Origin of the sequence: Kamptonema formosum PCC 10802 (assembly GCF_000332335.1) — a bacterium.
In the GTDB taxonomy this organism is placed as follows: domain Bacteria; phylum Cyanobacteriota; class Cyanobacteriia; order Cyanobacteriales; family Oscillatoriaceae; genus Oscillatoria.
Window position 1 is genome coordinate 3416970 of the sequence record NZ_KB235948.1, and the last position, 57398, is coordinate 3474367.

Sequence of the window (57398 nt, forward strand, 5' to 3'; positions counted from 1 at the left end):
TTAGCCCAAAGGTTCGTAGTTGGGCTTTAGCCCAAAGGTTCGTAGTTGGGCTTTAGCCCCACAGGGGGTGTCATCCTGGGGATTGCGGAGTTTCGCTTGGCACCAGCCAATCGCGCTACTGTTCGTGATATATTTATAACGTGAAATGAAAAAACTGGCAATACCTGCCAGATAGCATCTCTAAAATGGCCATTCCGAACGAAATCACAGCCCTCATAGAACGGCTGAACCAAGAGCTGGAGCGGATTGAGTGGGGAGCGGCAGCGGGACTGACCATTGCCAGACCGCTCTTATACCAGTTCCCATAAAATGCGAGGCTGGTTCAGTTGTTTTCCACTCTCAACAATGCCCTATTTTTTTCGCGACACTTCCAGAAGGCGCATCCAAATGGCACTTGATAGCATATCGCTTCCCAGTGTAGATGCTGAGGTCATTCAGGAAGCAGTAGAAGATTTGGCAGAGTTGCTGGGGCGGGTGATGGAAGTCAAAATATTAGTGAATAGCGTTCTGAGTATTTTGGAGAATTTGACATGACACAACCATCCCTGACAGAAGAGCAAGAGGCGAAACTCGCAGCTGCTCTAGAAATTGCAAAGATTGCTGAACAGAAAGCTAAAGAAATGAGCGCTATGGCTGGGGCTATAGCTGAAAAATATCAAAAACGTATCTATGAAGCTGCCCTGGCAGCAAAACAGAAGAAAGGGGAGTAAAAACGCTTGTAGTTGGGCTTCAGCCCACAGTTTGTAGTTGGGCTGAGAGTGCGGCACCCCACAACAAACAGATATAGCAGTAGGCACTTAGGGAAAGGACTTGGGGTTTAACATGATGTAGGGGCGGGTTCACCCACAACCTGTGCCACACAGCTACAACACCGATAAACCCGCCCCTAACCTCTGATATACCAGCAGTCATATTGGGCCATCAGTGTCTTAACCAATATGACTGCTGCTATAATTGCCCACCCCACCCTTGACAAGATCCAGGAAATCCTCAATCGCCAGGACTTAGAGATTGTCCGCAAGCTCCGCTTCAGCCAAAATCGCTACTTAGTGCGCTCCAAATCAGCATCAGACACCGCTATCCTGGATGTAGCCAACCGGCTCTATCAGGTTGCAGGGGTAAAATCTGCAATGCCTAATTTCATCCAGTCTATCTCCGATGAAGTGCCGGCACCTGCAAACAGCAGCAAAACTCCCTCAGAAACTCCTAACCAATTGAGCGGCACTCCCAGGAATCTGCCGGGTGGGGGGCAAACCTCCTTTCATACCGCTTTGCTGCCGCTTCTGTGGCATCTGGACAGCACCCACTTGACTCAGTGTTTGAATCAGAAACAGCTGACTTGGGAGTGCCTGCAGCAACCCATTTCTGACAGCCGAGTTTTGCCTTCCCGCACAGACATTCGCGCTGTGGAGGCTTGGCAGCAGGGCAAAAACGGCGGCAAGGGCGTCGTGGTGGCAGTAATTGACAGTCTGATTCAGTGGCAGCACCCTGACTTAAAGAATAATCTCTTTACCGTGGGCAATCCTCCCGACAAATTGCCCGGTGAGATATCCGGCTGGGATTGGGCCCAGAATGACCCCGACACGAACATCAGCAAGGAGGAAATTAACGATCTAAATCCGATTTTTAAGGACACTTTTAACCTGTCAGACGCCGAGTTGATTTGGAAATACCCCAACATTGCAGAGGGAGTTATACAATCTCCCCTCTGTCAGCAACAGCCCTCCATTTGCTCAAAGAAAAAGGTTGCGGATCTGATGCGCCGGTGGCTTCGCGCAAAAATAACAGCTGAGTTTCACGGCACTTGGAGTGCGGGAGTGATTGCGGCACGCTCGCCGAATGGCCAAGGTTTGCTAGGCGTCGCTCCCAATGTCCGGATTTTGCCGGTGCGCGTTTTTGGTTTGGGGGGCAAGATTACTTCAGACAGTCTCGTAGAGGCGATCGGGTACGCAGCGGCGAGAGGTGCGGATATCATCAATATGAGCTTGGGCAGTTCTTTCCCAAATTCGGCTGTGGCGCTTCAGATAATGGACGTTCAGGCTGCCAATCCCAACTTAGTAATTGTTGCTTCCGCCGGCAATGACAGCTTGCCGTCTGTAAATTTTCCTGCTGCTTTTCCAGGAGTCGTTTCAGTGGGAGCCACCAACCTGCAAGGAAACCGCGCACCGTACAGTAACTTTTCACCTGATTTGTATGTCGTAGCACCGGGCGGCGACTTAGAAACGATCGCACGTTTAGGCGGTATTTTGACCACAGGTGGCACCTTTTCGAGTGAATTCTGGCAAGGCATCGAGGTGCCGACTTCTCGTTGGGGAAACGAGCTAGATCCGACCGGGGGATATTATTGGGTGCAAGGAACCTCTTTCTCCGCACCGGCTGTCTCAGGGGTATTTGCCCTGATGAAAGGGGAAGATTCCGCTAGCCGGCTGAATCGGGAGCAACTCGTAACCATCCTCAAGAAAACATCCAGTTACAGCGGATTGAAAGTGTCGCAACAGGATGCCGATTTTTACCAGTCTCGGCTCCGGGAAGGCTCGGTGCCAAGCAAAGGATTTTCAACCTTGACCATTTGTCTCTCCAACTTCCTGAAAGGATCTCCTGTAAATTCTCCGATAACCTGCAACTCCTGAGCCGGCAAAAAGAATCCGTGCGTGGCGATATGCAGAAAACTCGGAGCTTGAACCTCCTTGAGAGCTGTCTCAGTCGCTTCCGCTCCCAACAACAGTTTCAAATTCTTGGGCAAAATGTCTTTGAGCGCCTCAGCTTCTGCTTTTGTACCGGACAGCTTCCCATATTTAAGTGTAGCAAAATCCCCAGAGCGGCGGTTTTCCCCGCCGCGAGTGCCGGCAGCACTGGCAACACCACTGCTGTCAAAATCTGGGTCAGCCATAACCACCGGCCCCTGCCGGCTCATAGATTGAACCTGAAACCGCAGCAAATCCCGTCCTGAAGTAAGATAGGTAAAAGAATATCCCCTAATCAGGTAATTATTTTTCTCATCAGCCAGCGCCTCGAAAGGAATTAGATTCAGTTCCCCGTCAGGAGAAAGCAGCAGCCGGTCGGCATTTCCCAACAGCGGACGAAGGGGAGCCATCACCTTTTCATCCAGCAACCGAGCCACTTGTTTGACTTCGGTTTGATTTGACAGCGCTTGGCGGAAATCTTTAACAGCTTCCTCGATCTTTGCCGCTTCCCCCAAATCAACCCATCTGGGATTGCCTTGGCGGCGCAGCACCGCTGCAGCATAGCGCGGTTTTAACCAATTTTCGCCCGGTTTAGCGCCTTTATCCCAAGGGGAATAACGCACCAGCTCAACCAAAGCAGCGTCAGGAGGAATCAACTTTTGGATGCCTTCGAGCGTCACCGGCTGCTCCTCAGCGCGGAATTCAGCGCTGCGGGCGCTCACCGCCTCTTGCAGCTGCTCCTCTTTCTGCTTAAGTTCCTCAAACGTCGCCTTGTACTGGTCGGGCGTCATCGGGTTCTGGCTCTGTTCCCTAAATACCAAGTTGGCAAGCTGCTGTCGCGTTTCCAGCAGCTCGTCAAGCAGTTTTTGGGCTTGCGGATCGTCCTGGAGGCGGGTGCGCAGCCCCTGCATGGCGTCTGTTACCGCCTCCAGCACCCGCCCCTTGCGGCGCAGCGCCACAGTCATGGCCAAACGCGCCGCTTCAGGGCTGTCAGGCGCATCTTGCAGGTGCAGAGATATTGTCGAGTCGGTTGTGCCCTGGAGGGTGGCCATGTAGGCCCGCTTGCGGTCTTCCGAACCGAGCGCCAGGATGGGACCGAGGTTTTTTTCTTCGATATCAGTGCCGCGAGTCTGAAATTCAATGGCACGAGCGATATCTCCCCGATCCCGGTACAGCGCTGCCAAGTTGTTGAGGCTGGCGGCTACATTGGGATGCTCTCGCCCCAGCGCCTTCTCCCGGATAGCCAGGGCGCGTTGCAGCAGCGGCTCTGCTTTGGCGTAGTTCCCCACATTGCGGTACAGCCCTACCAAGTTGTTGAGGCTGGCGGCGACAGCGGGATGCTCGGGCCCCAGCGCCTTCTCCAGGATAGCCAGAAAGCTTTCTGCTCTGGGTAGAGCCTCAGCATATTTGCCTTCCCCGTAAAGTCTTAATGATTCTTGCATCAGCCGCGCTGCCTCTTCCAGCTGATTCGATTGAGCCGCTGACTCCGGGGGATTCACCGGCTTTTGCGATCGCACCGGCACGCCCACCACCAACCCCAGCGCTACCGCCAGCATCACCGATCGCAACACTCCTTTTATAACCCGCACGCTGAGCATTATTTTTCTTTTGTTCTAGGGCCATTGCCACCCGGCGTCCAGTTGCCGTGGTGGCTGATTATAGATAACTCAAGTTGCTACCTACAAGTCTAAGCATCTCGATCCCCCCAAACGGGGCGGTCTCCGTGTGCCGCACCGCCCCTACTTTGGGGGGCTTTGAGTATTTCCCCCCCTTTGTAGGGGCGGGTCCCCGTGCCACTGGTGTCAACTTAAGCTCCCGGCGATTGGAAATCGCTGCTACACAAACCAAGTCCGCCTGCGCGGACTTAAGAGAAGAGCTAGAATCTTAAAACCCGCGCAGGCGGGTTTTGTCTGTATAGCTGCGGTTTCAACCGCCGGGAGACTATGGGACACAGCTTAAGTTGACACTAATGGTCCCCGTGCCCGCCCCGGCTAGGGGGGGATCTCACCTGACTCACTGGTAAGTAGCAACTTGAGTTATAGATAGTATCCTAACACAATTCAGGTTTCATTTTGTAGGCTGTTTCAAATTTAGTAACCGGCTCCCCCAACACGGATAGCGCTGGATATTAAAACGTCGGGTGCGTTCCGCATCATCCATTCTCGCACAATGGTGCCGGCTCGCACAACGCACCGCTACAGGGGGGGGTGCGTTCCACCTTCCCGATTTCCGCACACAAATAAGGGGTGCGATCGGGCGGACCCCTACAACTTATTGAATGGGATACCCGCCCTGTTCAATTATAGCAGTATCTATTTCCTCCATCAACCGAATCGTTTCAGCCAAAACAGAGACTATCTGCTGGTAGCGCTCTAACTCCCCGTAACTCAGTTGCCGGTTTTTGCGGTCTTTCAACCACTTCTCGCAGACTTGATAGCCGCCAATATGGAACTTCCAAACCTCTGAAGGGACGCCTTCAAAATATTGAGTATTGTTAATCCAGACGCGCCCCTGTTCCGCACCCTGTCCTGGTTCAGTGTAACGCACCGCAACAACAGTGTCATTCCCCGCCACAGGATAAGCGGTGATTTCCGGAAGCATCTCTTCCATTAGATGCAGTTTAACAAGTTGACTGCCCAGATTGCAGAGAGTGCGGAACAAATCAGGAATTGAAGTCAAAGGTAAGCGGGGAAAGTCAATTTTGAGCAATTCCGCATAGCGACTGCGGTAGGTGGGAGAATGAAACACCGCATACAGATAATCAAACACATCCTCTGGCCCAAATGTCTGTTCGCAGTCGCCCTTGCCATCCGCAAGAAATTCCATCCCTAACCGCGCTGAGAAATCCTCGATAAATTTTGCTGAGAGGTTACACCGGCGCACCATTCCCATATCTCTCTCAGCTTGGGTTTCGGGGTAGAGATAGAGAGGGAATACAAATCCATTGTTTGAGGTTTTGGGCGACATGCAAATGACCTCCACAATATTGCGACTCACTTGTGCGTGCTGGAATGTCTCGCCCTTAGTAAGTCGGGAAGTAATAAGAGCTAAATTTTCCCCCGCCAGCAGGTGGCGCATCACCTCACCGCGAGGCATGCAATGGAACCCCCGTGACTTCCCCGTATAATAGGTGTAGCGAACATCGAACGGACGGTACAGTACAGGTGCGACTAACTCTGGAAAAGGCCCCGATTCTTTTGTTATTAAAAAAGGGTGATTACTCACATCCTTCTGAGCAAAATAAACCTTCCAGTCTCGCGCATCTTTGCCCAAATTGTATTTCAACCGCGCCTCTTCTGGGGGAAGCTTAGCGAAATCAGATACAGTTTTCCAGAGGTCATCTTCAGTAAAGTGAACAGTCAGCGCATCCCTGGCGGTGACTATTCCCACACTGTTGGCGGGGAAAATATCCGTTACTTTCCATCCCGCCTCATATTCTGCCAATAAGTCAGTTTCTAGGGGCACAAAAAGGTAAAAAGGTGACTGCGGTGCCAGAGTTTTCCACTGTGTTGTAGAAATATCATTCTCCCACAGCCAGTGATACTTGCCCCCGACGAGATTGCCACCGGCAATTGACTCTCCATATACCTCCCGCACCCCCCACAAATCCGCATGGAGGACAGTGGCAATCCCCCGCACACCCCCGGAGTGCGGTTTCTTGACAAAAATCCCGATAGCAACCCCCTGCTGGATGTCAAAAACATTCTCATCCTTGGAACCGTCAGGACAGCGCTCTTTTTTCTTGCTGTTGCCATGCAAGTCCAGGATATAGATATCGTCAAAAGTCGCGAGCAAGCTTTGGCGCATTCCGCGAAAAGTGGGATTGTCGAGGTAGCCGTGATTGGTAACAAAGGCAAGGATTCCGCAGCCGGTTTGTTCAATCTTCCACTGGGCGAACCGGATAAATTTCACATAATCATCATTCAGCCATTTAGGGTTTTTCTCCCCAAGCGGCTTCCCATCTACTTCAAAGTAGTTTCCCGTTGGACAATCTGTCAGAGGGTTTTTTCCTCTCAGCAAATCCGCAATCCATGTCAGCCCGCTATTTGCAGAATGCCCCGAATACGGCGGATTGCCCAGCACCACCATTACAGGAGCGTTTTGCTTGACATCTTTTGCTCTATCCGCCTCATCGCGAATCCAATTCGTAAATCCATCAGCCGGTGGAATCTGAAACGCCTCTTGCAGCGTATTCGTCAGATAAATATGCAATCGCTGATCTCCTGTAAACTCACAGCCGAGTTCTTTCAATTGCAGCCCCAACTTCATGTGAGCCACCGTATAGGGAGCCATCAGCAGCTCAAAGCCAAACAGCCGGGGTAACAAGTGCTGACTCACATACCCTGACCACATTCCCTTCTGAGACTTAAAAGATTCATAAATGCGGTCAATCACCCCCTGTAAAAACGTACCTGTACCCGTAGCGGGGTCAAGGATTAATACCCTGTGAGTCTCCATCTCAGCTTTCCCCAAACCCCCCTTTTTCCCGGAGAGAGACGGCGGAGGTGAGGGGAGAGAAATCTTGGTGTCATCCGCCAAACCCTTATTAATTCCAAAATCCGTTTTCAGAAGACAGTCAACACTGCGGACAATATAAGAAACCACCGGTTCCGGCGTATAATAAACCCCCCGCGCTTCCCGCATTTTGGGGTCATACTCAGCCAAAAATGTCTCGTAAAAGTGAACAACAGGGTCTTCCTGTCGGGTGCGCTTGCCGAAATCTTGGAGAATCTCATCCATATCAGTCCGCTTGAGCACTTCTGCTAAATCATCCACCGCCCAAGCCACTCGCTCATCTAAATTCGGCCCCGCAATGTGACCGAACATATCCCGCAGGAACGGATTCGTCTTGGGCAATTCGTAGGGCGCATCCCGGCGGTAAAATCGCGAACAGTCTTTAGTATTGCAACAAGCCGCAAACATATTATAACATATCGTCTGGGCGTACATATCCGCAAACTGTTCCTGAGTCAAATCCCGCAACAGCACCTTGCGAAAAGACTCCAATTGCCCCCGAAGTGACCCCCCTTTATCGTCATCTGCAAACGCTTGTCCAATCGCCTCTCGAATTATCTGAGCCAGCGCCGCCATGCGTTTTGCCAATTCCCTCGGACTGCTAACTGAAAGAGCTTCCATGCTGAGAAACTGAGTCAGTAACTGAGTCACTTCCTCAACCCCGCTTGCTTCTAGCTTCAGCTTTTTATTGCGGCCAAATTTAGCAAGTCTTGCTGTAAGGCGACGCTCACCTCCCACATACCAGCGAAACTCAAGATAATCCGTCAAAATCAGATTGGCAAACCCTTTCAGATAGCGTTCCATCTGAGCGCTGCGCTCTTCCTTCTCCAGCGATTTGCCCACATCTTTTGCTTCCACATAACCCATAACCGCTTGACCCCGCGCTATCATATAATCAGGCGCACCGCACTGACTCCGCTTGGGTTCATTGGTGGCGCAGATTCCGGGAAATAGAGACTCAATTAACGCCTGAAGTGCGGAGCGGTGAGTGTGCTCAGTAGCTTGACCGGACTGTAGATTTGCTTCTATGGCCTTCAGATACTCTTGAAATGGCACGATCCCCTCTCTTCCACCGACTTCCTCTAACAAACACCAGCATAACACAGAAACACCATCTGTTTTTCCCTCTTCTTTGGCGTAACCGGAACGGGGGCGGTTCAAACCCTACCCCATGCTACCATAATAAATCATCTATCACTCACCAAACGCCCATGACAGCCGCCGTCACCCTGCAAAACGTCAACAAAACCTACAGCAACCGGCCCGTCGTCAGCGACCTCTCCTTTACCATAGAAACCGGCGAAATGTTTGGACTCCTCGGACCCAACGGAGCCGGCAAATCCACCACAATTCGCATGCTCACCACCCTCACCCGACCCACCGGCGGGCGCATAGAAGTAGCAGGCTGCGACATCACGCGCCAGCCGGCACAAGTCAAGCGCTCTATCGGCGTCGTCCTCCAGCAAACCAGTGTTGACAGCGACCTCACTATATGGGAAAATATGGAGTTTCACGGACGCATGCACCACATCCCCAACCCCCAGCGACAGCAGCGAATTAACCAGTGGCTGGAATATGTGGAACTCGCCGACCGGCGCAACGATATAGTCAAAACCCTCTCCGGCGGGATGAAGCGCCGGCTGCAAATTGCCCGAGCGTTGCTGCACGAGCCCAAAATCCTGTTTCTCGACGAGCCAACCGTCGGGCTCGACCCGCAAACCCGCCGCCGCCTCTGGGAAATTATCCGCGATCTCAACAAACAGGGCATGACGATGCTACTGACCACGCACTATATGGATGAAGTAGAATATTTGTGCGATCGCATCGGCATCATGGACGCCGGCAAACTCATCGAACTGGGCACCCTGCAGCAGCTGCGCTCCAAACACGGGGAAGGTCTGGTAATGAAACAAGTGGGCGAGCGCTGGGAGTATCTCTTTTTCCCCGATATGGAACAAGCCAAAGCCTACCTCGACCGGCTTCCCGACAAAACCGGCATGATGCTCCGCCCCTCCAACCTGGAAGATATTTTTGTCGAACTCACAGGACGCCGGCTGGATTAATAAGGCAGGACTGTCAAGAAACTTCAGAAACCCGGTTTCTTTAAGAAACCGGGTTTCTGGGCCTCCAGTGGCGCAAATGATTTAGAACTGCTATAGATTAATCTAAAATCTAAACTCTAAAATCTAAAATCTAAAATGCCAAGTCTAGCCAGCAAAATTGAAGCCATTCTCTATCTGAAAGGCAAGCCGCTGTCCATGTCGGACATTGCCGAATATGCCGGTTGCGACAAAAAAGCCGCTAGAGTTGCCCTGATCGAATTGATGAGCGACTACGCCCACCGCGACAGCGCCTTAGAAGTGGTCGAGACGCCCGCCGGCTACTGCTTGCAACTGCGAGACACGTTTCAGGAGCTGGTGCAGACCTTGATTCCCGTAGACTTGGGGCTGGGTGCCCTGCGCACCCTGGCTGCGATCGCCCTGAAAGGGCCGCTGGCGCAAGCGGACTTAGTGGACTTGCGGGGTTCCGGCGCTTACCAGCATGTACAGGAACTGCTGGAACAGGGTTTTGTGCGCAGACGCCGGCAAACCGATGGCCGGTCGTACTGGCTGCAGGTGACTGATAAATTTCATCAATATTTCCAGATCGACCAGCTTCCCAAACAGCTGGAACTGCAACTGCCACTGAAGAGTGAGGGGAAGGAGGAAGCCGCAAGTGAGAAAGATAAAGGTTGAACGGCAGCGCCGGCAAAGAGCGCGTGGGATGAACCCCTGTGTTTTCTGCCCCTCCCCCGTACCGGATACTGGCGGCGAATTAATGGGGGGTTACACCCCCTTGAGAGGCAGGCAGCAGCCAACCTTCACAGGCATTCCTAGGGAGTCGCGATGCTCCTGCTGCGCCGCTGCGCTGCAACTGCGCGCACCGCCAGATAAGAAAACTTGCTCCACTGCGGACGAGCCGGTTGGGCTAAAGCCCAACTACAAACCTCTGCCGGTTGGGCTAAAGCCCAACTACAAACCTCTGCCGGTTGGGCTAAAGCCCAACTACAAACCTCTGCCGGTTGGGCTAAAGCCCAACTACAAACCTCTGCCGGTTGGGCTAAAGCCCAACTACAAACCTCTGCCGGTTGGGCTAAAGCCCAACTACAAACCTCTGCTGTCTCCCCCTCCCCGCCGGCGGGGAGGGGGTTGGGGGGTGGGGTTGAGCGGATACCGGCAAAAAGGAGAAATGCCAAGTTCCCTGGAGGTGTGGATTTTTCACCCGGAAGGAGGGGGGAGTGACGGTAGCTCTCACAACTGATTCACGGGCGGCGTAGTTTAAAATACGAAGTAAGCAAGCCAGATAATCAGAGGCTACATGGTTTTTAACCCTAACTTTCGCACCTCCGACGCTGAAGACACCCAAGCCAACCCGCTGCTGAACTATCTGCAGCACCAACCCCCTGAGGTTTTGGCCCGCGTGGCCCAGTCCGTCAGTCCTGACATCAAGCAAATTATCACTCATAACGTTCAGGGATTGGTGGGCATGCTGCCCTCGGACAACTTTGACATTCAGATTACCACCAACCGGGAAAACCTGGCGGGGTTGCTGGCGTCAGCGATGATGACCGGCTACTTTCTGCGCCAGATGGAACAGCGCATGCACTTGGATGAAAATCTGGGCGCTTGCGCTTCCCTGTGGAGTGATTCAGCCACTGGCGGGCAAACTGAGAGCGATTAGCAATTCGCACCGGAGCGAAGGGAGCCTACTTTTCCCCATCGACAGGAAAAGCCCCCAGCCGCGCTTCCAGCCGGCGAGCCACACCGTTGCGGTTCACTTCCAATTCCAGCACGGCACCCACGGCGCTCGCTTCCACGCGCTCCTGCACTTCGTCGGTGGTTTTAATCTCTATGCTGTCAATACTTTGGATGATGTCCCCCACACGCACGCCGGCCTTCTGTGCCGGCGAGCCCTCCTGGACCCCCACAGTCAGCACGCCCCTGTCCTGTGTAATTTTAAAGTTTTCTTTTGCCTGCTGATTAATTTCTTCTCGCAAGTCCGGGCTAAGCTCTACCATTTTAATTCCCAAGTAGGGGTGTTCGGCGCGGCCTGATGCGAACAGCTGGTCAGCGATCCGTTTAGCGGTTTCGATCGGAATGGCGAAACCCAGCCCCTGAGCGTTGGCCCGAATGGCGGTATTGACGCCAATCACTTCTCCCCGGTCGTTTAACAGTGGGCCACCGGAATTGCCCGGGTTGATGGCGGCATCGGTTTGAACGAAGCGAACCCGCTTGTCGGGGATGCCCACCTCAGAACTGGAGCGCCCGGTGGCGCTGATAATGCCAACTGTTACCGTGTTGTCCAGACCCAAAGGATTGCCAATCGCAATCGCCCACTGCCCCGGCACCAGATTTTCAGAGTTGCCCAGCTGTACCGCCGGCAAATCCTCGGCGTCGATTTTCACCACAGCTACATCGGTGAGCGGATCTGCGCCCATAACCTTGCCGTCAAATTTTCTGCCATCCTTGAGCGTCACCTGCACCACATCCGCGCCATCGACGACGTGGGCGTTTGTCAGCAGCTGCCCGTCTGAGCTGAGAATGAACCCCGAGCCGGTGCCGCGTTCGACCTGCTCTTCTTCCTGGGGCTGCCCTTCGCCAAAGAACTGCCGGAACAGCGGATTGTCAAACGCCTGGGGAACTTTCGAGCTCACCGTGCGAGCCGAGTCAATCCGCACCACAGAGGGGCCCACTTTTTCCGCCGCCTCGGCAATGAAATTGGGGTTGCTGCCGGCAGAAAGTCCCATCAGGGGGGCCGGCGGCTGCGCTCTGGCGGGAGAGCGCATCGCCACCGGCACCGCAGGCTCGCGGAGGGCGCGACTCTCCCCATCCAGATAGCGACTGCCCAAAAACCCCGCACCGCCGCCAATGGCAAGCAAACTCAGATAAAGGGCAAACTGCTTGAAAAATGAGCTCATATCTTTTTCCTATTTGACAGCGATACAGGTCTTTACTCTACTTTAGTCAAATATCAGGCAGGCGCGCGGGCTGCCGGTGCGGGGTCGGGAAACTCTTTGCCTGAAGTGGGGAGTGGGGAGTCTGGGCGTACCAGAACTGGCTTTTCCCACATGCCAGAAATCCGGTTTCTTAACACCCCGCGAGAACCCCGGTTTCTCCAAGAAACCGGGTTTCTTAAGCCGAGCTGTTTCGTTTTGCTATCCTTTGAGAGGAACAGCCACGGAAAACCCCACACAGCACCGGCAATCGCGTTCTTGGGCGTTTTAGTTTCACCGGCATTGCTGTTGAGGCCACTTCTCCTGTGGAGTTGGGGTGGGGCAGCGCCTCAGCAAGCGGCGTGTCCGAATCTTTTAGGCACCACCGAGCGTGCGCACAAGTTATATTTTACATCACAGCGTCCGTTTTGTCTTCAAACCCCTGACAGATGTTAGCCAATCTTAAGTGAGGAATTATGATCGTGTCCCAGACACCAGAAATTGCTGCAGTGAGCGAAGAACAATCTCTCAAAGCATTGAAGAGCAACCCCGACCGGCGTCACGGACTGGAGCTGGCAGAATACGCTTCTGTGATTGGCTCCGCTGTGGGAACCATTGTTGCGGGGCTGTCTGGCCAGGTGCTCTACGCAGCGACTCCCCTGACGCTGGCGCTGTCTTTGAATCTGGTCAACCGGCACCGCTTCGAGCAGCAGACAAAGGCCAGTGTCGGGGGAGCCGGCGCAGCCATCGCACAGCTAGATCTGGAACTGCGAGAAGAAATCGAATCTGTCCGCGCTGGGCTGGCGGCGCTCCCTCCCTCAGAGCGAATCAGGGATATCGAAGCCTCAATGCTCAGACTCAGCAACCTGTGGGCGGGAGTGCAGCAGCGGTTCGGTGAAACCACCTCCCCCCTGCAAAACCAGCAGGTGCAGCAGGAATTCGCCATCGTCCGGCGAGCCATCCTGCGGTTGCGCGACAGCACGGACGCTAACATGGCCACACTGCGAGCCAGCCTCTCTCAGGAAATTGAATCCCTGCACCGGCTGGTGGCGCAGCCGGCAGGAGCGGACGGGGTTCAGGAGACTTCGCCTTGGACTGAGGGCAGCGCACCCGAAAGCCAAATGCCGGTGCGGCTCGAGATCTCGGAGCTGCGCCAGCGCATCGAGCAGCTCGAGCAGAAGTATCGCGAGATTGTCAAACCGTATCTCAAGCGCCTGATGTCGGACGTCAAGCACCTGCAGGAGCAATCGGACACCGCCCCGGTGCGAGCGGCGCTGGCAGACTTGAGGGCGCAGGTAGAGAGCTTGGTCACAGAACTTGACGCCCAACTGCTGCCGCAGCAGGTCCAGGGGTTGCGCCCTGCAGCAGCTGTGCTGTCGGAATCCATCGCAGAGCGGCAGGGCTCTTGCCAAATCGCAGCAGTGCCGGTTAAAAGTGTTGAAGGCTAAATTTTCCGAGAGCCTCTCTCCGGGGGGGTCGGGGGTTGGGCGGTAGCGCAATCGCTTCTTTAAAGCCGCAGGGCACCTACCAGACGTGACACAATGCAAAAGAAAGAACTATCACCGACAACTTCCACCAACACCCCGCAACAGCGTGACTGGCTAGAGCTAGCAGAGTGCGCCGCCTTGGGGGTCTCCGCTCTCGGCTCGATTGTGGCAGCATTCTCCCAGCAGGTCTTCTTGGCGGCGGCCCCCCTTACTATAGCACTTTTGCTCAATTTCGTCAATCGCTCTCGCATCCCCCAACAAGCCGGTGCAGCCGCATTGCCTGCCGCCAAAAAGAATACCTCAAACTTCGATGCCTCAATCGAGGATGAGTTCTTTCCATTCCCCCCACCGCCAAATCTGTTTGACTCCCCAGAAATGCACGGCGAGATTGCTGAAATCCGCCGCTCCGTGCAGAGCTTGCAGGAAAGCACAGCCGCTGCAGTCGTCGAAGTCCGCCAGTATCTGGCTCAACAGCTGCAAGCTCTCTCTCCCGCAGCGCCGGCTGACCTCTCTCCGATTTACCAAGCGCTCTCGGAAGTGCGTTTCGTGACCCAGCGCCTGGAGAATACCGCGCTCACGGAACAGGACCGGGAAGAGATAAATGTCCAACTTTTACTCCTCCGGGAAGCTATCGCCGAGCTGAAAAACACCACTGCGGATTTGCAGCAGCGCGGGTATGACGGCTCCAACTCCAGTCATTTGCCAGCGGTACCGGCACCGCCAGCGGCTGAAGATCAGCCCCTGATAGCTGACCTGCACCGGCGCGTTGAGCAGCTCGAGCAAAAAAATCAAGAGATTGTCAAACCGCACCTGCAGCGCCTGATCAAGGAGGTCAAGCGACTCAAAGAGGAGCGAGAGCAAAAGGCAGGACATCTTTAGGGGAATTCGTTTCCATCCCGTTTCCTTTGATTCGCGGGCCAAAAATCTTCTCCTCCTACCCCCTGCTGAAATCATTATCGCATTGATATGGGCTTGTTTGCACAACCGGGATGCTCCCGGGCAATTCCACCGGCATCCTGTGCTGTTCGGGGTGCCCGACTCCCGCTCCCGCTCTCTCCCCGCAACCAGTTGAACAGGTGATTTTAAATTCAGCTGAACTGTTAAAATTTTAGCAAGGGGCGCGCTTTTAAAGCTCTATCTTATGAGGGATTTCCTCCGTTTTACAGGGATGAAAAATCACAGCAAAGGGCTGCGGGAGATAAACGCAGAGAGCGCCAAAAGCAGTGGGACCGGCGCTCACCCGCGCCCCCAACTGTGGCTAAATGTCAGGTCAAGTCAGGGAACCTCAATTCTCTATAATTGCAAGGGGTTGCTCACCGGAAATCGGTTGCGCGCCGAGGGAGGGCTGGACTAAACCCGGCTCCGCTGCCACCAGCGATGCGCTCCGGAGATGATATAAAATGGACAAGCAGCCCACCAGCTGACCGTGACGCTGGAAAAAGGGCACCGCTGGGAAGTGTGGAATGTTGAAAAACCGCAGCTGGCTAGAAATTGCTGAATATCTCTCCATCGCTGGCTCAGTCCTGGGGTCAGCAGTTGCTGTAACGTCGCAGCAGCTCATTTATGCGACAACGCCGGTGTCGCTGGCGCTGCTGCTGAACCTGGTGAACCGGCGGCGGCTGGAACTGCTTCCCGGGCCAAGTGTTTCCACAGAGATGGCCCGAACGCACCGGCAGCTCTCCGCAGAAGTGGAATCCCTGCGCCTGCAACTGTTGGCCCTGCCGGCAAGCCCTGAGGTGGCCAGTATCCGAGAAGCCTTGGGCCACCTGTCGGAAACTGTCGCGGGACTGCAAGCGGAAGTGACGGCGCAGACGCTCCAGATCGCCTCGGTGGGGGACAGGATTCAGATGCGGGAAAATCCGGCACCACCGGCACTCAAATTGCTGCCGGCGCAGCTCGACGAGATTAACCGCCGCTTGAACAGTTTGCCGGTGGCGGCTCAGCCCGCCCCAGAACCGCTGGTGGAAGAGTTGAGAGCGGTTTTGGCAAGAGTCACCGAAGGAATCGCCCACCTGAACCGCAACGGCGAAAATCTCGTGACAAGAGAGGATCTGGCGCGCCTGATATCAGAGATTGACAAGCAACGCCTGCAGCTGGGCGCTCTGGGCCAATCCGTCGCGCCGGTGGAAGGGACGCTAGCTCGGCTCTCCCAAAGAATAGCATCAGTCAGCGGCCAGCAGGAGGGGTTTAGCGAACAGTTCAACCGGCGCTTGGATTCGCTGCAGGCTTCTTCCCCGCAGCAGCTCGAAGAGCTCAAAGGGGCGATCGCTAAAATTCAGCAGCGGCTCGACCGGCCAATTGGCCCGCAACCCGCTGACTTGAGCGATGTGGAAGCAGCAATCGGGAAGCTTTCCGAGAAACTGGCAGCGGTGCGATCGGAGATGCAAAGCCGGTTCGCCTCCCTGGAAAGACCTCACCTCGCCTCTATTTCTGAAGCGCTCGCCACGCTGCAAGTTCAGTTGGGTTCCTTGCAGGAATCTGCTAGCAGGTTAGCCGGTAGCGCCAGCGCCGGTGCTGCGGGAGCGCCGCGCGAAACGCCCCCGCAGAGTCGGAACTCGCCGGGGGAAGCGGAAAAACGGACTGAGAAAATTAGCCCGCCGGAGCGAAAAGAGCAAACGGCAGAAAAAAGGCGTCAGCCAATCATGGTTGAGCCGGTGGTGCCATCAAAGTTTGCCAGGAAGTCGTTTAGATGTGTGAGGACGCAGACGGGACATGGGAGCGCCGTCACTTGCCTCGCGATTAGCAGCGATGGCAAATTGCTCGCTAGCGGAAGTTACAAAAATATTAAGCTTTGGGATTTGGAGACGGGCGAACTGCTGCACACGCTCGCTATGCACTCAGACGCGATGGCGGTTTCTTCGATAGCCATCAGTCCGGATGGAGAGACGCTGGCGTGCGCGAATGCGGATATTGAGATTTGGAGTTTGCGCACCAGGCAGCAAATTCGCACGCTGGAAACGGCCTGCTGGGCGTCAGCGGTGGCGATTAGCCCTGATGGCAAAATTCTGGTCAGTGGCGGGGAAGATCCGGTAGATGAAACCGGGTCAATCGAGATATGGGATTTGCAGAAAGGGGAAATTCTCCACGATTTGTATCCAGATGTGATTTATGCAGTTGCTATCAGTGCGGACGGGAAGATTTTGGCGAGTGCCGGCAGCAAGGCGACGGCGGAAAGTACGGAGAACAAGGAGGAAGCCGGTTTAGTTCAGGTGCGGCGTCTGGAGACGAGAGAGCTCCTGCACGCACTTGTTGAGACATCTGGGAAGGTTTCTTCTGTGGCGGTGAGTCCGGACGGGCAAGTTCTGGCGAGTGGCTGTCAGGATGGGAGTGTGAAGCTGTGGGATTTGAAGACGGGACAAGTGCAGCGGATTTTGTTAGGTCACTCACTGCCGGTGAATTGCGTTGCGATTAGTGCGGACGGAAACGTGCTGGCGAGTGGGAGTAGCGACAGGACGGTGAAGTTGTGGAATCCGCACACCGGCGAGCTGCTGCAAACGCTGGAGGAACACGCGGAGAGGGTTTCGGCGGTGGCGTTCAGTCCGGATGGGAAAACGCTGGTGAGCGGGTCCCAGGATGAGACGGTGAAGATTTGCCGGTGGGAGTGAGTTTATGGGATAATTTGCGAGGAAGGTAGGGGCGGGGGCACCCGCACTGGTGTCAACTTTAGCGCCCTGTAACATAAGGTTGATTAATCTTATAATCAACCGCCAAGGACGCCAAGGACGCCAAGACCCTTTCTCTTGGCGCTCCTTCACGGCGGCGGTTCATTAGTAATTTCAAGCGACCGCGCTGGGATGAGCCGGCACCCACCGTGCTGACAAATTTCCACAATCCGCGCTATTTCCTGCACCCACTGAAAGACAGACCTTTCTCCCTGCGGGAGTGCGCTAGGCTTCAGGGGTTTCCTGACACATTCGTATTTGCGGGTTCTGGGTCGAAAGTGGATTTAGTCAGCGGATACCGGCTAGCCGGCAATGCTGTGCCGCCTCCGCTGTCAAGGCTGTTTGCTGCGGCTGCTTTGGAGTTTGTCGGCCCTAAAAATCAATTGCATATTCACTAGAGATGAAGTTCGAGCAACCTTATGAATTCAGAACATCCTGCATCTAAAGCCTTACTCGCCTTCCTGGAATCTGAAATATCCCAGAATCGCGCTCTTGGCGATTACCAGACCATGCTAAGGTCGCTGTGGAATAAACGAGAAAATCCTACCCTAACTCAGACGCCAACAAAACTGCCGAAGGGATACCGCAGTCTTGCTGTACGGGAGTATGTGCGCCAGAAATTTGGGGCTTTACTGCCGTATTGGGGCCCGACTGCCATCCGGGGCGATCTAACCGAGAAAAAAGCACATATCAGTACCTTTATTAGCCTTGTCAACGAGTTACCCAATGACGTAGCTGAAGTTAATAGAGTGTTAGAAGCGGCTGCAAAGATGGTGGCGGAGTACATTAACGCAAAGACTCCTCTTATCAAATTACCGGAAGCTGCAAAACCGCAACAGGTATTGACCCAATTGCTTGCTGCCAAAAGCGGTGGCCGAGTTCAGCAGGGCATTGTTTATGCGCTTCTGAAAGTTCTCTGCGAAGGGGTTCCTAGCATCAGTGTGCGCACAAAGGCAGTATTTGCCGGCGATGCCCAAAGCAGACAGCGTGGCGACGTTGAGATTATTGAAAATGAAGACAAAATTCGCTCAGTATTCGAGGTCAAGGCTCAACGGCTGAATGTACCTATCTATGAAGATGTTGTCCGCACGCATACCGTCACAGGAGAGCGAAATTATCCGGTATTTATTTTGGCTGATAGCTTTCAAGCTGATTCGTTTGAGGAGTACCAGGATGTGTTTATTATCCGGCTTAGAGACTTCTGCCTCACTATTTTGGCCGAAATTGTTTCATCTAAGGGTATCTCCTCTGCCGAGTCAATTCGCCGTGTATTAGAGGTTTACAACAGCGATTTCTGTGACCTCATTCAAAAAGACCGGACGCTGCGAGTGGACTATTAAGTGGCGCTTGATTTCGCGACCAACCCAAGCAACAACCGGGACTGCAACGGCATCTCCGAACGCATGACGGCCCACACTCTGGCTGTCTGGAATCCAAAAGCTATCTTCCACTCCTTGCAGACGCCCATACTCCCGCGCAGTCATATACCGCATTTTAATCTGGTTGGGTGACACAGCAATGAGGACTTGCCGGCTGCTCCCACCCGATCCAGTTCGCAAGCAACCGGCGATTCCGTCGTCTCGCGTTTCCAGGCAAACTAAACCTTGACGCATCCGGCGATAGGCCGTCAAGTAAACCGTTCGTCCGGTTGTTCGCGCCACTTGCTGAGCTTTCTCTAAGCGCTTTTTGCTGTTGCCTCTGATGCAGGACAACTCCCTAACCAACTCGTTCTCGCCCAACCACATTTGGCACTCATTTTTATCCACCAAGTCGGCGAGAACTGTTTCCCTTGTTGCTGGCAAGGGTGACAGTTCCAAAAAGTTCCAGGATAGGTCTGGGTTGGCAACAGCGACCTTTCGCACTGATTTCGGGCGGCAAGGATGCTGGAAATAAACACCGCTGTCAATCTTTATCGTCTCAGCTGCTTTTCCAGACTCACAAGTATTCATACCGACAATAAAAACACGGGGACGGCTTTGGGGGAGGAAGTGGGCGGCGTCGATAACAAGGACATCGCACGAGTAGCCTAATTGATTGAGGGATAAAAGAACCTCTCGGATATCCTTTCCGTCAGATGAGGTCAAAAGACCCGTAACATTCTCGATCAGTACCGCCGGCGGCAGACGACCGTCAGTGGCCAGCTCACTTAGTATTCGACTGAACTGAAAGAAGGCACTGCTGCGTTCCCCAGCTAAACCCTGCCGGTTGCCAGCTAGTGACAAGTCCTGACAGGGAAATGAGGCTGTTATGAGGGTGACATCTGGAATGTCGCTGGCGTGCAGATTGGCTATATCCTCAATTCGGAGGTGGCCCTTGCCGAAATTTTTGGCGTATATCTCGCCCTTCACTCGATCGCTGTCATTGGCGAACACGCACTGCCAGCCCGCTCGCTCAAGCCCTTTGCGCACTAAACCAATTCCTGCAAATAACTCGGCAAATGGTAGCTCTGAATGATGGGTGGCAGATTGCAAACTGTAAATCACAATTATTTCCTGGACTCGTTTACCATAGACCTTAATATATCACGCCATTTTGATATAGGCTAGGGGGATAGCTGCTGCTTTTTGGCGACTTTACAGGCTCCGGCCATGTATTGCTTGAATCTCACATACCGTTCCTCCTAACATTCCCATAACCCCCACCGGCAGAACCCTCTGAAAAGCTCTCTCACTCAGCTTGGCCACCCCTGACCTGTCCCGCCCGCCGGCACTCTCCCAAAACAAGCCGGCACACAACGCCGCCCAAACTCAAAAAGCCGGCACCACCAACTGGCACCTCACCAACCCCCCAACCTCACTATACTTCCATGAATTGCCCCTCATTTAGCTGCTGGATGAGCTTCGCGACAAGCCCTGTCCATCCTGTCAAGTGGCTAGCACCCAAGCCGGCACCACAATCGCCGTGAAAGTATTCGTGGAATAAAATTAAGTCGCGCCAGTGAGGGTCTTGCTGAAACTTCTCTATCCCTCCAAAAACAGGTCGCCGGCCATCCTTACCGCGCAGAAAAATGCCGGTTAGCCGGCGCGACAGTTCCGAGGCCACATCCCATAAATTGAGCTTAACCCCAGAGCCGGTTGGGAATTCCACTGTGAAGCAATCTCCGAAATAATGATGGTATTTTTGCAGTGACTCAATCAATAAAAAGTTCAGCGGAAACCAGACCGGCCCGCGCCAGTTGGAGTTTCCGCCAAACAGGCCAGTTGTGCCTTCAGCCGGCTCGTAGTCTACCTGATACTTGCTGCCATCCCACTCAAAAACGAACGGATGTTCCAAGTGATAGCGAGACAGGGAGCGGATGCCGTAAGGCGATAGAAATTCACTCTCATCTAGAAGTCGCTCCAGCACGCGCCGCAGTCCTTCTGGACTGGTAATGGAAAGCAGCCGGCGCTCCCCCGAGCCGGGAATTGTCATACTGGCAATTTTCTTGGCTAAATCCGGGCGATTGTTTAAGAACCAATCAAATTGCCTTTTAAACCCGGGCACTATCTCTAATAGCTCGGGTTCCAGGGTATCAACTGCCAATAGGGGTGTGAGCCCGACTATTGAGCGGACTTTCATCAAGCGTTCCTGACCGTTGGGGAGCGCCAGAGCGTTGTAGTAAAAACAATCTTCGCTGTCCCACAAAGCCATCTGGTTGCCACCCATGCGGTTAATCGCACCGGCAATGTACATGAAGTGCTCAAAGAACTTGAGAGCCATATCAGCGTAGACTTGATCCTCACGGGCAAGTTCTAAGGCAATTGCCAGCATCGTGAGCGCAAACATCCCCATCCAAGCTGTGCCATCAGCTTGCTCTAAATAGCCGCCGGTTGGGAAGGGCTTGCTGCGGTCAAACACCCCAATGTTATCTAAGCCTAGAAAGCCCCCTTGGAACAGGTTGTTCCCGTGCGGATCTTTGCGATTCACCCACCAAGTGAAGTTGAGCATCAGTCTGTGAAACATGCGCTCTAGGAAGTCGCGGTCGCCTTTGGCGGCCCGCTTCTTTTCAATCTTGTAAACCCGCCATGCTGCCCAAGCTTGTACCGGTGGGTTCACATCCCCCAGCGCCCACTCATAGGCGGGAATTTGACCGTTGGGGTGCATGTACCACTCGCGAGTCAGGAGCAAGAGTTGCCGCTTGGCAAAGTTGGCATCCATTAAGGCCATAGTAATGCAGTGAAACGCCAAATCCCAGGAAGCAAACCAGGGATATTCCCACTTATCCGGCATGGAAATGACTTCCTCTGCATACAAAGTCTCCCACTCCGAATTGCGGCCATTTAAACGCTGGGAAGGAGGTGCCGGCTGGGCGGCATCGCCCCGCAACCAATTTCTGACGTCGTAGTAATAAAACTGCTTCGTCCACAATAATCCTGCCAGTGCCTGCCGCTGCACATTTCGAGAATCCTCATCCAGATTGGGGGTCAGCGACTCATAAAATTCATCCGCTTCCGCACGCCGCTGAGCGAAAGTATCTTCAAACTCTTGGCTAAAAGGAGCGTCAGTGTGCCGGTCTGTGAAGCGGAGTTTGATAGCAACCGTCTCTCCCGCACCCAGTTCTAGGTGATACCGCGCCGCTGCTTTGGTGCCCACCTGTTTTGGATTCACTGCCTCTTGATTGTTGTGAATGATGAACTCGTGAAAGGCGTCTTTCACATAAGGCGATGAGTTATTAATGCCGTAAAGCCGGCGCATATTGGTTTGATTCTCTGTGAACAGCAGGGGCGGCGCATTCTCACAAAATAGCCAGCGAACGCCATATTTTTGATTGCGGGCTTCGATCGCGCCACCGGCTGCTTCGCACACCTGCGCTGCTTTTTCACTGCCTGCCCACGACCATGTGTTGCGAAACCACAAAGTTGGCAGTAAATCGAGGGGTGCTTTTTCGGAGCCCCGGTTGGTCACGCTGATGCGAATGCAGATATCCTCTGGGGAGGCTTTGGCGTATTCGGCGACAATATCAAAGTAGCGGTCGCCATCGAATATTCCCGTGTCCAGCAGCTCAAATTCCAGCTGGTCCTTGCCGCGCCGAGCATTTTCCTCCACTAAGCGAGTGTAAGGAAACTCTTGCTGCGGATATTTGTACAGCCAGCGCATATATGAATGGGTTGGCGTGCAGTCAAGATAGAAGTAATATTCTTTAACATCCTCGCCGTGATTGCCCTGGCTGTTGGTGAGGCCAAATAAACGCTCTTTGAGAATGGGGTCGCGCCCATTCCACAGCGCTAAGGCAAAACAAATTTGCCCGTGCCGGTCGCAAAAGCCACCCAACCCATCCTCACCCCAGCGATAGGCACGGGACCGCGCATGGTCGTGAGGCAAATAATCCCAAGCTGTGCCATAGGGCGAATAATCTTCGCGGACTGTACCCCACTGGCGCTCACTTAAATAGGGTCCCCAGCGGTTCCAGTGCGCTTTCAATTCCGCATTTTCCTGAATTCGTTTCTGCTCAGCGTTCATTTACAAACGACCCCTCACTTTTCGGGAAGACATCCAGCCTTAATACGGCTCTTCGGCAATGGCAAAGTGCGTTGGCGACCGATAGGGTCGCTCGCTCTCTAACCCCCCCTGGCAAAAGCTGGGTACAGAGTCATCCCGCCATCTACAAACAGCGTTGCGCCGCTGACATAATCAGAGTCATCGGAAGCGAGCCAAACTGCTGCTTTCGCGATATCTTCCACCTGACCCACACGCCCAGCAGGAATCAGGGTCAGTAATTTCGCCTCCGCTTCCGGCGTCTCCCATGCCGATTTATTGATTGGGGTTTTAATGGCACCGGGAGCAATGCTGTTTACCCGAATTTTATGCGGGGCGAGTTCTTGCGCCATACTCCGCATCATCATGTTGATGCCGCCTTTACTAGCGGCGTAGTTTACGTGACCGGCCCAAGGAATCACCTCATGCACCGAACTCATGCAAATGATTTTGCCGGCAGCGGAGGAAATATGGGGCTGCACGCCCCGGCGCAGAAATTCCTTTGCCGCTTCGCGAGCGCACAAAAACTGTCCGGTCAAATTCACATTGATAACAAGGTTCCACTGTTCAAGCGTCATGTCCAGAAACGCCGCATCTTTTTGCATCCCCGCATTATTCACCAAGATGTCAATTGTGCCGAATTCCTGAAACATCTTGGCAAACATCGCCTTAACTTCATCTTCCTTGCTGACATTCGCCTGAATCGCGATTGCTTCCCCATTCCCAGCTTGAATGTCGCTGACTATTTTGTCCGCTTCTTCAGGGTGGGAGTGGTAATTTATCGCAACCGACGCGCCCGCCTTGGCTAGATAGCGCGCCACTGCTTCGCCAATCCCAGAACTTCCGCCGGTGACCAGGGCTTTTTGACCTTTGAGAAGGTAAGGAGAAACGCTCATGTCATTCCCTCACTGCATTATATTTATAGTGTTTTGATTTCCATGTCAGGTCAGTCCTGCTTGGGCAAGAAGCCGCCAATTCGCCCCTCGCGACGCTCGCGGACAATCGCTTTTCTGTGCCCGTAAGGGTGCCCGCCAAAACCGTGGCGCATCATCGCAATCGCCCGCGCCCAGTACTGCTCGTCGTCGCGGGAGGCAAACAGCTGCATCACTGACTGGGCAATCACAGGAGTGGGGACTTCCATGTGCAGGGCGTCGTCTACCAGCCAGTTGACTTCGCCGGTATCCTCAACGTAAGGTGGGATGCTCTCCATCCCCCCCTGTGTTTGATAGGCTTCATCCATCAAGTCAATCAGCCACGAACGGATGACCGAACCGTGACGCCAGCAGCGCAGGACCTCTTCGATGTGGATTGGGTCGCGGTTTTGCCGGTAGAATTCCAGCAGGTTCATCCCCTCGCTAATCGCCTGCAGCATGCCAAATTCAATGCCGTTGTGGACGAGTTTGACGAAGTGCCCCGCACCCGGAGCGCCGGCGTGGACATAGCCCCCCGGAACGGCAAGATCGAGGAGGATTGGTTCAATTCGAGCGATCGCCTCGCTGTCGCCACCGGCCATAAAGCAAGCGCCGTGACGCGCCCCCTCTACGCCCCCGCTCGTCCCCAAATCGACAAAATAGATGCTTTTTTCGATGCGCAGTCTCCGGTGCCGGCGGATTGAGTCCCCCCAGTAGGAATTCCCTCCATCTACAATAATATCCCCTGCTTCCAGATTTGAGGCTAGGTCATCAATGACTGAATCAACCGCCGCCCCTGCAGGAATATAAATAAAGATCGCGCGAGGGGGCGAAAGTTTTTCCTGGAAGTCCGCCGGCGATTCAACTTCCACAAGACCGGCACCGACCAGCTCTTGTGGAGCGCCGCCGCGCGTGTAGCCGGCAACGCGCATTTTCTTTTCCAGCGCCTGCAGGGCGAGGTTGCCCCCCATCCGCCCCAAACCAATTACGCCAAACTCTTTTTTCACCTCTGCCATTCTGTTTGTCCTGTATTAACTCTCAGCTATTATTTGCCAGTGCCCGTGACCCCTGAACCCAAAGCTCACACCCCCAATTCCTGGCGGGCTAAAGCTCACCTGTCAGGCAAGCCATATTACCGGACTCCTCCCCAACTTAACCCCCAACACACCCCAAACAGCCGCCGGCATTCAAGTAGCTTCTGTCAGGAGCGCTTGTGCCGGCGGGCAATCCGTCCAGGCAGTTACAACGCCAAGCTTAAGAATCTCTTTTGCCTGGCGCACTTTGAATTTATCGATTCCAGCAACTAATTTATCAACTAGGAAAAATCACTCCCTCCCTCTAAAGTAGTAAATCTCATGTGACTTGCCCGCCAAAAGGCGCGACTTTAATTCTCTTCTTTCGCCCCAACAGTTCAACCCTTTGCCAGACTTAGAGCAGAGGGTTTGACTGATGAGCTTAACCTGTCTTGCCGGCCACAAGTGTTGAATCTTAACAATTCGACATAAAAAAAGCGCCCAAAACGTGCTATGATTTGGGCTACGGTCAAATCAATCCTGTTAATAACCTGTGCTCAACTCATTCTCTAAGATTGTCCAAAATCGTTTGGCTTCTTTGCCTAAAAATGATTATCCTGTCCTTAACACCCGCTTGTTTATGTCCATATGGTTGAGCTATGCAATGGATAAAAGCTTGACCAGTATGAGAGATATATTCAAGCGACTAAATGGAACTGGCTATGAGCTAGATATTTCAACTTTCTCCAAAGCTAATGCGTCCAGAAGTCAAGAGCCATTTCTGAGACTTTATCAACAACTTAATGAGGAAATTTGCCGTCAAAAAAGCCTTCAAAAATATGAGCTGTGTCCTATTGATTCAACTGTCATTACTCTAACGAGTAAATTGCTATGGCTGCAAGAATACTACCAAGTCAAGCTTGTTAGCTCCTTAAATTTAACCACAGGAGTTCCAGAAGAAAACTTAATAAATTTTGGATACGACTCTGACTACAGATATGGAAAAGAGATGTTAGCTAGTTTGCCCCCAAACGGTGTAGGGGTAATGGATCGGGGCTTTTCTAGTTTAAAATTTTTACGGCTCGCCCAGCAGTCAAACAAGTATTTTGTCTTGCGCATACCTAACAACTACAAACTTCAATTTTCTGAAAATAAGGGGCAGTTTCTAGTTGGGACAGGCAAGGACTCAGGAATATATAGAGTTGTTAACTTTTGCGATCTTGAAAAGCGTGCTGAGTATAGATTGGCCACCAATTTGGAGCGGGCCGAAGTCTCCGATGAAGAGCTTATGGAAATCTACAAATATAGGTGGCACATAGAGTTGCTATGGAAGTTTCTTAAAATGCACCTTAAGTTGGATAAGCTGATTACTAAAAATGTAAATGGTATAGCTATACAAATTTATGTTTCGCTGATAGCTTACCTGATATTAAAGATAGTAGATATTCCTAAAGAATGGGGGACTACGCTACTAGATAAACTCCGCTATCTTCAATGTTGTATGTGTCAAGAAATCAGCTATGTCCACTGGATAGAACGACTTCTCTCTGGCTAAGCATTTTTACTCAGGGCAGGATAAATGTAAGCTAAAATGTAAAGTTTTGTGACAGAATTCAACACTTGTGCTTGCCGGCAGCTCTATTAAATTGTGTGAGCCACCGGGTGTCATTCCTGTGTCAGACCTGTGTCTTTCGCGTGTCAAAAAACACAAGTTTAACTCATGTCATAGCCCCTCACACAAAGCTGTTAAGCCCCCAACTCTATCTCTACCTTTAGAAAGAGGCGAGGTGTTCAGGTTCCGTGAGCGAATGTAGAGAGAGGCGACATGTCGCGGCAAGAGGCGCAGCGTCAAGTTCGCGAATAAAATCGCAGGGCTAGATCACTCTTTAGAGAGATTCTCCCCCGTCCGATTTCAAGCAAAATAGCGATTAGAAGCGCTCGTCCTACCTGCATACCCTAAGGAGAAAGCGATGCCGCCCCTGCCTCTCAATAACCAGAATCTGCCGTACCCAGACCCCATCCACGCCATCATCGTCCACTTCGCGATCGCCCTGGTATTTTTTTCTTTCTTCTGCGATGCGGTGGGCTATCTGACCCGCAACCACCGGCTGTTTGAGGTGAGTTTCTGGAATCTATTTGTCGCCGCGCTCGCTATCTTCCTGGCGGTCATCTTCGGTCAGTTTGAAGCGGGGCTGGCGCAACCCTACGAAGCGGCCAAGCCGGTACTGGATTTGCACACAATTACTGGCTGGTCGCTTTCGGCGATCCTTGTCGCCATCACAGCGTGGCGCTTCGCGATTCGCAATCGCAACCCGGTGAAAATCCCGCCGGCTTACCTCGGCGCAGCAGCGTTTTTGAGCTGCCTGGTGTTTTTCCAAACCTATCTGGGAACCCGTCTGGTTTGGGTGTACGGGCTGCATGTAGAGCCGGTCGTGGAAGCGACGAAAAGGGGGCTGTTACAATGAACTCGCAACTCATCCATCAATTGGGGGAGCAATTGGGGTTCAAGCTGGGCGCGAACGGACTGCCCTACGAGGTTCCAATTCACCCGAATTTGGTGCACTTCACCCTGGGGCTGTTCATCACTGCCATCGCCTTCGATCTGGCAGGAAACCTTTTTCCCTTAGAACGGCCAATTTTCAAATTTTTGGCGCTCACCGCCATTCGCGAGGGCTTGTATGATGCCGGCTGGTACAACCTGCTGGCGAGTGCGACTGTCACCTTCTTCACCGTCGCGGCGGGCTTTTTCGAGCTGATGCTGGCAGATCCGCCGGCGAATGTCAAGAGCGCTTGGGGGTTGGGTGCCGGCGCGACTATGCTATTGCACGGTTTGGGCGGCGTTTTACTGCTGGCAGCGATCGTTGGCATGACCGTTTGGAGGGGGTTTCAGCGCTACCGCTGGCGCAAAGACGCCCCCAGGGAGGTGCAGTGGGGCTATTTGCTGGCTGGCATTGCCATCCTGGGCGTCATGTACCTGCACGGCACCCTGGGAGCGCACCTGGGAGACGACTTCGGGATTCACAATACTGCAGCCGGCTTGCTGCGGCAAGGCCAAAACCCCAATTTGCTGCTCAAGTAACTCAGCCAGAAAAAAGTTATTATGATGAAAGTTTTTAACCTTTTACTGCTGGCTGTTTTTATGGCGGCGAATACCGTCGCCAGCAAATGGGTGGGAGCGCAGGCGCACTCCTGGATGCCCAGTCAGGCAACAGCAGAAGCGACACAGGTTGACGACCTGTTCAGCTTCCTGGTGGCGGTTGGATCGTTCATCTTCTTTTCAATTGCTGGCCTTATTTCCTACTCAATCCTCACCTGCCGGGCACCCGAGGGAGACTTCAGCGATGCTTCCGCCGCTAGAGGCAATGCCAAAATTGAGATTCTTTGGACAGCCATCCCGACGCTGCTGGTGCTGTGGGTAGCTGCCCAAAGCTACAAAATTTATCAGGAGATAAATATCGAAGGTCTGACGCCGGTGGTGCACCTGCACTTGCCGGCGATCTCCGAACCCGCTTACGCCGCAAAGGCAACAGTTCGCAGCGAGGGCAAACCGGCAGCTGAGCAGATTGAGGTTGTCGCTCAGCAGTGGGCTTGGCTGTTCCGCTATCCGGGCAATGTCACCAGTACGGAATTGCATTTGCCGGTCAGTCAGACGGTTCGCTTGGCGATGCAGTCGCAGGATGTTCTCCACGGTTTTTATATCCCGGAGTTCCGCATCAAGCAGGACATCATCCCCAACCGCACCATTACCTTTACTCTGACGCCGCTGCGCACCGGCAAATACCAGCTGAGGGATTCCCAGTTCAGCGGCACTTACTTCTCCCTGATGGAGGCGGATGTTTACGTTGAATCCCCCGCCGCTTACAGCCAGTGGCTCGCCGGCGCTGCAGCCGGCAAACCAGCGCCAGCAACCAATCCGGCGTTTTCGGAACACCAAAGCCAGCCACACAGCGCCCCCGGCAGCGGCTGGCCCACTGTCGCGCCGGCCCCACCGCCGGTGGTCAATCACCCCAGTTGAAACGGAGGAAAGTAAAGGAATCAGGACTTGCGCTTGCGCCTCTATCTGTAGTGCCGGTTAGCGCGGTTCGTAACCCACCACATACCCTATTAAATATCGCTGCGTAAATCCTGAGAAATGATATCAAATTGAGACAGATAAGCTGTTAATTTTTTAATCTGCTTGTGGTCGAAAGGGGGCAGAGCCCCCACAGCTGCGTTCCCAGGCTCCGCCTGGGAACGAGGGAAAATCCAAAATCCAAAATCCAAAATCCAACAAAATCCAAAATGGCAAACAGCCCGATTGAAAGCATTCCCAGCACCGGCGAGCCGGAGAGCTCCCACAGCCAGCCCCCGACCGGCTGGCGGCGCTACTTCAGCTTCAGCACCGATCACAAAGTCATCGGCATCCAGTATCTGGTAAGTACCTTTGTCTTCTTCCTGATTGGCGGGCTGCTGGCAATGCTCATCCGCGCCGAACTGCTCACCCCGGAATTAAATCTGGTCAGTCGCCCCCTTTACAACGGCTTGTTCACTATCCACGGCACGATGATGATTTTCCTGTGGATTATCCCGTGTCTGGCCGGTCTTGCCAACTACCTGGTGCCGCTAATGATTGGGGCGCGAGATATGGCGTTTCCGCTCCTCAATGCGATCGCCTTCTGGATTGTGCCGCCTTCGGGCATCCTGCTGCTGTCGAGCTTTTTGCTTCCGGACGGCACCGCCCAAGCCGGCTGGTGGTCTTACCCGCCGGTGAGCATCCAGAATCCGTCCGGACACTTGCTCAATGGCGAATTGATCTGGCTTTTGAGCGTCACCCTGCTGGGCGTCTCCTCGATTCTCGGCGGAGTCAATTTCGTCACCACGATCGTGCGGATGCGGGCACCGGGCATGACCTATTTCCGGATGCCCATCTTCGTCTGGACAGTTCTCAGCGCCCAGTTGCTGCAGCTGTTTTGCCTGCCTTCCCTCACCGGCGCTGCCATCCTGCTGTTTTTCGACCTGGCGCTGGGCACGAGCTTCTTCAAACCCTTTCAAGGCGGCAGCCCCCTTCTCTACCAGCACCTGTTCTGGTTCTACTCCCACCCTGCAGTGTACGTTATGGCGCTGCCCGCCTTCGGCATTTTCTCGGAAGTTATCCCCGCCTTCGCCCGCAAACCCCTGTTTGGCTACCGGTCAGTAGCGATCGCCTCCTTCGGCATCGCTACTGTCAGCATCTTCGTCTGGGTGCACCACCTGTTCGCCAGCGGCACCCCGGGCTGGATGCGGATGGCTTTCATGTTCTCGACGATGCTGGTCGCTGTGCCCACCGGCATCAAGGTGTTCGCCTGGACTGCGACCCTCTGGAAGGGCAAACTGCACCTAGACGCGCCGATGCTGTTTGCCCTCGGAGGCGTGCTGATGTTTGTTTTCGGCGGCATCACCGGCGTCATGCTGGGCGCAGTGCCGTTTAACCTTCACGTCAACAACACCTACTTTGTAGTGGGTCACTTCCACTATATCGTTTTCAATACTATCACAATGGCGATCTTCGCCGCTATTTATTACTGGTTCCCCAAAATCACCGGGCGGATGTATGCCGAGGGTTGGGGGAAGGTGCATTTCTGGCTGACTTTTATTGGTGCTAACCTCGCCTTCTTGCCCATGCACCCGCTGGGCTTGCAGGGCATGGTGCGCCGGATTTCCTCCTACGCTCCGCAGTACGAGGGGTGGAATATCGTCGCTAGCTTGGGGGCGTTCCTGTTAGGAATAGCCACGCTGCCGTTTATTGTCAATATCATCGGTTCTTGCCTGCAAGGCAGGAAGGCAACTGACAATCCCTGGGACGCCACAGGACTCGAGTGGACGGTTTCCTCTCCGCCGCCGGTGGAGAACTTCGAGGAGATTCCCACGGTGACTTCGCCCCCCTACGACTACGGCAAATCCAGAGCTCCGACTGCAGTCGCTGCCGGTCAGGAATAGCTGCAATTTTATGCCTTGTGGAGGATGTCATGGAAAGTTCTGTCCGTCCGGGTAATTTGCGACAGTCCCCACCCCAGGAAAGCGGCGGGGAGCGAACTCGCGAGCGGCGCGGGAATGGGATGTTTGGCTTTACCGTATTCTTGCTTTCCGAGAGTATGGTTTTCCTGAGTTTTTTTGTTACCTACATCGCTCTGCGGCTGACAACTCCCGACTGGCTGCCAGCCGGTGTCCCCAAATTGGAAGTGTTCAAACCGGCGCTCAACACAGTGGTGCTGGTTTCCAGCAGCTTTGTTATTTTCTTTGCCGAACGCGCCCTCAAGCGCCACAACCTGATTAAATTCCGCTGGCTGTGGCTGGCTACATCCGTTCTGGGAGCGTTTTTCTTGGCCGGTCAGGCGATGGAGTGGAGCCACCTCTCTTTTGGGCTGACTTCTGGGCTTTTCGGCGCGACATTCTACCTGCTGACCGGCTTCCACGGGTTGCATGTTCTAGCCGGCATTCTCTTGCAGCTGCTCATGCTTGCCCGTTCCTTTATTCCCGGCAACTACAGCGCCGGTCACTTCGGCGTCAGCGCCGCCTCCGTGTTCTGGCACTTCGTTGACGGCATCTGGATTGTCCTGTTTTCGCTTCTCTACCTCTGGCAGCCATAGAAACATATTTTGGATTTTGGATAAGCGTAGAAACCGGGTTTCTGGAAGAAACCCGGTTTCTGCCCCCCCTAGATATCAACGTTAAGGAGATCGGTATTATGACGAACCCCGTTTACCAAACTGTCATTCTCGGCGGTGGCTTTACTGGACTGTTTGCAGCCCTGCACCTCGCTCACGAAAACTATCCCCGCTCGGTTATCTTGATTGACCGGGAGGAGCGCTTTTGCTTCAAGCCTTTACTCTACGAATATTGCAGTGGCGAGATGGATGCGGAGCAGGTGGTGCCGCCTTTCAAGGAACTGCTAAAGGATAGCGGTGTCATCTTTGTTCAAGATTCGGTTGAGTCGGTTGACCTGCACCGGCGCGAAGTTAAGTTAACTTCGGAAATGTGCTATAATTATAGCAATTTAGTTCTGGCTTTGGGCAGCGTCACCGGCTACTTTGGCGTTGAGGGGGCGAAGGAGTACGCCTTGCCTTTGCGAACGCGAGAGGATGCCATTGCCATTGACAAACATTTGCGGGACTGCCTGCAACGAGCCGCTCAACTTCCAGATGAAGAGCAGCGCCGCCGGTTGCTAACGGTAGCGGTAATCGGTGGCGGGCCATCCGGTGTGGAGATGGCCGCGACCTTAGCGGATTTGCTGCCGAATTGGTATCAGCAATTGGGAGGGAAATGGCGAGAAGTTCGGATAGTGCTGATCAATCACGGCAAGGAAATCCTGGAAGGCGATATCAACAGCCACCTGCGGGAAATTGCCGAGCGGGAATTGCACAAACGGGCTGTGCCGGTGGAGTTGCTCCTGGGGGCAGAAGTCACGGCAATCCATCCGGAGGCGGTGGAGTACAAGCGCGATGGCAATCAGGAAACACTGGCAGCGTCCACTGCAATCTGGACAGCAGGCACGAACACCCATCCTGTGATTAAGGATTTGGCGGTTGCGGAAGATCGCCGCGACAAACACGGTCGCCTCCTCGTCATTCCCACACTGCAACTGCACGATTTTCCCGAAGTTTTTGCCGGCGGAGATTGCGCTGCAGTGCAAGGAAATTCGCTGCCCCCTACCGCCCAGGTTGCCTATCAGCAAGGAGCGGCTATCGCTCACAACCTGAAAGCGCTGGCTTTAGGGCGCGAACTTCAGCCGGCTGAGGTTAACCTGCGCGGAACCCTGATCAAACTCGGCATAGAAAATGCTGCGGCTAACATTTTTAACAGCGTTGAAGTCACAGGAGAAATCGGGCACCTGATCCGTCAAGGCACTTATCTAGAGCTGCTGCCAACGCCGCTGCATGACTTCAAAATAACGGCTGATTGGTTAAAAGACGAAATCTTCCAGCGCCATCTGGGGGGTGGTGAGACGCTTAAGCAAGCTGTCAAGGTTGCTGGCGTGATTGGTGGAGTCGTCATCGGTGCGGTTGTCGCAAAAAAAATGCTCGATACGCTCAGCGCTGAGCGCAAAGAGCAGGAATCTCAACCGCAACTCCCAGAAGGCGAAATCTTGAGTTCTGGCAGCGTGGGTTGAGCCGGCGCTTCCCTTTCTAGACGTTGGGCGCGTTCCCTCTGGAAACGCAGTGATAAACCCGGTTTCTTTAAGAAACCGGGTTTCTGGGCCGTACTTGAGCGAAGAAACCGGGTTTCTTCAAGAAACCCGGTTTCTGGAACTGGGACGGGCTTAAAATTACTTTATAAATCAGCCTTTAACCTCTTGGCAACCGCACAATAAAGTTCTATAATAATAGACAGCCGCTGGCTTCCAGGCGACTTCTAATACTTGTTTAGTTCTCTCACAAGGATGGATTACCTATGCTGGCCCTAACCTACAGCGTTTTATTAGAAACTAACGCTCAAGCCGCCGGAGATACACTCATTGACTGGAAAGCGCAGGCAACCATAAGAATTGCGGTTTTTGTCTTGCTGTTAGCCGGGGCGGGGGTTGTAGGAATTATCAGCCGGCGAGTGGAACACGCTGTCGTTTTTGCGTTAGCGACCAGCCTAATAGCTATGGCATTTTTTATCATCCACTAGCGGGCAGCTCAAGTTTGCCGTGAGGACTTTAGCCCTCATCATATCTGCGCCGTATAAGGACTGTCGCCCCAGCCGGCGAACCCGGGTATTGTCGGGAATTAACCCGACATGATATAAAAGTAGATCCCCTCAACCAGAGGATTGACCGGCTAGCAGGGCATCAAAACAGGGGCTGGAGAGGCGGGCTGAATTGCTGCAATTACAGCGTCTGCAGGGAAACACCGGCACTTCACCGGCACCCTTGCCGGCGTTTCCCGCACCCTCGCCGATCAGCTCAACAGCAGGACTGTTAAAATTTTGGGGTTGATTTGGCGACAAATCCAGATGCACCCCACCCGGAGAACCCTCTTAAAAGCCTTCTTACTCGGCGTCGCTACCCCCATTCTCTCCCGCCCACCGGCACTCTCGCAAAACAAGCCGGCAAATCCCACCGCCGCCGAAAACCAAAAAGCCGGCACCACCAGCTGGCACCTCACCAACCCCGCCACCAAACGCGAAATCGAAGGCTACGCCTCCCTCACCAGCGTCAGTCGCGGCGCACAAATTGCGCTTTTTGTCAATACTCGCGAGCCAAATTATACCATTGAAATTTTCCGCACCGGCTGGTATAATGGCACCGGCGCGCGCCGCATCACCGACCCGATTGTTCGCACCGGCACGCAACAGCCGCCCCCCATCGAAGAGCAAGCCTCCGGACTGATTGAGTGTGACTGGAAAGACCCTTATATTCTCACTATACCCGACAGCCCCGCTGACCCAACCGACTGGGCGAGTGGGGTTTATTTGGCCAAACTGACTGCCGGCAAATCTGGCAAGCAAAGTTATATCATCTTTGTGGTGCGCGATGACAGGCGGGCGTCTGATATCCTCTTCCAATCCAGCGTCACTACCTTTCAAGCTTATAATAATTGGGGCGGCAAATCCCTTTACCGCTGGAACAGCAAAGGCAAACAAGCTTACAGAGTCTCCTTCAACCGGCCTTACGCCGCGAGTCCCAACCCTGACGCTGCATACGGTATGGGTGCCGGTGAGTTCTTAACCAACCTGCAGCCAAAAAGAAGAACTTCCAGCGCGGCGTGGGAATACAACATGGTGCGGTGGCTGGAACGGGAAGGCTACGATGTCACCTACGCCACGAATATTGACACCCATTTCAATCCTAAACTGCTATTATATCACAAAGCCTTTCTTTCTGTGGGGCACGACGAGTATTGGTCGTGGCAGATGCGGCAAAATGTGGAAAACGCCCGCGACAGAGGCGTCAGTCTCGGCTTTTTCTGTGCCAATACCTGTTACTGGCAAATCCGATTTGAACCCAGCCGCCTGACCGGCGACTTGAACCGCACTATTGTTGCCTATAAAGAAATGGCGGGTAAAGATCCATTTGCCCTTGTTCGCGACATGAGCGAAAAATACCGCATTACAGCGCGGTGGCGAGACAAGCGGGTGAATCGCCCGGAAGATGCTTTAATTGGGGTGATGTACGAGACATTTCAGGTCAACGCGGATATGGTGATTGATGCCGGTGCGCCAGACTGGTTGCTTGCCGGCACCGGCTTGCAACCAGGGGACAAATTGCCCGGACTTCTGGGCTATGAAGTAGACCGGATGTTTGGCAATGCGCCGGCGAATACCGTGCGCGTCTGTCACTCACCTTATGAATATGAGGGGGGAACTCGCTACAGCGACATGACCGTTTATACGGCGGATGCCGGTGCGACTGTTTTTGCCACCGGCACCATACAGTGGAGTTGGGGGTTAGACGATTATAATGCAGATAAATTGCGCCCCTCCCGCCTCAATCCTGCAGCTGCGCAAATCACCCGCAACGTCTTGGCGCGAATGGTGCGCCGGTGAGTGGGATGAACCCCACCCCCCAACCCCCTCCCCGTTCACGGGGAGGGGGAGAAAGAAGTGGAGTTTTCAAGAAGATTCACCTAAAAGCTCAAACGATGGAGCTCGGAGCTCGACTGATGGAGCTCCGAGCTCGAACGATGGAGTTCGGAGCTCAAACGATGGACCTCAGAACTCGAACGATGGAGTTGAGAACTCGAACGATGGAGTTTAGAACTCGAACGATGGAGTTTAGAACTTGACTGGTGGGGATGCGACTGGACGGTTTGCATGTCCCGTCTCTGCATACTGGTGCTGAACGCGCCGTCGGTGTTCAACAAATAGGTCTGTCTCCCTCCCTGTGGGGTTGGTTAGCACAATTGCCGCCGCTACCGGCGGGCGGCGATTTGCCGAAATCAGATGCAAGCTGGAGCGTGGGGAAACCGCACTCGTTTCAACTCTTCGGACAATCGTTTGAAGTGGTGGGATAGGTTGGCACTCTTTTTCAGTTCCACCGGCAACGTTTGTTGGTGCCGGTGGGGGGGCTTCTGCCCTTGAAAAACAGGGGGTGAGAGCGCTCTCGTTTTTTCCCCCTACAAATCTGCCGGCGTATCCGGAGCAATCTCAATCCCACCGGCTTGCCGGACGACCTGCTGAGCCGTAATCAAATCGCTCAGCTCATTAATTTTAACTCCGATTCGATCGCCGGCTTCCTGTAACTCCCGCTCAAAAGCCTTAATATCCTCACCGTAACCACACAATTGCGCCGCAGTTTCAATTCCCTGCATCGCATTAGCTTTAGCGCAGTCGATCAGTTCTAGCCCGTGGAGTGGTGTTGGTGAAGCCATAAATTCAGACAGTTCTCGCTTTGCAACCATCCGCACTCTAACAAATTGCCGGTGCCGCGTCATCCATCTTTCGGTATAACCCCCGGCGCAGGACAGGCGTCCCGCCTGCCCCCTCCCGGCGCAGGACCGGCTTCCCGCCTGTCCCATCCTCTCTCATCCCCTCACGCCTATCTCAAATACGCCAATACTTCCAAGCTGCATAAGCCAAAGTCACAACACCCGTAACAATCGCCGACTCATCCACATCAAATAGAGGATGGTGCAGCGGATAATTCAGCCGGTCCTTACCGGCAACCCCCAGACGAAACATCATCCCCGGAGCGTGCTGCAAATACAGCGAAAAATCTTCCGCACCCAGAGAAGGTTCCGTTAAAATCAGCACGCGATCGCTCCCCCAAGCCTCCTCAGCCGCCTCCTCCACCAGCTGAGTCAGGGCGGGGTCATTTTGCACCGAAGGCACGCCCCGCTTGTAGTTCACCTCGTAGCGAGCTCCATAAGCATTGCAGACATTAGCAACAATCCCCTCAATCCAGTCAGGCAAACCGGCACTCGTTTCTGGATGAAGCGATCGCACAGTGCCCACCAGCCGCACCCGGTCCGCAATCACATTCGGCGCTCGCCCGCCGCTGATTTGCCCAATCGTCAGCACCACCGGGCGCAGCGGATTCTGCGTGCGGCTAATCGCCTGCTGCAACGTCGTAATCACTTGCGCAGCAATCCAAATCGCGTCAATCGCCTCGTGGGGGCGCGCCCCGTGCCCGGATTCCCCGATAATAAAAATCTCAAGATCGTCCGCCGCCGCCGTCAGCGCCCCGTGGCGGATGCCCACCGAACCGGCAGGAATCGAGGGGAAAACGTGAACCCCCAAAATCGCCGAGACATTTTCCATCGCCCCATCTCCCACCATCCACTCAGCACCTCGGGCAATTTCCTCTGCCGGCTGAAATAAAAAGCGCACCGTTCCCGGCAGTTTCTCACCCAACTGAGCCAGCACCATTGCCGCACCCAAGCCAACAGTTGCGTGTATATCATGTCCGCAAGCGTGCATCACGCCCTGGTTGCGAGAAGCGAACTCCAAACCGGTGCCCTCCTCAATCGGCAAAGCGTCCATATCAGTGCGAATAGCCAGCAGGCGGCTGTCAGTGTCCTCACCAGACAATTCCCCGACAACGCCGGTTTTGCCCACACCCTCTCGGACGTGGATGCCGCACGAAGACAGGACACCGGCAACATAAGCTGCAGTTTGGTACTCTTGGCCACTCAGTTCCGGGTGGCTGTGGAAGTGACGCCGAATCTCAATCAGGCGCGGCGCTAGGGTAGAGGCGATATCTTTAATTTCGGTAAGCATTACTGTTAGTAAGAGATGAGTTTTGAGAGCGTTGCTGGTGAACGTTGCTGGTGAAGCGCAGCGCCTGGGACCGACCTCTCTCTTCCCCCCCTCCCCGCATGCGGGGAGGGGATTGGGGGGTGAGGTTCCCAAGGCAGCAGAGAGTTTTGAGGGATGAGTTCCAGTCCGAATACAAAGTGGAGACAGACAGTATTTTGTCCGCAGGACAGATCCCCCTTGCTGTCTGGATTTTAAATCCCAAATCCAAAATCTAAAATCCCCAATTGGTATAATTCATCATTCATAAGCTGTTAGGCTAATAATGCTGCTGTCTGCCAAAGGAGGCAGAGCCTCCGGAACTGCGTTCCCAGCCTGAGGCTGGGAACGAGGGAATAACTTATCATTCATAGCTCAGAACTCCTGATGTTTCATGGCTCCCTCACCGGCGCGAGCACCAGCACAACGTCCGCCTGCTGTTTTTCAGCCGTTGAGGAAGTGACAGCGCTCAGACTGCGCAGGGTTCCCAGCAGCCGCTTGGTCAGGCGAATGAACTCGGAACTGTCGTCAAGCGGCAAAAAACTGTAGGCAAACGACAGCACAGCCCCGCAGTTGAGGTAGAAGTTACCGTTATTAGGATAGGGCAAGCTGGCTGTAGCAGTTTGGAAGATATAAGTTTTTCCCAGGGGCGGATTGGGCTGGGGCGTGAGCGCGGACATCGGACCGCTACCGGTGGTCAGGACAAGGGTATTGCCATCCGCCCAGCCGTGAGCAAAAATGCTGCGAGCGTTTCCAGGCTGCTGAATTTCCCAGCTGCTGACGGGTTGAGCGCCGATCTGGCGGCTGCTAATCGCCAAAGAACCCCCCGATGAGGTGCCGGCAAACTCGTTCAGCTTGTCCAGGGCTTTCTCTGCTGCAGGGCGATCGCTGGTTCGCACCGTGAAACCCAGTCCAATTTTCAACTGATCGGCCAGAAAAGGGAAAAAACCCTGGTTGGCAGGAAACACAAACAGGGCGCACTCGCCATCCATCCAAGGGAGGATATCGCTGTCTAGATCCAGGCCGGTGAAATTGCGAATGAACCGGCGCAGCCCTTCAAACAAAGGTTTGGCCTCCTCGCCACCGGCACGGACGATGTTATCCCACTGCTGTTTGAGATTGCGGCTGCTGAAAGACAGGTAAGTGGCGGCGGGCAGCCGGTTGGCCACGGGCTCCGCATCCGGCGTCCCCACCGGCACGTTCTGGGGCTGGGGAATTTTGTAATAAACTTGAGCCATTGAGTGCAAACCTTCCGCTCGCACCCCAACCAGCACCTGCAGGGTGTCGTAAGTTTCTGCTATCTTTTGCAGCGCCGGTGCGATCAGCTGTAGCGGCGCTAAGGGAACCGGCACCCCCCCCGGCAGTTCCGACAGCTGTGTAAAATTCAGTTTGGCTGCTTTTGCCAGATTGCTGTAGCCCACAAACAGCGAGCCGGAAAACTGCGGCTGCTCCAAGGTGCGCTGGAAACCGGCAGTCTCGGCGAGGGGTTTTTTGCCGGCAGAATGCCTGTCTATCAACTGTTCTAGGGCTTCGCCGCTGGTGGAGGCGGCGACATATCCAGGCAAGAGCGCCAGCGCTAAACCCCGCTGGCCCATCGGCCCGGGGTTGGGCGCTGCCGGTTCTGCCGGTTCTGCCGGTTCTGCCGGCAAGGGGCTTTTGACCGCCACCGGCTGCCGGTGAGGCCAAGTTGAAACCGGCAGTATCTTGTCCGCCGGCTGAAAACCCCTTGACGCCCGGCTTTTCAATCCAAAATCCAAAATCCCCAATCCAAAATCTCCAGAGGCGCGCGACTCGGGTGCCGGTTCTGGTTTGGGCGGACTTTCTTGCGGGAGCTCTGGGACAGTTTCCGGCGATTCAGTGTCGGGGAGGGGTTGCGGCGCTGCCCACTCCAAAATTTTGACCCCCTTATAGTCGCGCTCCACCGGCGCTTCGCCCCGATTTTCTTGCAATTTGGCCACAAAAGCCTTCATGCCGGCGGCATCTCTGACGGCTGCTAGCATCAGGGTGCAGGCACCAAAGCAGGGAATTTGGGCGTCTGCCGGCGGGCCCAGCACAGCCAGCGCCGCCCACTCCCCCACCCAGGGCTGGACATCTGCGGTGAAATTAATCCCCGGCGGCAGCAGCGGCAGTCTTCCCGGGCCGGTAAACTCTATGGGAAGGGGATTAAATCGGTTTAAGCTGCCCCAAGCTTTTGCAGTGGTGTTGATCAGCAAGACAGCCGCCACATCCTCAGGCAACATTTCGGTGACCGGCGGAGGCGGTGCCGGTGCTGGGGCTCTGGAGTCGGGCTGAGCGGTGGCAGCACCGGCTCTCAGGACGAGAAGCGCGAGCAGTGGTATGGCGGCGCGATGTAACAAGGCGGCAGTCTCCCGATAAGCGTTTTACCAGAAAGACTAGCCTGTGGCTGCCGGTTTCGCAACCGAGCGCAGAAACCGGGGTTCTCAAAGACAGCCGGTTTCTTGTGCCTGCGAGTCAGTCGCAAACGCTGACGGTTTCCAGCTTGCCATTGACAAAGTAGAAAACATCCGAACAGTATGCTATCGTGCTGAGATTTAAATCTTTAGGCACCCCATCTGAATTGGTGGGCGAGCGCCACAGTTCGATTGCCGGGGAAGCGACAAACTTTTCCCGCTCGGGTGTTCCAGGCTTGAGCGGAAAATAGCTGCGGGATGCTGGGCCGAGTTCTTTTGCCGGTTTGAATGTCATCGCCGTATAGATAAAGTCCTGATTTGGGTTGGTGACGATTTTGAAATTCCTGACTGCAACTGTGCCAAAAGGTGTTTCTCCCGTGCCCCGATTCAGCAGAAGCTCAAACCGAAACTCCGACGTCTTTGAGTTGACTAGCAACAGGGCGTATTCCTTCAAGCCATCACCGTTAAAGTCCGCCGTGAAGATGCTGCAAGTCAGCTTCTTGTTCGATTGCCGCTCGTACTGGCGAATTGATGCTACAAAGTCTTTCTCCTGCGCCAGCCGGTAGTTTTCCAGCCTGTCGGTTGCTGCCACCGGCGCGGGAAGTGTTCCAGAACACTGGACATCGGGCACCACCGGCGGAGGCGGTGCGGCTAGGGGTTGGGCCGGTGGGGGAGTATCTTTGCAAGCAGCCAGCAGCAGGGTGAGCGCCAGCAGGGAGATTCTTCTGAGCATCGTTGCGGGATCAAATAGGTGAGCCAGTAGACGCGACCTGTGGCAATCGCGGTTTCGCGCGAGGCGATACAGAGCTATTAACCTAAACTTTAGCTTAAGAATTCTCGTTTCTTTCGCCCAGGCGAGCGCCCCACCGGCCCACAGCTGACCGTACTGGGTATTAGCTCTCGTCGCCGCTAAAACCGCCCTCCGCCCCCCAGCCAGCCCAACCCATTACTTTCCCCCTTACCCAAACCCAAGCCAAAAGTCAAGAGGAAAAATTTTAAAATTTGTTTTTTTGCTTTGACCGCAGCCTTCCCCCCAGGGGAGCGCGATTGGGGTTGGTAATGGGCGGTGGCTAAAAATTCCTGATTTTACCGATATGGCAAGAGAGGTTGGGGGAGCCGGCGCTTATAGCCTTTCTCATCCAAAGTGAGGTACTGAGAAACCCGGTTTCTTTAAGAAACCGGGTTTCTGGGCCATAGTTCATCCAGCGGATCGCCGCTATATTGCTAGTGGGCAGGTGCGCGGTGCCGGCACGACTCGCTGGTTGATGGGCCTTACCCCTCACTTATTCTTGCGAATCTTCTCTGATATGCTATCATCGATTTTGAACCTTGTTAAGTTAAAGGAGACAAAATGAGCGTTAATTTGCGCAACCTCCTGATTGGAGCCGGAGTTGCTGCTGTCGGCGGCATAGGCATAAAATTAGCCAGTGATTATTTACGCAACCGGGGCCAAGAACAGCAGGTAGAAGGGGAATCTGTAACCGATCAGCCCGAACAGCAGGCTATCCAACAAGTTCCTGCTGGGGCACTCTCTGCCAGCCAAGTCGCTTACGTTAATGTAGAACCCAGTTCGGTGCAGGGTTTCCTCGATAAGAGCTTTGGTTCTCCCGGTCGCTACACCCCCACTCGTCCGCCCAAGGTCTTTGAATACCAAGGCCAGCAATATATGGTCATTTGGGCCCGGGATAACCAGAAGAACAAAAATCAAATGCTGGCTTTTATCTATAAAGATAGTGGCCGCAGCATGGTCGCTAGCGTCGGCTATACCGGCGATGCCTCAGACTACAATATCAATTTAGAAAGCACCCCCCTGGCTGTGGAAATTAATGGCAAACAAATCAAATCCGGTAAGGGGAATGCCGAAGGAACTGATGAAGTGGATTTGGTTGTCGCTGCTTAACTTGAGTTCCTTTAATTAACCTTTCGCTCTCTCGGGTGGTGGGGGTGCCACCACCCGCTCTTATCCCTATTTTGGATTTTGGATTTTGGATTTTGGATTTTGAATTTTGGATTGAAAAAGGCGACATTCCCCTCGTTCCCAGGCTCTGCCTGGGAACGCGATCCAGGAGGCTCTGCCTTGAAAAGGTTTGTAGTTGGGCTTTAGCCCTACCGAATCTCCCGCAGTGGAGCAAGTTTTCATTGGTGGCGGTGTGCGCAGTTCATCGTGACTGCCTTGAAAATAGTCTTGTAGGGGCGATGCCCCGCCCTGGGGACTCGCTTCGGGTGGCGGACGCTCCAGTAGGGCTAAAGCCCAACTACGAACCTTTTCAAGTCAGAGCCTCCTCTCTCAAACAAGCCGATTAAAAACCTAACAGCTTACTTCATTCCCTTCAAAACCGCTGTCTTAGCTATTTGGCCACTGCCTGAAAGGATTTTTGGCTAAATTAGAATTAAAATATCGTGCGTCTCCCGATACTTCCTTGTCTATCCAGTCCGGCAATGGCACTTCTTGATTTTCTCCGGTAAGTTCCACTTCCGCTAAGATTAACCCTTGATTTTCCCCGGCAAATTCATCCACCTCCCAAGTAAACTCCCCTACGGCTATTGTGTAGCGCGTCTTTTCAATATAAGGCCGGTCGCATAAAGTCTCTAATATCTCTCGGGCGTCTTCTACGGGAATGGGGTACTCAAATTCAGCTCTAGTATTCCCCACTGTCGCGCCTTTAATCGTTAAATAGCCGCGCTCACCGGCAATTCGCACGCGCACGGTGCGCCCTTCTTGTGTGGGAATATATCCCTGACAGTAATATTTGCCTTCAGCGAGCCCTCGCCATCCGTCGCCTTTCACTAAAAATTTGCGTTCTATCTCAGTAGCCATTTGAATCCTGTTAAGCTGTTAGGCTTTTAAACTGCTTTTTCGTTGAAAGGAGGCAGAGCCTCCTGATTGCGTTCCCAGGCTCTGCCTGGGAACGAGAGAATAACGAGAGAATACCCCGATGAGTGGGGAGATGATTGTTCTTTGAATGGGAGTGTCTAGTTCCTGGAAGTGCCACCGGCGCGGCGGGAGGGGCGGAGTTTTTGCGAGCAGCAGAATAAACTCCAGCGGGGAATTCTTCTGAGCGTCTGCACCGGCATGGAAGCGGGATGGAACAGGTGAGCGAGCCGGCGCGCCTTGTGGCCATCGCGGTGTCGGGCGAAGGCGCACCCTCCTGGCTCACGCCCCACCCGCCCCACCGGCAGCACCGGCTCGGGTTGCAATCGGGTTGCAAAATGTTCGCCTCTTCCCTATTCTAGCAAACAGTGCGTAACTCAAAACGTCCCCAATGCCTCAACACCTAGCGCCCCTCCCAACCGCACCCTTCAAAAACACCACCAATCACCTAGATGCCCTTTTGGCTCTCCGGGGATTTGCTTGCTTGATGATAGTCGCCTTCCACTGCGCCGCCCCCAGAGAGTCTATTATATATAAAAACCATGACCTCAGCTGGCTCTTATTCAGCCACGGACTCGCCGGCGTTTGGATTTTATTCGCGCTTTCCGGCTACCTAATGGGTAAAGTCTTTTATACCGAGCGCTACACCGCAGACGTGCCAGGTGCCCTCAACTTTTGGCGCAACCGGCTCCTGAGAATTTGCCCCCTTTACTACTTCGCCATCTTAATTCTATCACTCTTTGTCTACCCCCACATCCTCAAGCCGGAAAACTGGGCAACTCTCGCCAGACTCCTCACCTTTACCTACAATCAAGTCTTGCCTCCTGGAGATTTCAACATTGCCCTTTGGGCGATTTCCACAGAAGTGCAATTTTACCTAATTGCCCCCTTCATCTACACCTTTTTCAAACCGCGCTTGCAGAAACCCCGGCAAGTCATCTTAGCCGCCGGTGGGATTGCCCTCTTCTCATTTGGCTTGAGGCTTGCCGTGTGGATCGCCCTGCGAAACCAGATTGGCGAAAAGAGCTTGTACTATTTCAAATATTCCTACAACCCCCTGCTGACTAACCTGGATATCTTCTTGTTGGGGTTTCTAGTCAATGCCTGGATTCAAACCAGCCAGCGGGATTATCTTCAAGCCGTCACGCCCGACTTCCTCAAGAAATTGAGACTGCCTAAATTACCTGTAAAAACACTTGCGGTTGCGCTAGTCGTCTCCTTCTATCTGCTGACAGCCCATCACATCTATCACCAAGAACTCTGGAGATTGCCCGGACGTGCCGGTGGAGTCAGGACCGCCGCCCTGTTTTTCATCTTGCCGGTGCTTGCAGCCGCCGTGACATCTTTCTTCATCTTTGCCTTTGAGTCTGGCGGGTCCTACTGGGCATTTCAGCAAACAGAAAGACTCTCATTCGATGCCTGTCTGAAAAATCCCTCACGACTTCTAGAAGTTTTCGGCAACCTCTCCTATGGCATCTATATTTGGCACGTCCCGATCAATCGAAGTCTAGCGCCTATTTTCACCTCAGAGATTCCCGTGGAAGCCTTCTATTTCAGGCTGACCTCGACCCTGCTCATGTCCGCATTGCTCGCCTCCGTAACCTACTACTTGGTAGAAATCCCAGCCGGCAGGCTCAAGACTTTTAGAAAGTCCTGAAGCCAGCATTGCCTTGCGGGGTGCCCCACTCTCAGCACACTCCGCACCCTACTGTCGTCTAAATCATTCGTGTAAATTTCAGAACCCCGGTTTCTTAAAGAAACCGGGGTTCTGGGCCCACAGCGGTTGCCCAAATGATTTAGAATTGCGATAAAAAAAATTATTTCACAAATCAATTATAACCTCTATAACGCACCCGGCTTTTCTCGTAGGGTGCGTTATGCGATAGCGTAACGCACCCTACTTTTTTACTTCTAAAACTTATAACTCAAGACAGAAATCACCGGCCCCTCTGCGGGGACATCAGCAGGAGTGAGCGTCAGGGTATCACTATTAATGGAGCGAATCGAAGCCTGATTAACCAAACTCAGGAATTGCTCCAGAGGGGAAATATCGCAAGTATTCGCATCAGCAGCTTGAGTGCGGTAATGGGTGGGAATGACCATCTTGGGATTGAGGACTTGCATCGCTTGGGCAGCTTCTTGAGGCGTGTAGGTTTTGGCCCCGCCGCCCACCGGCAGCAGCAGCAAATCGGGACGCCCTATGAGGATTTTTTGCTCGATGGTAATCGGAGCCGCCGCTCCGCCCAAGTGGACAATATTAATGCCGGCTTGCGACCATTTCCAAATCACATTGATGCCAAATCGCCGCCCGCCCTCGCGATCGTGGGCGATTTGAATGCCCTGGATCTGTTTCCCGCCCAGCTGGTAAACACCGGCTTCGTACAGCAGTCTGGGATTTCCGGGGACAACTTCTAGCGATCCTTCATCCAGCAGCTGAGAGCTAATCAGCACCAAATCTGCACTAACACCGGGAGCGCGATATCCCGCTGTGCAGCCCTGCGGTTTAAAGGGATTGGCCAGTACCCGCTGTCCGCCACCGGCAAACAAAAAGCAAGTGTGACCCAACCACTGAACAGAGAGGGAGTCACTGGTTTGCGCCCGCGATGGCTGAGTGCCGGCACTCAGGCTAGTTGCTAGAGCCGCACACACACCCATCGGGACGTAGCGCATCAACTGTCGCCGCTTCATCATCAAATTTCTCAGTTTACAGTCAACTGTTAATTCTCCCCCGCCACCGAGCCGCCGATTAACAGTCAACCACTAACCACTAACAGCTCTCCCTACAGCCGTTCTAGGAAGTTGCGCAGCATTTGCTTCCCAGAACTGGTGAGAATACTTTCTGGGTGAAATTGCACGCCTTCGATGTGAGGGTAGTCGCGGTGGCGCACGCCCATAATAGTGCCGTCGTCAACCCAAGCGGTAATTTCCAGCACTTCGGGGCAAGTTTGGCGGTCAATCACCAGACTGTGATAGCGGGTCGCCGTCAGCGGAGATTCCAATCCCTGGAAAACCCCGACGCCGGTGTGGTGCACCTGAGAGGTTTTGCCGTGCATGAGTTCTGGGGCGGAGACAATATCGCCACCAAACACTTGACCGATGCTTTGATGCCCCAAGCAGACGCCGAAAATCGGCAGTGTCGGGCCCAGCTCTCTGATCGCATCGAGAGAAATGCCGGCATCTTCCGGGCGTTTGGGACCGGGGGAAATCACCACCCCAGCCGCCCCAGAGGCGCGGATCTCCTCCAGAGTGATTTGGTCATTGCGGTAAACCTGAATTTCCGCCGCCACCGGCAATTCAGCCCCCAGCTCTCCCAGATACTGCACCAGGTTGTAGGTGAAGCTGTCGTAGTTATCGATAACAATAATCAAAGCTGACTCTCCTTAGCGCGATTCGCCATTGCCCGACCACTTCGGGGCTTCAGCGCGCTCGCTCATTGCTAAAAGCTAATTGCTGAAACCTTGGCTAGCAGTGGGGGCAGCAGGAGGGAGCCGGCCACTAGCACAGCGGCGAAAGCGGAAACCAGAACTGCCCCAGCAGCACAGTCCTTTGCTATTTTAGCAAGTTCGTGGTAACTCTGCTTAACCGTTAAGTCAACGACCGATTCTATCGCCGTATTGAGCAATTCCATCGCCAGCACCGCCCCAATGGTCAGCCCAATCACCGCCATCTGCACCGCCGGCAGCTGCAAAAAAACGCCCAGGCCAATAGCCAGAGCGCCAATTACGAGGTGGATGCGGAAGTTCCGCTGGGTTTGGAAGGCGTAGCTGAGGCCCGCCCAGGCGTATTTGAAACTGATGAACAAGTTGGGGGCAACCCGCCACGAGAGCACTCGCTTGCGTTCCACCACCGGACTCGCGCCGTTTGGGGGCGGTGCCGAACCGTCTTTTGTCATGGGCAGAACACTGGATGATAAAAGCTTGTTGCTGAAGGATTTAGCCGTTGCCGACGTTACAGGCCGTTTATTTAACTGCATAATGGGTAAGATGAACGCACTTGAGACCGGTGATCTTGCCAACCACTCCTGCACCACGCAGTCTTAAGACTGCATTTCTATTTCCTCTTCAGTCAATAGACCAATTGCGTGCAGTAAAGTTGCTTGCTGCTCGAGCATGCGAGTCAGGCTGTCAGAATCCGGGTGGTCCCAGCCCAAGAGATGCAGCAGTCCGTGGGCTGCCAGCCATGCCAGCTCTGTCTGCAAGCTGTGCCCCCGGTCGAGGGCTTGCCGGCTGGCCGTCTCTACCGAAATTGCGATATCACCCAGATACACAGGCTCCTCGTCGAATTCCTCTGCCGGCTGAGGATAGTCTACCTCCAAAGCAGCAAAAGCTAACACATCGGTTGGTTTGTCCTGGTGACGGTACTGGGCGTTGAGGGCTTGTATTTCAGCATCGCCGGTCAGGCGCAGGCTCAGTTCTAGGGCCCTAGCCGGTGGCAGCTCCGCATGCTGGATTTCTAGCCACTGGTAAAACCAATTCTGCCAGGTTTCAGCGGGGATTGCCGTATACGGCGTTACTAAAGACTGGCCGGAGTCCTCCGCCTCAAAACAGTCCTGCACACTGACTTCAACTTGCAAACTTGCGGTTCCCATGCAGCATTGCTCCCCGCTCAACGAGTTAGGTAGGCCAGCCCGACCAGAACAGCCAGCAAACCTCCGGTGGTGAGGGTGAAATGCTTCAGCGATGTGCCCCGCTTGCGCACCATGTTGCGCATGGCCAACTTCACGTAACTCGGTTGGGGTTCCCCTGGCACCGGCACCCCTGCGGGCCCAGTTGCCTCGGACTGCTGCTCTGAAGCTTGGGAAGGTGAGGCGGGTTGGCTCATAATGTTGCGCTCCTACAGGTTAGCGTGCGGATTATTATCCACCCAAAACGGGATTGTAAAAATACCCTAACAAATTTTCCCCCAAATGTAACAAATTCTTTACACTCCGGGGAGCTGCAGCCCCAGAACGGCTGGTCCTGCCCTGGGCCAAGGCCGGCGCGCCAGAGCGAATCCTCATTGCACCGGCACCGGCATGACAGCAGGGATCAGCCGCCACAGGTCCTGTCCCGCCCCCGGTAGAGCGCCCCGGCGTGAGTCGCGTGCGCCCGCAGCCTGCGTCAGTCCAGCAGCCGGTCTATTTTTAATCTGGACACTCACCAGCGCCCCCTCAACCCATTTCGGGAAAATTTGAAATAATCTAACACTGAGGTCAATTTTTGTAAAGATCGGGGGTAACTTTTTCCGGCAATTGTTCCGGCACAGTCCAAGGCCGGCGGCTGACACCCCCAGAGCCCCTGCCGGCCTGGCCATCCTTTCTTTGCCGCCCTGCGCAGGCCACAGGCCCCTAGCTAATGGCCACGCCAACAAATTCCGCGTTCCCCCAGGGCTTGCCATTTTTAATACATAGGTTAAGCTGGTAGAAAGTCTTTTGGCGGGATAAAAGCGGCTCTCTTTGGGAGAAGAAAACACCATGAAGCTCCTCGCAGGTTACAGGATCGCAGAACAAATTCACTCTAGCGTCAAGACACTCATCTATCGCGGGCTGAGAGAGTCCGACCAGACACCAGTTATCATTAAAGTCCTCAACACAGAATATCCCACACTCAGCGAAATCGTGAGGCTGAGAAATCAATATACCATCGCCAGAAATCTGGAGTGGCCAGGAATTGTAAAGACATTTAGCCTGGAACCCTATCAGAACGGGTTCGCCCTCATACAGGAGGACTTTGGAGGCAAATCCTTAAAAGATTATATCGCATCAACCCCGCTGACGCTGCTCCGGTTTATGAAAATAGCCATCCAGATTGCCGGCACGCTAGAGGGGCTGGCTCTGAACCGCATCATCCACAAAGATATCAAACCGGAAAATATCCTGATTAACCCAGAAACCCTGGAAGTAAAACTCACAGATTTTAGCATCTCCTCACTCTTGCCCAGAGAGACTCAGAGCCTGAAAAATCCCAGCGGACTTGAAGGCACCCTGGCTTACATGTCACCCGAACAGACCGGCAGGATGAACCGGGGCATTGATTACCGCACAGATTTCTACTCTCTAGGCGTCACCTTCTACGAAATGCTGACCGGCCAGCTGCCGTTCCCACCGGCGGACCCGATGGAATTAGTCCACTGCCACATCGCCAAACAGCCGGTGCCCCCCCACGAACTGCAACCAGCCATTCCCCACGCCGTGTCAGCCATCGTGATGAAATTGATGGCGAAAACAGCCGAAGACAGATATCAAAGCGCCAGAGGGCTGAAGGCAGACTTAGAAACCTGCCTGCACCGTTGGGAAACCGCCGGCACAATTTCCCACTTTTCTCTAGGCAAGCGAGATATTTCAGACCGATTCCAGATTCCAGAGAAACTTTACGGGCGAGAAGCCGAAATTGCCAGCTTGATGGCGGCTTTTGACCGCGCAGCCGGCGGCGCAACAGAAATGATGCTCGTGGCAGGGTTTTCCGGGACAGGCAAATCCGCAACAGTGCGAGAAGTTCACAAACCCATTGTCGCTAAGCGCGGCTATTTTATCACCGGCAAATTTGACCATTTCAAGCGCAATATCCCCTTCACCGCTCTGGTTCAGGCATTCCGAGACTTAATCCGGCAGCTGCTAACTGAAAGTCAAGATCGCATTGCCCTCTGGAAAGATACTCTCACTAAAACCCTGGGGGCAAACGCCCAGGTAATTATCGATGTCATTCCAGAAGTAGAGCGGATCGTTGGCAAACAGGCAGGGGTTGCCGAACTGGGGCCAACTGAATCGCAAAACCGCTTCAATCGCGTCTTTCAAAAATTTATCCGGGTGTTCGCACAAGCCGATCACCCGCTCGTCTTATTCCTGGATGACTTGCAGTGGGCGGATTCCGCTTCCCTGAAGCTGCTCCAGCTGCTGGTGGCAGATCCGGACACCCAGTATCTATTTGTGATTGGCGCGTATCGCGACAGCGAAGTCAGCCGGGCTCACCCCCTGATGCTGACTGCAGACACCATTAAAAAAGCCGGCGCTACAGTCAGCCAGATTGTTTTGCAGCCTTTAACCAGCGCCAACCTCACCCGATTAGTGGCTGACGCCCTCAGCTGTCCGGAAGAGCGAGCCCAACCCCTGGCGCAACAGGTCTTTCAGAAAACCGAGGGCAATCCCTTCTTTGCCACTCAGTTTTTAAAATCGCTTTATGAAGAAGGGGTGTTAAAATATGACTCTAGCCTCGGATACTGGCAGTGCGACATTGCCAAAGTCAAAGCCTTGGCGGTTTCCGAGAATGTCGTCGAGTTTATGGCGGCTCAGCTGCAAAAGCTGCCGGTGAGCGCCCAAGAGGTGTTAAAGCTGGCGGCTTGTACCGGCAATCAGTTCGACTTAGAGACTGTGGCAATTGTGCGCGAGAAGTCTCCGGCTGAAACTGCGGCTGACTTGTGGAAAGCCTTGCAGGAAGGACTCGTTCTCCCAGTCAGCGAGGTTTACAAGTTTTTTCAGGATGAGGGGAAATCCGCTGTGGCGCACCCCGCATCGCCCACCGGCAAAGAGGAGCAATCGCCGGTGCCCGACGAAGAGCGCCCCACCTACAAGTTCCTGCACGATCGAGTGCAGCAAGCGGCGTACTCTCTGATCCCAGAAGCAGATAAAAAAGCCACCCACCTGAAAATTGGCCAGCTGTTGCTGGAAAATACCCGTCCCGAGGAGCTAGAAGAGAGCATCTTTGATATTGTCAACCAGCTGAATATCGGGGTTGAACTCATTGCCAGCGAGTCAGAAACTCAGGGCGGGTTGGCGCGGAAGCTCTGTGGCAAGCGGGTAGAGTCGATAAACCCGTACCAGCTGGCACAGCTCAATCTGATAGCCGGTCGGAAAGCCCAGTCAGCCACCGCTTACGAACCGGCAGTCAGGTATTTGAATGTGGGGTTGGAGCTGCTGGGGGCTGAGTGCTGGACTCACTCCTATGAGACGGCGCTGGCGCTCTATGTGGCCGCCGCCGAAGCCCACTACCTGAACACCAATTTTGAGCGCTCCAAACACCTGTCAGACATCGCTCTCCAGCACGCCAAGACTCTCCTCGAAAAAGTCAAAATTTACGAGATCGTCATCCAGTATTATATCGCTCAAAATCAGATGCAAGCCGCGATCGATACGGCGCTGCAAATTCTGGAAGCGCTCGGAGTTTCCCTCGAGCGAGATCCCCTGACCCCACAGTCAATTGAGGATTTAGCTGACCTGCCGGTGATGGCCGCCCCCTACAAACTCGCCGCCATGCGGATCTTATTAACTGTCACGGCACCGAGTTTTATTGCCAATCCCCTGATAGGCGTGCGGGTTATCTTTACCGCCCTCAATCTCTCTATAAAATATGGCAACTGTTCCCTCGCAGCTTCCGCCTATGCCTATTATGGCGTACTGCTCTGCGGACCGCTAGGAGACATCGAGTCTGGCTATCAATTCGGCAAACTGGGGTTGAGGTTGCTGGAAAAATTCAGCGCCACCTCACTCAAATGTCAAGTGTGCCTGCTCTTTTATACTGCTATCCTCCAGTGGAAAGAGCACGCCCGCGAAACCGTAGAGCCGTTGGCGGAGGCGATTCAAAGTGGGCAGGAAACCGGCAGCATAGAATATGCCTGCTACAGCGCGGTCTATTACTGCACCCACAGCTTTTTTATTGGAGAGAATCTGGAAGCAGTCGAGCGGAAATTCGCTCACTCTATTGAGCTGGCTCAAAACCTGAAGCAGGCAGCAAGTCTGTCTTACCTGCAAATCTGGCAGCAAACCGTTTTGAACTTGCTGGGAGAGTCGGAGGAGGTGACTCGCTTGCAGGGGCGAGCCTTTGATGAGGGAAAGATGCTGCCGGCACTGATTGAATCTAAGAATTTTGGCTCCATCTTTTCTGCCTATTTTGCTAAAGCGTTTCTTCTCTATCTGCATAAAGACTTCGCTCAGTCGCTGGAAAACGCCAAGTTAGCGGAAACATACGCTGAAGGTGTGGGTGGGGCGCTGGCGCTCGCCAAACAGCATTTCTACTGGGCTCTCGCCCTCCTGGCTCTCTATCCCGCTGCAGAGGAAAAAGAGCGAGAGCAATCCCTGCTGAAAGTGGGGGCGCTTCAGGAAAAACTCAAGCAGTGGGCTGCGCACGCGCCCGCCAATTTCCAGCACAATTGCGACCTGGTGGCGGCGGAAAAAGCGCGAGTCTTGGGGGACCCCCTGCTGGCGATGGAGCTTTATGACCGCGCCATAAGTGGGGCCAAAAACACCGGCTACATCCAAGAAGAATCCCTGGGGAATGAACTGGCTGCTGAGTTTTATCTGGCGCTGGGGAGAGAGAGAATCGCGCAAACCTATCTCACGGATGCTTACTATGGCTACGCTCGCTGGGGAGCAATTGCCAAGGCGCGAGACTTGGAAACGCGATACCCCCGCTTGCTCGCCAGAATCACCGCCAGAACGGTCGCCGGCACGCTCAGCGCCGCAGAAACACTGCCCGCAGTGGCAACCCAGACGAACACCGCCACCACCACCGGCGGTTCCGCCGTGCTGGATTTGGCAGCGGCGATCAAAGCTTCCCTCGCTCTTTCCGAAGAAATCGTTCTCGAAAAGCTGCTCTCGAAGTTGATGCGCGTTATCCTGGAAAATGCCGGCGCGCAAAAAGGCTGTCTGGTTCTGGAGAAAGCCGGCAAACTGGCTATCGAAGCAGCGGGGGCGATTGATTGTGAGGGTGTGGCGGTGCTGCAGTCGATTCCCATTGAGAGCAGTCGGGAGATTCCGGCGGCGATCGTCAACTACACTAACCGCACTCAAGAATATCTGGTTTTAAATGATGCGGCGAAGGAGTCTATCTTTGCAGCGGACCCTTACATCGCTGCCGTTCAGCCGAAATCTGTGCTCTGTTCGCCGGTCCTCCACAAAGGCAAGCGGATCGGGATTCTTTATTTGGAGAATAATTTGAGTGTCGGTGTGTTCACGCCGGAAAGATTGGAGGTGCTGAAACTGCTCTCCTCTCAAGCGGCTATCTCTCTGGAGAATGCTTTATTATACCGCGATTTGCAGCAATCTGAAGCGCAGCTGCAAGAAAAAGCCACCCAGCTAGAGCAGTCTCTCGAAGAACTCCAGCGGGCGCAACTCCAAGTGATCCAGAGTGAGAAGATGTCGAGTCTGGGCCAGCTGGTTGCCGGTGTCGCCCACGAAATTAACAATCCGGTTGGCTTTATTCACGGCAACCTCTCCCACGCGGTGAATTACACAAACGACATCCTCAACCACTTGCAACTCTATCGGGACGCCTATCCCCATCCGGTTGCGGAAATCAAGAAGGATGCGGAGGCGATTGATTTGGAGTACCTGATTGAAGACTTGCCCAAAATGCTGTCTTCGATGAAATTCGGCACTGACCGGATTAGCGAGATTGTGCGCTCGCTGCGCACTTTCTCCCGCTCCGATGCCGATAATAAAACTCTATTCGATATCCATCAGGGCACTGACAGCACCCTGCTGATTCTCGCCCACCGGCTCAAACCCCGTGGCTCGCACCCGGGTATAAAGGTGATTAAGGAGTACGGCAATCTGCCTTTAGTTGAGTGCTATGCCGGCCCCCTGAATCAGGTGTTTATGAATCTGCTGGCGAATGCTATTGACGCCCTGGAAGAACAGGGGATACAGGAGCCGGCGATCCGCATTCGCACTGAAGTGGTGAGCGGCCATTCTGTGGCTGTCCGCATCGCGGACAATGGAGCCGGCATGACGGAAGAGGTGCGCTCTAAGCTGTTTAAAACCTCGTTCACCACTAAATCCGCCGGCAAGGGAACCGGGTTGGGGCTGCCGATTAGCTACCAGATTGTGGTGGAGAAACACGGCGGACAGCTTCACTGCGTTTCTCAACCCGGTCAGGGAGCGGAATTTATTATTGAAATTCCCCTCGGACAGCCTAACCAGAAATAGCCGCCGCCGGTGGGGCTAAAGCCCAACTACATACTTTGGGCTAAAGCCCAACTACATACTTTGGGCTAAAGCCCAACTACATACTTTGGGCTAAAGCCCAACTACAAACCTTTGGGCATTAGCCCAACTACAAACCTTTGGGCATTAGCCCAACTACATACTTTGGGCTAAAGCCCAACTACAAACCTTTGGGCTAAAGCCCAACTACAAACGGTGGGGCTAAAGCCCAACTACAAACGGGGCCGGCACAACCGCTCCCCTCACTCCACCGGCAGCCAGCATGACTCTCGCTCCCAGGTTCTGTCCGGGAACGCATATATTCTGGCGCAGCTTCTGGGAATCTGTCCCTCGGAACCAGTGCCAACGGATTTCCGAAACAACCGCCGGCTTTGCCTCCCCTTGGCCACTGACTCCATGTCCCCGCCGCGAGCCGCCAGCAAAAAGATGACCGCAGGGCCAGAAAGCACGATCGGGGCCACGAAGGTCAGCTGAACTATGGGTTCCAAGTTGGCGTTGCCGAAAAAATGAAACTAAACTTAACATTTTGGGCGCTGATTGTGCTTGACAGCAACGCCCCCATACCCAAGAATTATGGGGACAACAGTAAAGCCTGGTTTTTGACGGGCTACATCACCTGGGAAAACGCTGGCATAGCTGGCGTTAACCGTTGCTGTGAATTGGGAAATCGGGACAGTAGGAACAGGAGTGAAAATAAAATTTCTGCCCCTGCCGCCACAACCAAAACCCAATAAAATTTTCACATTTAACCAAATACTTGTGGCCCAATAAAAATGATGACAGATACCAAGGATTTGCAGATTTTCGGAATGCCCGCCGTTAGAGGCCGATGGATATTTGTACTGCTGGGATTGGTGACATTGTTGTGCATGGGAACGGTTTATTCCTGGAGCATATTTCGCAGCCCTTTACAAGAGCTGTTAAAAATTAATGCTACTGAGAGTTTATTGCCATTCACAGTTTTGCTATTGCTCTTCTCCCTATTAATGCCAGTTGCCGGATTTCAGATGGAGCGGCTGGGGCCAGCAAAAATGATGGCACTGGGGGGTGTGGTTATGGGGGTTGGTTATGTGCTTTCTGGTTTCGCCAGTAACACCCTGGTGTTGACGATTACTTATGGCGTGATTGCAGGAGCTGGAGTTGGCATGGCTTATGGGGTTCCCCTGGCGGTTTCCGCTAAGTGGTTTCCTGATAAAAAGGGATTGGCCGTAGGGTTAACCGTGATTGGGTTTGGTTTGTCGCCTCTGGTGACAGCGCCTCTGGCGAAAAGCGAGATCGCCTCTTTTGGGGTTCTAAATACGTTTATGATCCTGGGGGTGGCGTTCGCCACCATTATCGTCGCCATCTCCACTCTCATGCAGCTCCCCCCGAAAGGATGGCAACCACCAGGGTGGGAGCCTTTAACTCCCTCGATCGCATCAGCGGATAAAAGTGACGAAAAACTGTGGCAACTGCCTTCGTTTTATACCTTATGGTTTTGCTACGCGATCAGCACCTTTGCCGGTTTATCAGCTATCGGCATTTCCAGCTCAGTGGCTCAGGAAATTATCAAACTCAAACCCGAAACCGCCGCCCTAGCCGTTTCTGTGTTTGCCGTGTTTAATGGATTAGGTCGCCCCTTGTTTGGTTGGCTAGCTGACCGGCTTCAGCCCCGAAGAGCCGCCAGCATCTCCTACGTCTTAATTCTGATCGCTTCTATCCTCATGCTCCATGCCAAAGAAGGTCAAGTTTTCACCTATATGGCAGCTTTCTCCACATTTTGGCTCTGCTTAGGCGGTTGGTTGGCTCTCGCTCCCACCGCTACTTTAAAACTCTTCAACTCCGCCAATTACGCCAAAAACTACGGCCTGGTCTTTACAGCCTATGGCGTCGGAGCTTTACTAGGAACCATGATAGCAGGACAAATCCGCGACTTATTCGGCAGCTATACCTATGCTTTTTATCCCACGGCTATTTTAGCCGTCTTGGGAATTATCCTAGCTGAATTTAAACTGGGTCATAGCTCCGCGCCTTGAAAACTTATATCAAATCCGGTGGATTAACCCGAAAGACCTAATGTTTTGATTCGGGAAACTGCAGCGCTACAAGGGCTGATTCTCTCCGGCACCAAGCCGGTCTATCAACCGCATCGCCACCCGTGCGGCTGACTGTGGGACAGAGATCCCAGTGCGCCGTGGCCAGTGGCCACTGCCACGGCGAACAGCGACAAGAACCAGCTGGCAGTCAGAGGCTCCAGGCTAACGCCTCTCACAACCCGCTGCTTGTTTCCTGACAGATTTCCAAAAAAAAACAGTCGCCGGTGCGACTGCTCCATCCCGGTCTGTAGGGCCAGTTGACCAACTGGCCCACCGGCAGCCAGAGATTCCAGACCGCTGACTACATATCGCCGCCGCGAGCAGCCAGCAAAAAGATGACCACAGGGCCAGAAAGCATGATCAGGGCCACGAAGGTCAGCTGAAATATGGGTTCCAAGTTGGCGTTGCCTAGAAAATTCGTTAAAAAGTCCATTTCTCCTTCCTCTTTGTCCTAACTGACACGACAGCTGCGCTGAAAAATCCGCTTTCGATTTTACCCGACCGGCACTCATTTTTTTTAAGTAACTTTACAAAAATCTATAAAATGCAATAAGCTGGCCGGCGGTCGCGCCAGAAGCCGGCGGCTAAAAACCGCTAGGCTCATAAGGCTAGAGAGATTCCCCGAGGGCTCTCAACTCCTGACCCCTAACCCCTAACCCCTAACCCCAACAATGGCCACTTGGCGCTGCACGAAATGTGGGGCCTGCTGCTATCTCGACCCCGACGAGCGTCCTGACTTGGATGAGTATTTATCTCCAGAGGAGCTGCAGGTTTACCTGAGCATGGTCGGTGACGACGGCTGGTGCGTGAACTTCGACCGCACCACCCGAGAGTGCCGCATCTACCCGGACCGCCCTCGCTTCTGTCGGGTGCAAGCCGATGTCTTTCAAGACTTATACGGCATTTATCCCGATGAGTTAAACGACTTTGCCATTGACTGCTGCCGGCAGCACATTGAGGACATCTACGGCGAGCAAAGCCTGGAAATGATTCGCTTTAACCGAGAAGTTGGCCCATGATCTCTGTCGTTTCAATCCCGTTGCCAAAGATTCGCCGGCCACAAATCCTCTCCTCCTACCCCCTGCTGAAATCATTGTCGCATTGATATGGGCTAGGCTTGCACAACCGGGATGCTGCCGCTAAATTTACCACAGCCTGCGCCCAGCTCGTAGCTCCTGTTGCAGAGCGCGACTGGCCCGTCTGGAATCTCCTCTGGAATCGCCTCTGGAAGAGCAAAGGCCCAGATTTTAGGCCCAACCGGCACCGGCTCTATGCGCCTCCCCCCGCCCCCAGCGCCCTGGCCGGCGAGCCGGCGTAACATCACTTTCGTTTGAATACTTATTTCTTTTCCCTCGGAGGGCTGAGGGCTCTCGTTCCCAGCCTCAGGCTGGGAACGCCCTTCTGGAGGCTCTGCCTCCTTTCAAGGAACAGGCAGATTAAAAACCTAACAGCTCACCCGATAAATTAATAGTAACAAATTAAACGAAATTTATCCAAGCGAGGCGCGTGCGTGCCGGTGGCGGGCGTCAAGGCCGGTCGTGCGGCGCGCAGTGCGTGCCGGTGGGATTGAGAATCAGGCGGGAGTGTGATAAAAATGAAAAGAATATGAAACCCACTCAGCGTATAGCCAAGTGCCTGTGAAAACTTCCACCTTGCCCGATCGCCAGCGCGTCTCGGAATCCGCTCAACCCTCAGTCACGCGAGATGCCAAAGACTGTCCCGACGCTCCCGACACAGCCACTCAAATAGCTCAAC

At 53.9% G+C, this 57398-nt stretch carries 52 protein-coding genes and 2 pseudogenes (1 of these 54 only partly in view); 31 read left to right on the forward strand and 23 right to left on the reverse strand.

The features are described from left to right. Positions 1-185: 185 nt before the first annotated feature. From OSC10802_RS55630 to OSC10802_RS54465, 4 genes are all read left to right on the forward strand, one after another. Complete coding sequence (locus OSC10802_RS55630) at positions 186-308, forward strand: hypothetical protein (protein WP_017717502.1); 123 nt, start codon at positions 186-188, stop codon at positions 306-308. Between the two features lie 37 nt (positions 309-345). Beyond that, positions 346-534, forward strand: a complete 189-nt coding sequence (locus tag OSC10802_RS52940; protein ID WP_017717503.1) for a hypothetical protein — start codon at positions 346-348, stop codon at positions 532-534. Continuing rightward, entirely contained in the window at positions 531-710 is a 180-nt protein-coding gene (locus tag OSC10802_RS0114580) for a hypothetical protein (RefSeq protein WP_017717504.1), read from the forward strand. Before OSC10802_RS52940 ends, OSC10802_RS0114580 begins: the two co-directional genes overlap by 4 nt. Positions 711-938: 228 nt before the next feature. Next, positions 939-2630, forward strand: a complete 1692-nt coding sequence (locus OSC10802_RS54465) for a S8 family peptidase (RefSeq protein ID WP_026098483.1) — start codon at positions 939-941, stop codon at positions 2628-2630. A 50-nt stretch (positions 2631-2680) separates the two neighbouring features. On the opposite strand, the pseudogene OSC10802_RS40205 reads toward OSC10802_RS54465, so the two are convergent. Continuing rightward, positions 2681-4282: pseudogene (locus OSC10802_RS40205) on the reverse strand (CHAT domain-containing protein); the annotation flags it as partial. 673 nt (positions 4283-4955) lie between these two features. Then, positions 4956-8255, reverse strand: a complete 3300-nt coding sequence (locus OSC10802_RS0114595) for a type ISP restriction/modification enzyme (protein ID WP_232731679.1) — start codon at positions 8253-8255, stop codon at positions 4956-4958. Positions 8256-8410: 155 nt separating this feature from the next. On the opposite strand from OSC10802_RS0114595, the gene OSC10802_RS0114600 reads away from it, so the two are divergent. The 4 genes from OSC10802_RS0114600 (at position 8411) to OSC10802_RS0114615 (ending at position 10919) form a co-directional block, all read left to right on the forward strand. Further along, positions 8411-9262, forward strand: coding sequence for an ABC transporter ATP-binding protein (locus OSC10802_RS0114600; RefSeq protein ID WP_017717508.1), 852 nt, complete (start codon positions 8411-8413; stop codon positions 9260-9262). A gap of 135 nt (positions 9263-9397) precedes the next feature. Then, positions 9398-9934, forward strand: coding sequence for an SMC-Scp complex subunit ScpB (scpB, locus tag OSC10802_RS0114605; protein ID WP_017717509.1), 537 nt, complete (start codon positions 9398-9400; stop codon positions 9932-9934). Continuing rightward, a complete protein-coding gene (locus OSC10802_RS0114610; protein WP_155967767.1) occupies positions 9915-10499 on the forward strand; it encodes a hypothetical protein in 585 nt (194 codons plus the stop codon). The genes scpB and OSC10802_RS0114610 overlap by 20 nt, the downstream gene beginning before the upstream one ends. A gap of 57 nt (positions 10500-10556) precedes the next feature. After that, positions 10557-10919 carry a DUF760 domain-containing protein gene (locus OSC10802_RS0114615; RefSeq protein ID WP_017717510.1) on the forward strand — a complete coding sequence of 121 codons (363 nt, stop codon included), beginning with the start codon at positions 10557-10559 and terminating at the stop codon, positions 10917-10919. 25 nt (positions 10920-10944) lie between these two features. Here the strand turns inward: OSC10802_RS0114615 and OSC10802_RS0114620 are convergent, their stop codons facing one another. Then, positions 10945-12156 (reverse strand): HhoA/HhoB/HtrA family serine endopeptidase, encoded by a 1212-nt coding sequence (locus OSC10802_RS0114620; RefSeq protein ID WP_017717511.1) that lies wholly within the window; start codon positions 12154-12156, stop codon positions 10945-10947. 491 nt (positions 12157-12647) lie between these two features. Here OSC10802_RS0114620 and OSC10802_RS0114625 point away from each other — a divergent pair, with 491 nt between their 5' ends. The 6 genes from OSC10802_RS0114625 to OSC10802_RS0114650 all read left to right on the forward strand — a co-directional run bounded on the left by OSC10802_RS0114625 (position 12648) and on the right by OSC10802_RS0114650 (position 18660). Beyond that, complete coding sequence (locus tag OSC10802_RS0114625) at positions 12648-13619, forward strand: hypothetical protein (RefSeq protein ID WP_017717512.1); 972 nt, start codon at positions 12648-12650, stop codon at positions 13617-13619. 93 nt (positions 13620-13712) lie between these two features. Then, positions 13713-14537 carry a hypothetical protein gene (locus OSC10802_RS0114630; protein ID WP_017717513.1) on the forward strand — a complete coding sequence of 275 codons (825 nt, stop codon included), beginning with the start codon at positions 13713-13715 and terminating at the stop codon, positions 14535-14537. Positions 14538-14799: 262 nt separating this feature from the next. After that, the gene (locus tag OSC10802_RS0114635) at positions 14800-15012 is read left to right on the forward strand and encodes a hypothetical protein (protein WP_017717515.1); all 213 of its coding nucleotides are present in this window, start codon (positions 14800-14802) and stop codon (positions 15010-15012) included. A gap of 109 nt (positions 15013-15121) precedes the next feature. Next, positions 15122-17263 carry a WD40 repeat domain-containing protein gene (locus tag OSC10802_RS44380; RefSeq protein WP_017717516.1) on the forward strand — a complete coding sequence of 714 codons (2142 nt, stop codon included), beginning with the start codon at positions 15122-15124 and terminating at the stop codon, positions 17261-17263. Positions 17264-17424: 161 nt separating this feature from the next. Continuing rightward, complete coding sequence (locus tag OSC10802_RS0114645) at positions 17425-17718, forward strand: DNA cytosine methyltransferase (RefSeq protein ID WP_082218287.1); 294 nt, start codon at positions 17425-17427, stop codon at positions 17716-17718. 21 nt (positions 17719-17739) lie between these two features. Then, the gene (locus tag OSC10802_RS0114650; RefSeq protein WP_017717518.1) at positions 17740-18660 is read left to right on the forward strand and encodes a hypothetical protein; all 921 of its coding nucleotides are present in this window, start codon (positions 17740-17742) and stop codon (positions 18658-18660) included. On the opposite strand, the gene OSC10802_RS40215 is transcribed toward OSC10802_RS0114650, so the two are convergent. Further along, entirely contained in the window at positions 18592-19803 is a 1212-nt protein-coding gene (locus tag OSC10802_RS40215; protein ID WP_017717519.1) for a DNA cytosine methyltransferase, read from the reverse strand. The two genes, OSC10802_RS0114650 and OSC10802_RS40215, sit on opposite strands and share 69 nt — an antisense overlap. Positions 19804-19996: 193 nt before the next feature. Between OSC10802_RS40215 and OSC10802_RS49855 the strand changes: the two genes are divergently transcribed. Next, a complete protein-coding gene (locus OSC10802_RS49855) occupies positions 19997-20146 on the forward strand; it encodes a hypothetical protein (protein ID WP_155967770.1) in 150 nt (49 codons plus the stop codon). Here the strand turns inward: OSC10802_RS49855 and OSC10802_RS0114660 are convergent. The 3 genes from OSC10802_RS0114660 to gnd form a co-directional block, all read right to left on the reverse strand. Next, entirely contained in the window at positions 20117-22759 is a 2643-nt protein-coding gene (locus OSC10802_RS0114660; protein ID WP_017717520.1) for an MGH1-like glycoside hydrolase domain-containing protein, read from the reverse strand. The two genes, OSC10802_RS49855 and OSC10802_RS0114660, sit on opposite strands and share 30 nt — an antisense overlap. A gap of 98 nt (positions 22760-22857) precedes the next feature. Then, positions 22858-23670: an SDR family oxidoreductase gene (locus tag OSC10802_RS0114665; RefSeq protein WP_017717521.1), complete on the reverse strand. Its 813-nt coding sequence runs from the start codon at positions 23668-23670 to the stop codon at positions 22858-22860. Positions 23671-23720: 50 nt separating this feature from the next. Beyond that, a complete protein-coding gene (gene gnd, locus OSC10802_RS0114670; RefSeq protein WP_017717522.1) occupies positions 23721-24701 on the reverse strand; it encodes a phosphogluconate dehydrogenase (NAD(+)-dependent, decarboxylating) in 981 nt (326 codons plus the stop codon). Positions 24702-24746: 45 nt separating this feature from the next. Here gnd and OSC10802_RS49860 point away from each other — a divergent pair, with 45 nt between their 5' ends. From OSC10802_RS49860 to OSC10802_RS0114715, 9 genes are all read left to right on the forward strand, one after another. Beyond that, a complete protein-coding gene (locus tag OSC10802_RS49860; RefSeq protein ID WP_155967773.1) occupies positions 24747-24992 on the forward strand; it encodes a hypothetical protein in 246 nt (81 codons plus the stop codon). Between the two features lie 259 nt (positions 24993-25251). Next, on the forward strand, positions 25252-26253 hold the full coding sequence (locus OSC10802_RS0114675; protein WP_044170133.1) for an IS4 family transposase: 1002 nt from the start codon (positions 25252-25254) through the stop codon (positions 26251-26253). 415 nt (positions 26254-26668) lie between these two features. Further along, the gene (locus OSC10802_RS0114680) at positions 26669-27163 is read left to right on the forward strand and encodes a DUF2231 domain-containing protein (RefSeq protein WP_017717523.1); all 495 of its coding nucleotides are present in this window, start codon (positions 26669-26671) and stop codon (positions 27161-27163) included. Then, positions 27160-27777, forward strand: coding sequence for a DUF2231 domain-containing protein (locus OSC10802_RS0114685; RefSeq protein ID WP_017717524.1), 618 nt, complete (start codon positions 27160-27162; stop codon positions 27775-27777). The genes OSC10802_RS0114680 and OSC10802_RS0114685 overlap by 4 nt, the downstream gene beginning before the upstream one ends. Positions 27778-27798: 21 nt before the next feature. Continuing rightward, positions 27799-28713, forward strand: a complete 915-nt coding sequence (locus tag OSC10802_RS0114690) for a cytochrome c oxidase subunit II (protein ID WP_017717525.1) — start codon at positions 27799-27801, stop codon at positions 28711-28713. Positions 28714-28979: 266 nt separating this feature from the next. Further along, the gene (gene ctaD, locus OSC10802_RS0114700; protein WP_017717527.1) at positions 28980-30653 is read left to right on the forward strand and encodes a cytochrome c oxidase subunit I; all 1674 of its coding nucleotides are present in this window, start codon (positions 28980-28982) and stop codon (positions 30651-30653) included. Between the two features lie 29 nt (positions 30654-30682). Then, the gene (locus OSC10802_RS0114705) at positions 30683-31303 is read left to right on the forward strand and encodes a cytochrome c oxidase subunit 3 (protein WP_017717528.1); all 621 of its coding nucleotides are present in this window, start codon (positions 30683-30685) and stop codon (positions 31301-31303) included. A 98-nt stretch (positions 31304-31401) separates the two neighbouring features. Next, positions 31402-32823, forward strand: coding sequence for an NAD(P)/FAD-dependent oxidoreductase (locus OSC10802_RS40220; protein WP_017717529.1), 1422 nt, complete (start codon positions 31402-31404; stop codon positions 32821-32823). A gap of 281 nt (positions 32824-33104) precedes the next feature. Then, complete coding sequence (locus OSC10802_RS0114715) at positions 33105-33326, forward strand: hypothetical protein (protein ID WP_017717530.1); 222 nt, start codon at positions 33105-33107, stop codon at positions 33324-33326. Positions 33327-33455: 129 nt separating this feature from the next. Here the strand turns inward: OSC10802_RS0114715 and OSC10802_RS40225 are convergent, their stop codons facing one another. Further along, the gene (locus tag OSC10802_RS40225) at positions 33456-33644 is read right to left on the reverse strand and encodes a hypothetical protein (RefSeq protein ID WP_155967776.1); all 189 of its coding nucleotides are present in this window, start codon (positions 33642-33644) and stop codon (positions 33456-33458) included. A gap of 6 nt (positions 33645-33650) precedes the next feature. Here OSC10802_RS40225 and OSC10802_RS0114720 point away from each other — a divergent pair, with 6 nt between their 5' ends. Further along, the gene (locus OSC10802_RS0114720) at positions 33651-35183 is read left to right on the forward strand and encodes a N,N-dimethylformamidase beta subunit family domain-containing protein (RefSeq protein WP_017717532.1); all 1533 of its coding nucleotides are present in this window, start codon (positions 33651-33653) and stop codon (positions 35181-35183) included. 569 nt (positions 35184-35752) lie between these two features. Here OSC10802_RS0114720 and OSC10802_RS0114725 read toward each other — a convergent pair. From OSC10802_RS0114725 to OSC10802_RS0114740, 4 genes are all read right to left on the reverse strand, one after another. Continuing rightward, on the reverse strand, positions 35753-36037 hold the full coding sequence (locus tag OSC10802_RS0114725; RefSeq protein WP_445727643.1) for a hypothetical protein: 285 nt from the start codon (positions 36035-36037) through the stop codon (positions 35753-35755). A 142-nt stretch (positions 36038-36179) separates the two neighbouring features. Continuing rightward, positions 36180-37355 carry a M20 family metallopeptidase gene (locus OSC10802_RS0114730; protein WP_017717534.1) on the reverse strand — a complete coding sequence of 392 codons (1176 nt, stop codon included), beginning with the start codon at positions 37353-37355 and terminating at the stop codon, positions 36180-36182. Positions 37356-37762: 407 nt separating this feature from the next. Then, on the reverse strand, positions 37763-39727 hold the full coding sequence (locus OSC10802_RS0114735) for a DUF3352 domain-containing protein (protein ID WP_017717535.1): 1965 nt from the start codon (positions 39725-39727) through the stop codon (positions 37763-37765). A gap of 115 nt (positions 39728-39842) precedes the next feature. Beyond that, the gene (locus OSC10802_RS0114740; RefSeq protein ID WP_017717536.1) at positions 39843-40514 is read right to left on the reverse strand and encodes a hypothetical protein; all 672 of its coding nucleotides are present in this window, start codon (positions 40512-40514) and stop codon (positions 39843-39845) included. A 618-nt stretch (positions 40515-41132) separates the two neighbouring features. Here OSC10802_RS0114740 and OSC10802_RS0114745 point away from each other — a divergent pair. Beyond that, complete coding sequence (locus OSC10802_RS0114745; protein ID WP_017717537.1) at positions 41133-41681, forward strand: hypothetical protein; 549 nt, start codon at positions 41133-41135, stop codon at positions 41679-41681. A gap of 444 nt (positions 41682-42125) precedes the next feature. Here OSC10802_RS0114745 and OSC10802_RS0114750 read toward each other — a convergent pair whose 3' ends face one another. After that, positions 42126-42599 carry a CYTH domain-containing protein gene (locus OSC10802_RS0114750; RefSeq protein ID WP_017717538.1) on the reverse strand — a complete coding sequence of 158 codons (474 nt, stop codon included), beginning with the start codon at positions 42597-42599 and terminating at the stop codon, positions 42126-42128. Between the two features lie 155 nt (positions 42600-42754). Next, positions 42755-42979: a hypothetical protein gene (locus tag OSC10802_RS49865; RefSeq protein WP_155967778.1), complete on the reverse strand. Its 225-nt coding sequence runs from the start codon at positions 42977-42979 to the stop codon at positions 42755-42757. 65 nt (positions 42980-43044) lie between these two features. Between OSC10802_RS49865 and OSC10802_RS0114760 the strand changes: the two genes are divergently transcribed. After that, a complete protein-coding gene (locus OSC10802_RS0114760; RefSeq protein ID WP_017717540.1) occupies positions 43045-44310 on the forward strand; it encodes an acyltransferase family protein in 1266 nt (421 codons plus the stop codon). A 254-nt stretch (positions 44311-44564) separates the two neighbouring features. On the opposite strand, the gene OSC10802_RS0114765 is transcribed toward OSC10802_RS0114760, so the two are convergent. From OSC10802_RS0114765 to OSC10802_RS49870, 6 genes are all read right to left on the reverse strand, one after another. After that, a complete protein-coding gene (locus tag OSC10802_RS0114765) occupies positions 44565-45341 on the reverse strand; it encodes an MBL fold metallo-hydrolase (protein ID WP_017717541.1) in 777 nt (258 codons plus the stop codon). A 92-nt stretch (positions 45342-45433) separates the two neighbouring features. Next, the gene (locus OSC10802_RS0114770) at positions 45434-46021 is read right to left on the reverse strand and encodes an anthranilate synthase component II (RefSeq protein WP_017717542.1); all 588 of its coding nucleotides are present in this window, start codon (positions 46019-46021) and stop codon (positions 45434-45436) included. Between the two features lie 68 nt (positions 46022-46089). Beyond that, positions 46090-46545: a diacylglycerol kinase family protein gene (locus tag OSC10802_RS0114775; RefSeq protein WP_017717543.1), complete on the reverse strand. Its 456-nt coding sequence runs from the start codon at positions 46543-46545 to the stop codon at positions 46090-46092. A gap of 144 nt (positions 46546-46689) precedes the next feature. Further along, positions 46690-47241: an rRNA maturation RNase YbeY gene (gene ybeY / locus OSC10802_RS0114780; RefSeq protein ID WP_017717544.1), complete on the reverse strand. Its 552-nt coding sequence runs from the start codon at positions 47239-47241 to the stop codon at positions 46690-46692. A gap of 17 nt (positions 47242-47258) precedes the next feature. After that, the gene (locus tag OSC10802_RS0114785; protein WP_017717545.1) at positions 47259-47474 is read right to left on the reverse strand and encodes a DUF3285 domain-containing protein; all 216 of its coding nucleotides are present in this window, start codon (positions 47472-47474) and stop codon (positions 47259-47261) included. A gap of 174 nt (positions 47475-47648) precedes the next feature. After that, positions 47649-47945 carry a hypothetical protein gene (locus tag OSC10802_RS49870; protein WP_155967781.1) on the reverse strand — a complete coding sequence of 99 codons (297 nt, stop codon included), beginning with the start codon at positions 47943-47945 and terminating at the stop codon, positions 47649-47651. A 160-nt stretch (positions 47946-48105) separates the two neighbouring features. On the opposite strand from OSC10802_RS49870, the gene OSC10802_RS0114795 reads away from it, so the two are divergent. Beyond that, on the forward strand, positions 48106-53550 hold the full coding sequence (locus tag OSC10802_RS0114795; protein WP_017717547.1) for a trifunctional serine/threonine-protein kinase/ATP-binding protein/sensor histidine kinase: 5445 nt from the start codon (positions 48106-48108) through the stop codon (positions 53548-53550). A gap of 260 nt (positions 53551-53810) precedes the next feature. Here OSC10802_RS0114795 and psb30 (OSC10802_RS56975) read toward each other — a convergent pair. Next, positions 53811-54059 (reverse strand): annotated as a pseudogene (psb30, locus tag OSC10802_RS56975) (photosystem II reaction center protein Ycf12/Psb30); the annotation flags it as partial. Positions 54060-54344: 285 nt separating this feature from the next. Here psb30 (OSC10802_RS56975) and OSC10802_RS0114810 point away from each other — a divergent pair. Then, on the forward strand, positions 54345-55583 hold the full coding sequence (locus OSC10802_RS0114810) for an L-lactate MFS transporter (RefSeq protein WP_017717550.1): 1239 nt from the start codon (positions 54345-54347) through the stop codon (positions 55581-55583). A 361-nt stretch (positions 55584-55944) separates the two neighbouring features. On the opposite strand, the gene psb30 (OSC10802_RS0114820) is transcribed toward OSC10802_RS0114810, so the two are convergent. Then, entirely contained in the window at positions 55945-56076 is a 132-nt protein-coding gene (gene psb30 / locus OSC10802_RS0114820) for a photosystem II reaction center protein Ycf12/Psb30 (protein ID WP_017717552.1), read from the reverse strand. A 238-nt stretch (positions 56077-56314) separates the two neighbouring features. Here psb30 (OSC10802_RS0114820) and OSC10802_RS0114825 point away from each other — a divergent pair, with 238 nt between their 5' ends. After that, complete coding sequence (locus tag OSC10802_RS0114825) at positions 56315-56662, forward strand: YkgJ family cysteine cluster protein (protein ID WP_017717553.1); 348 nt, start codon at positions 56315-56317, stop codon at positions 56660-56662. A gap of 92 nt (positions 56663-56754) precedes the next feature. Here the strand turns inward: OSC10802_RS0114825 and OSC10802_RS0114830 are convergent, their stop codons facing one another. Next, on the reverse strand, positions 56755-56967 hold the full coding sequence (locus tag OSC10802_RS0114830) for a hypothetical protein (RefSeq protein ID WP_155967784.1): 213 nt from the start codon (positions 56965-56967) through the stop codon (positions 56755-56757). A gap of 313 nt (positions 56968-57280) precedes the next feature. Here OSC10802_RS0114830 and OSC10802_RS54475 point away from each other — a divergent pair, with 313 nt between their 5' ends. Then, positions 57281-57398, forward strand: the 5' portion of a protein-coding gene (locus tag OSC10802_RS54475; RefSeq protein WP_017717555.1) for a TMEM165/GDT1 family protein. Its footprint extends 332 nt past the window's final position; only the first 118 of its 450 coding nucleotides appear in the window; its start codon is at positions 57281-57283; its stop codon lies beyond the right edge, outside the window.

Excerpts from the sequence above, each read along its gene's own strand:
- OSC10802_RS55630 (WP_017717502.1), top strand. The coding sequence starts at position 186 with ATGGCCATTCCGAACGAAATCACAGCCCTCATAGAACGGCTGAACCAA.
- OSC10802_RS52940 (WP_017717503.1), top strand. The coding sequence starts at position 346 with ATGCCCTATTTTTTTCGCGACACTTCCAGAAGGCGCATCCAAATGGCA.
- OSC10802_RS0114580 (WP_017717504.1), top strand. The coding sequence starts at position 531 with ATGACACAACCATCCCTGACAGAAGAGCAAGAGGCGAAACTCGCAGCT.
- OSC10802_RS54465 (WP_026098483.1), top strand. The coding sequence starts at position 939 with ATGACTGCTGCTATAATTGCCCACCCCACCCTTGACAAGATCCAGGAA.
- OSC10802_RS0114600 (WP_017717508.1), top strand. The coding sequence starts at position 8,411 with ATGACAGCCGCCGTCACCCTGCAAAACGTCAACAAAACCTACAGCAAC.
- scpB (WP_017717509.1), top strand. The coding sequence starts at position 9,398 with ATGCCAAGTCTAGCCAGCAAAATTGAAGCCATTCTCTATCTGAAAGGC.
- OSC10802_RS0114615 (WP_017717510.1), top strand. The coding sequence starts at position 10,557 with ATGGTTTTTAACCCTAACTTTCGCACCTCCGACGCTGAAGACACCCAA.
- OSC10802_RS0114620 (WP_017717511.1), bottom strand. The coding sequence starts at position 12,156 with ATGAGCTCATTTTTCAAGCAGTTTGCCCTTTATCTGAGTTTGCTTGCC.
- OSC10802_RS0114625 (WP_017717512.1), top strand. The coding sequence starts at position 12,648 with ATGATCGTGTCCCAGACACCAGAAATTGCTGCAGTGAGCGAAGAACAA.
- OSC10802_RS0114630 (WP_017717513.1), top strand. The coding sequence starts at position 13,713 with ATGCAAAAGAAAGAACTATCACCGACAACTTCCACCAACACCCCGCAA.
- OSC10802_RS0114635 (WP_017717515.1), top strand. The coding sequence starts at position 14,800 with ATGAGGGATTTCCTCCGTTTTACAGGGATGAAAAATCACAGCAAAGGG.
- OSC10802_RS44380 (WP_017717516.1), top strand. The coding sequence starts at position 15,122 with ATGTTGAAAAACCGCAGCTGGCTAGAAATTGCTGAATATCTCTCCATC.
- OSC10802_RS0114650 (WP_017717518.1), top strand. The coding sequence starts at position 17,740 with ATGAATTCAGAACATCCTGCATCTAAAGCCTTACTCGCCTTCCTGGAA.
- OSC10802_RS0114660 (WP_017717520.1), bottom strand. The coding sequence starts at position 22,759 with ATGAACGCTGAGCAGAAACGAATTCAGGAAAATGCGGAATTGAAAGCG.
- OSC10802_RS0114665 (WP_017717521.1), bottom strand. The coding sequence starts at position 23,670 with ATGAGCGTTTCTCCTTACCTTCTCAAAGGTCAAAAAGCCCTGGTCACC.
- gnd (WP_017717522.1), bottom strand. The coding sequence starts at position 24,701 with ATGGCAGAGGTGAAAAAAGAGTTTGGCGTAATTGGTTTGGGGCGGATG.
- OSC10802_RS0114680 (WP_017717523.1), top strand. The coding sequence starts at position 26,669 with ATGCCGCCCCTGCCTCTCAATAACCAGAATCTGCCGTACCCAGACCCC.
- OSC10802_RS0114685 (WP_017717524.1), top strand. The coding sequence starts at position 27,160 with ATGAACTCGCAACTCATCCATCAATTGGGGGAGCAATTGGGGTTCAAG.
- OSC10802_RS0114690 (WP_017717525.1), top strand. The coding sequence starts at position 27,799 with ATGATGAAAGTTTTTAACCTTTTACTGCTGGCTGTTTTTATGGCGGCG.
- ctaD (WP_017717527.1), top strand. The coding sequence starts at position 28,980 with ATGGCAAACAGCCCGATTGAAAGCATTCCCAGCACCGGCGAGCCGGAG.
- OSC10802_RS0114705 (WP_017717528.1), top strand. The coding sequence starts at position 30,683 with ATGGAAAGTTCTGTCCGTCCGGGTAATTTGCGACAGTCCCCACCCCAG.
- OSC10802_RS40220 (WP_017717529.1), top strand. The coding sequence starts at position 31,402 with ATGACGAACCCCGTTTACCAAACTGTCATTCTCGGCGGTGGCTTTACT.
- OSC10802_RS0114715 (WP_017717530.1), top strand. The coding sequence starts at position 33,105 with ATGCTGGCCCTAACCTACAGCGTTTTATTAGAAACTAACGCTCAAGCC.
- OSC10802_RS0114720 (WP_017717532.1), top strand. The coding sequence starts at position 33,651 with ATGCACCCCACCCGGAGAACCCTCTTAAAAGCCTTCTTACTCGGCGTC.
- OSC10802_RS0114725 (WP_445727643.1), bottom strand. The coding sequence starts at position 36,037 with ATGGTTGCAAAGCGAGAACTGTCTGAATTTATGGCTTCACCAACACCA.
- OSC10802_RS0114730 (WP_017717534.1), bottom strand. The coding sequence starts at position 37,355 with ATGCTTACCGAAATTAAAGATATCGCCTCTACCCTAGCGCCGCGCCTG.
- OSC10802_RS0114740 (WP_017717536.1), bottom strand. The coding sequence starts at position 40,514 with ATGCTCAGAAGAATCTCCCTGCTGGCGCTCACCCTGCTGCTGGCTGCT.
- OSC10802_RS0114745 (WP_017717537.1), top strand. The coding sequence starts at position 41,133 with ATGAGCGTTAATTTGCGCAACCTCCTGATTGGAGCCGGAGTTGCTGCT.
- OSC10802_RS0114750 (WP_017717538.1), bottom strand. The coding sequence starts at position 42,599 with ATGGCTACTGAGATAGAACGCAAATTTTTAGTGAAAGGCGACGGATGG.
- OSC10802_RS0114760 (WP_017717540.1), top strand. The coding sequence starts at position 43,045 with ATGCCTCAACACCTAGCGCCCCTCCCAACCGCACCCTTCAAAAACACC.
- OSC10802_RS0114765 (WP_017717541.1), bottom strand. The coding sequence starts at position 45,341 with ATGAAGCGGCGACAGTTGATGCGCTACGTCCCGATGGGTGTGTGTGCG.
- OSC10802_RS0114775 (WP_017717543.1), bottom strand. The coding sequence starts at position 46,545 with ATGACAAAAGACGGTTCGGCACCGCCCCCAAACGGCGCGAGTCCGGTG.
- ybeY (WP_017717544.1), bottom strand. The coding sequence starts at position 47,241 with ATGGGAACCGCAAGTTTGCAAGTTGAAGTCAGTGTGCAGGACTGTTTT.
- OSC10802_RS0114785 (WP_017717545.1), bottom strand. The coding sequence starts at position 47,474 with ATGAGCCAACCCGCCTCACCTTCCCAAGCTTCAGAGCAGCAGTCCGAG.
- OSC10802_RS49870 (WP_155967781.1), bottom strand. The coding sequence starts at position 47,945 with ATGGCCAGGCCGGCAGGGGCTCTGGGGGTGTCAGCCGCCGGCCTTGGA.
- OSC10802_RS0114795 (WP_017717547.1), top strand. The coding sequence starts at position 48,106 with ATGAAGCTCCTCGCAGGTTACAGGATCGCAGAACAAATTCACTCTAGC.
- OSC10802_RS0114810 (WP_017717550.1), top strand. The coding sequence starts at position 54,345 with ATGACAGATACCAAGGATTTGCAGATTTTCGGAATGCCCGCCGTTAGA.
- psb30 (WP_017717552.1), bottom strand. The coding sequence starts at position 56,076 with ATGGACTTTTTAACGAATTTTCTAGGCAACGCCAACTTGGAACCCATA.
- OSC10802_RS0114825 (WP_017717553.1), top strand. The coding sequence starts at position 56,315 with ATGGCCACTTGGCGCTGCACGAAATGTGGGGCCTGCTGCTATCTCGAC.